49 protein-coding genes and 1 pseudogene (2 of these 50 cut by a window edge) are annotated in these 56,706 nt (G+C 70.6%); 21 read left to right on the plus strand and 29 right to left on the minus strand.

The annotated features are described in order from the left end of the window. From ACFOY2_RS16390 to ACFOY2_RS16400, 3 genes are all read right to left on the minus strand, one after another. Positions 1-172: the start of a protein kinase domain-containing protein gene (locus ACFOY2_RS16390; protein WP_379528877.1), read on the minus strand. 1,790 nt of this gene lie to the left of the window's left edge; only the first 172 of its 1,962 coding nucleotides appear in the window; it begins with the start codon at positions 170-172; the stop codon falls past the left edge of the window. Between the two features lie 114 nt (positions 173-286). After that, entirely contained in the window at positions 287-1,432 is a 1,146-nt protein-coding gene (locus ACFOY2_RS16395; RefSeq protein WP_379528878.1) for a cytochrome P450, read from the minus strand. Positions 1,433-1,612: 180 nt separating this feature from the next. Further along, a complete protein-coding gene (locus tag ACFOY2_RS16400; protein ID WP_379528879.1) occupies positions 1,613-2,431 on the minus strand; it encodes an IclR family transcriptional regulator in 819 nt (272 codons plus the stop codon). A gap of 345 nt (positions 2,432-2,776) precedes the next feature. On the opposite strand from ACFOY2_RS16400, the gene ACFOY2_RS16405 reads away from it, so the two are divergent. Beyond that, the gene (locus tag ACFOY2_RS16405; RefSeq protein WP_379529015.1) at positions 2,777-2,938 is read left to right on the plus strand and encodes a hypothetical protein; all 162 of its coding nucleotides are present in this window, start codon (positions 2,777-2,779) and stop codon (positions 2,936-2,938) included. A gap of 105 nt (positions 2,939-3,043) precedes the next feature. On the opposite strand, the pseudogene tnpA reads toward ACFOY2_RS16405, so the two are convergent. Continuing rightward, positions 3,044-3,426, minus strand: a pseudogene (gene tnpA / locus ACFOY2_RS16410) (IS200/IS605 family transposase); the annotation flags it as partial. Between the two features lie 80 nt (positions 3,427-3,506). Here tnpA and ACFOY2_RS16415 point away from each other — a divergent pair. After that, positions 3,507-4,841 (plus strand): RNA-guided endonuclease InsQ/TnpB family protein, encoded by a 1,335-nt coding sequence (locus ACFOY2_RS16415; RefSeq protein WP_379528880.1) that lies wholly within the window; start codon positions 3,507-3,509, stop codon positions 4,839-4,841. Between the two features lie 44 nt (positions 4,842-4,885). Here the strand turns inward: ACFOY2_RS16415 and ACFOY2_RS16420 are convergent, their stop codons facing one another. The 5 genes from ACFOY2_RS16420 to zwf all read right to left on the minus strand — a co-directional run bounded on the left by ACFOY2_RS16420 (position 4,886) and on the right by zwf (position 11,338). After that, the gene (locus tag ACFOY2_RS16420) at positions 4,886-5,899 is read right to left on the minus strand and encodes an MDR family NADP-dependent oxidoreductase (RefSeq protein ID WP_379528881.1); all 1,014 of its coding nucleotides are present in this window, start codon (positions 5,897-5,899) and stop codon (positions 4,886-4,888) included. A gap of 94 nt (positions 5,900-5,993) precedes the next feature. Beyond that, on the minus strand, positions 5,994-6,605 hold the full coding sequence (gene eda, locus ACFOY2_RS16425) for a bifunctional 4-hydroxy-2-oxoglutarate aldolase/2-dehydro-3-deoxy-phosphogluconate aldolase (RefSeq protein WP_379528882.1): 612 nt from the start codon (positions 6,603-6,605) through the stop codon (positions 5,994-5,996). A 200-nt stretch (positions 6,606-6,805) separates the two neighbouring features. Then, the gene (locus ACFOY2_RS16430) at positions 6,806-7,771 is read right to left on the minus strand and encodes a glucokinase (protein ID WP_379528883.1); all 966 of its coding nucleotides are present in this window, start codon (positions 7,769-7,771) and stop codon (positions 6,806-6,808) included. A 154-nt stretch (positions 7,772-7,925) separates the two neighbouring features. Then, positions 7,926-9,869 (minus strand): phosphogluconate dehydratase, encoded by a 1,944-nt coding sequence (gene edd, locus ACFOY2_RS16435; protein ID WP_379528884.1) that lies wholly within the window; start codon positions 9,867-9,869, stop codon positions 7,926-7,928. Next, positions 9,866-11,338 carry a glucose-6-phosphate dehydrogenase gene (gene zwf, locus ACFOY2_RS16440; protein ID WP_379528885.1) on the minus strand — a complete coding sequence of 491 codons (1,473 nt, stop codon included), beginning with the start codon at positions 11,336-11,338 and terminating at the stop codon, positions 9,866-9,868. Before zwf ends, edd begins: the two co-directional genes overlap by 4 nt. A gap of 141 nt (positions 11,339-11,479) precedes the next feature. Between zwf and ACFOY2_RS16445 the strand changes: the two genes are divergently transcribed. Then, positions 11,480-12,676, plus strand: a complete 1,197-nt coding sequence (locus tag ACFOY2_RS16445; RefSeq protein ID WP_379528886.1) for an ROK family transcriptional regulator — start codon at positions 11,480-11,482, stop codon at positions 12,674-12,676. A gap of 215 nt (positions 12,677-12,891) precedes the next feature. On the opposite strand, the gene ACFOY2_RS16450 is transcribed toward ACFOY2_RS16445, so the two are convergent. Both ACFOY2_RS16450 and ACFOY2_RS16455 read right to left on the minus strand, forming a co-directional pair. Further along, a complete protein-coding gene (locus tag ACFOY2_RS16450) occupies positions 12,892-13,419 on the minus strand; it encodes a hypothetical protein (RefSeq protein ID WP_379528887.1) in 528 nt (175 codons plus the stop codon). A 72-nt stretch (positions 13,420-13,491) separates the two neighbouring features. Continuing rightward, positions 13,492-14,193, minus strand: a complete 702-nt coding sequence (locus tag ACFOY2_RS16455) for a DUF2470 domain-containing protein (RefSeq protein ID WP_379528888.1) — start codon at positions 14,191-14,193, stop codon at positions 13,492-13,494. 78 nt (positions 14,194-14,271) lie between these two features. On the opposite strand from ACFOY2_RS16455, the gene rpsD reads away from it, so the two are divergent. Beyond that, a complete protein-coding gene (gene rpsD, locus ACFOY2_RS16460; protein WP_357810188.1) occupies positions 14,272-14,886 on the plus strand; it encodes a 30S ribosomal protein S4 in 615 nt (204 codons plus the stop codon). Here the strand turns inward: rpsD and ACFOY2_RS16465 are convergent. Then, a complete protein-coding gene (locus tag ACFOY2_RS16465; protein WP_379528889.1) occupies positions 14,840-15,733 on the minus strand; it encodes an ion transporter in 894 nt (297 codons plus the stop codon). The genes rpsD and ACFOY2_RS16465 overlap by 47 nt on opposite strands. Before the next feature lie 121 nt (positions 15,734-15,854). Here ACFOY2_RS16465 and ACFOY2_RS16470 point away from each other — a divergent pair, with 121 nt between their 5' ends. After that, positions 15,855-16,172, plus strand: coding sequence for a DUF4190 domain-containing protein (locus ACFOY2_RS16470; protein WP_379528890.1), 318 nt, complete (start codon positions 15,855-15,857; stop codon positions 16,170-16,172). 81 nt (positions 16,173-16,253) lie between these two features. Here the strand turns inward: ACFOY2_RS16470 and ACFOY2_RS16475 are convergent, their stop codons facing one another. After that, positions 16,254-17,612, minus strand: a complete 1,359-nt coding sequence (locus tag ACFOY2_RS16475; protein ID WP_379528891.1) for a S8 family serine peptidase — start codon at positions 17,610-17,612, stop codon at positions 16,254-16,256. A 182-nt stretch (positions 17,613-17,794) separates the two neighbouring features. Here ACFOY2_RS16475 and ACFOY2_RS16480 point away from each other — a divergent pair, with 182 nt between their 5' ends. After that, on the plus strand, positions 17,795-19,834 hold the full coding sequence (locus tag ACFOY2_RS16480) for a spermidine synthase (RefSeq protein WP_379528892.1): 2,040 nt from the start codon (positions 17,795-17,797) through the stop codon (positions 19,832-19,834). 52 nt (positions 19,835-19,886) lie between these two features. On the opposite strand, the gene ACFOY2_RS16485 is transcribed toward ACFOY2_RS16480, so the two are convergent. From ACFOY2_RS16485 to ACFOY2_RS16495, 3 genes are read right to left on the minus strand one after another with little or no spacing between them, the layout of a single operon-like run. Further along, positions 19,887-20,870, minus strand: a complete 984-nt coding sequence (locus ACFOY2_RS16485) for an ABC transporter permease (RefSeq protein WP_379528893.1) — start codon at positions 20,868-20,870, stop codon at positions 19,887-19,889. After that, positions 20,857-21,831, minus strand: coding sequence for an ABC transporter ATP-binding protein (locus ACFOY2_RS16490; RefSeq protein WP_379528894.1), 975 nt, complete (start codon positions 21,829-21,831; stop codon positions 20,857-20,859). Before ACFOY2_RS16490 ends, ACFOY2_RS16485 begins: the two co-directional genes overlap by 14 nt. Further along, positions 21,828-22,961 (minus strand): LolA family protein, encoded by a 1,134-nt coding sequence (locus ACFOY2_RS16495; protein ID WP_379528895.1) that lies wholly within the window; start codon positions 22,959-22,961, stop codon positions 21,828-21,830. The genes ACFOY2_RS16490 and ACFOY2_RS16495 overlap by 4 nt, the downstream gene beginning before the upstream one ends. Positions 22,962-23,088: 127 nt before the next feature. On the opposite strand from ACFOY2_RS16495, the gene ACFOY2_RS16500 reads away from it, so the two are divergent. After that, a complete protein-coding gene (locus ACFOY2_RS16500; protein ID WP_379528896.1) occupies positions 23,089-23,763 on the plus strand; it encodes a response regulator transcription factor in 675 nt (224 codons plus the stop codon). Then, positions 23,756-25,102 carry a sensor histidine kinase gene (locus ACFOY2_RS16505; protein ID WP_379528897.1) on the plus strand — a complete coding sequence of 449 codons (1,347 nt, stop codon included), beginning with the start codon at positions 23,756-23,758 and terminating at the stop codon, positions 25,100-25,102. Before ACFOY2_RS16500 ends, ACFOY2_RS16505 begins: the two co-directional genes overlap by 8 nt. A gap of 193 nt (positions 25,103-25,295) precedes the next feature. Here the strand turns inward: ACFOY2_RS16505 and ACFOY2_RS16510 are convergent, their stop codons facing one another. Then, complete coding sequence (locus ACFOY2_RS16510) at positions 25,296-26,165, minus strand: LysR family transcriptional regulator (RefSeq protein ID WP_379528898.1); 870 nt, start codon at positions 26,163-26,165, stop codon at positions 25,296-25,298. Positions 26,166-26,657: 492 nt separating this feature from the next. On the opposite strand from ACFOY2_RS16510, the gene ACFOY2_RS16515 reads away from it, so the two are divergent. Together ACFOY2_RS16515 and ACFOY2_RS16520 are read left to right on the plus strand one after the other, a co-directional pair. Further along, positions 26,658-27,623 carry a neutral zinc metallopeptidase gene (locus tag ACFOY2_RS16515; RefSeq protein WP_379528899.1) on the plus strand — a complete coding sequence of 322 codons (966 nt, stop codon included), beginning with the start codon at positions 26,658-26,660 and terminating at the stop codon, positions 27,621-27,623. A 622-nt stretch (positions 27,624-28,245) separates the two neighbouring features. Continuing rightward, positions 28,246-29,574, plus strand: coding sequence for an LCP family protein (locus ACFOY2_RS16520; RefSeq protein ID WP_379528900.1), 1,329 nt, complete (start codon positions 28,246-28,248; stop codon positions 29,572-29,574). 340 nt (positions 29,575-29,914) lie between these two features. Here ACFOY2_RS16520 and ACFOY2_RS16525 read toward each other — a convergent pair whose 3' ends face one another. Together ACFOY2_RS16525 and ACFOY2_RS16530 are read right to left on the minus strand one after the other, a co-directional pair. Then, positions 29,915-30,643, minus strand: coding sequence for a YcnI family copper-binding membrane protein (locus tag ACFOY2_RS16525; RefSeq protein ID WP_379528901.1), 729 nt, complete (start codon positions 30,641-30,643; stop codon positions 29,915-29,917). Between the two features lie 47 nt (positions 30,644-30,690). Beyond that, a complete protein-coding gene (locus ACFOY2_RS16530) occupies positions 30,691-31,236 on the minus strand; it encodes an MFS transporter (protein WP_379528902.1) in 546 nt (181 codons plus the stop codon). 252 nt (positions 31,237-31,488) lie between these two features. On the opposite strand from ACFOY2_RS16530, the gene ACFOY2_RS16535 reads away from it, so the two are divergent. Further along, positions 31,489-31,839 carry a hypothetical protein gene (locus ACFOY2_RS16535; protein ID WP_379528903.1) on the plus strand — a complete coding sequence of 117 codons (351 nt, stop codon included), beginning with the start codon at positions 31,489-31,491 and terminating at the stop codon, positions 31,837-31,839. Here the strand turns inward: ACFOY2_RS16535 and ACFOY2_RS16540 are convergent. The 3 genes from ACFOY2_RS16540 to ACFOY2_RS16550 are packed head-to-tail and all read right to left on the minus strand — an operon-like array spanning position 31,833 to position 34,259. Further along, positions 31,833-32,579, minus strand: a complete 747-nt coding sequence (locus ACFOY2_RS16540) for an ABC transporter ATP-binding protein (RefSeq protein WP_379528904.1) — start codon at positions 32,577-32,579, stop codon at positions 31,833-31,835. The two genes, ACFOY2_RS16535 and ACFOY2_RS16540, sit on opposite strands and share 7 nt — an antisense overlap. A gap of 2 nt (positions 32,580-32,581) precedes the next feature. Beyond that, positions 32,582-33,370, minus strand: a complete 789-nt coding sequence (locus tag ACFOY2_RS16545) for an ABC transporter permease (RefSeq protein WP_379528905.1) — start codon at positions 33,368-33,370, stop codon at positions 32,582-32,584. Then, positions 33,363-34,259 carry an ABC transporter permease gene (locus ACFOY2_RS16550; protein WP_379528906.1) on the minus strand — a complete coding sequence of 299 codons (897 nt, stop codon included), beginning with the start codon at positions 34,257-34,259 and terminating at the stop codon, positions 33,363-33,365. Before ACFOY2_RS16550 ends, ACFOY2_RS16545 begins: the two co-directional genes overlap by 8 nt. A 259-nt stretch (positions 34,260-34,518) precedes the next feature. On the opposite strand from ACFOY2_RS16550, the gene ACFOY2_RS16555 reads away from it, so the two are divergent. The 3 genes from ACFOY2_RS16555 to ACFOY2_RS16565 all read left to right on the plus strand — a co-directional run bounded on the left by ACFOY2_RS16555 (position 34,519) and on the right by ACFOY2_RS16565 (position 38,343). Beyond that, entirely contained in the window at positions 34,519-35,391 is an 873-nt protein-coding gene (locus ACFOY2_RS16555) for an alpha/beta hydrolase (RefSeq protein WP_379528907.1), read from the plus strand. 99 nt (positions 35,392-35,490) lie between these two features. After that, entirely contained in the window at positions 35,491-36,324 is an 834-nt protein-coding gene (locus ACFOY2_RS16560; protein WP_379528908.1) for a siderophore-interacting protein, read from the plus strand. 114 nt (positions 36,325-36,438) lie between these two features. After that, positions 36,439-38,343: an outer membrane protein assembly factor BamB family protein gene (locus tag ACFOY2_RS16565; RefSeq protein WP_379528909.1), complete on the plus strand. Its 1,905-nt coding sequence runs from the start codon at positions 36,439-36,441 to the stop codon at positions 38,341-38,343. Positions 38,344-38,351: 8 nt separating this feature from the next. Here the strand turns inward: ACFOY2_RS16565 and ACFOY2_RS16570 are convergent, their stop codons facing one another. Then, positions 38,352-39,278 carry a glucosyl-3-phosphoglycerate synthase gene (locus tag ACFOY2_RS16570; RefSeq protein WP_379528910.1) on the minus strand — a complete coding sequence of 309 codons (927 nt, stop codon included), beginning with the start codon at positions 39,276-39,278 and terminating at the stop codon, positions 38,352-38,354. A 34-nt stretch (positions 39,279-39,312) separates the two neighbouring features. Beyond that, the gene (locus ACFOY2_RS16575; RefSeq protein WP_379528911.1) at positions 39,313-40,785 is read right to left on the minus strand and encodes a helix-turn-helix domain-containing protein; all 1,473 of its coding nucleotides are present in this window, start codon (positions 40,783-40,785) and stop codon (positions 39,313-39,315) included. 236 nt (positions 40,786-41,021) lie between these two features. Between ACFOY2_RS16575 and aceA the strand changes: the two genes are divergently transcribed. The 3 genes from aceA (at position 41,022) to ACFOY2_RS16590 (ending at position 44,058) form a co-directional block, all read left to right on the plus strand. Beyond that, positions 41,022-42,317 carry an isocitrate lyase gene (aceA, locus tag ACFOY2_RS16580; protein WP_379528912.1) on the plus strand — a complete coding sequence of 432 codons (1,296 nt, stop codon included), beginning with the start codon at positions 41,022-41,024 and terminating at the stop codon, positions 42,315-42,317. Between the two features lie 231 nt (positions 42,318-42,548). After that, on the plus strand, positions 42,549-42,779 hold the full coding sequence (locus ACFOY2_RS16585; protein WP_379528913.1) for a hypothetical protein: 231 nt from the start codon (positions 42,549-42,551) through the stop codon (positions 42,777-42,779). A gap of 76 nt (positions 42,780-42,855) precedes the next feature. Next, positions 42,856-44,058 carry an acyl-CoA dehydrogenase family protein gene (locus tag ACFOY2_RS16590; protein WP_379528914.1) on the plus strand — a complete coding sequence of 401 codons (1,203 nt, stop codon included), beginning with the start codon at positions 42,856-42,858 and terminating at the stop codon, positions 44,056-44,058. A gap of 347 nt (positions 44,059-44,405) precedes the next feature. Here ACFOY2_RS16590 and ACFOY2_RS16595 read toward each other — a convergent pair whose 3' ends face one another. The 3 genes from ACFOY2_RS16595 to ACFOY2_RS16605 all read right to left on the minus strand — a co-directional run bounded on the left by ACFOY2_RS16595 (position 44,406) and on the right by ACFOY2_RS16605 (position 47,154). Continuing rightward, complete coding sequence (locus ACFOY2_RS16595; protein ID WP_379528915.1) at positions 44,406-45,896, minus strand: FAD-dependent monooxygenase; 1,491 nt, start codon at positions 45,894-45,896, stop codon at positions 44,406-44,408. Positions 45,897-45,967: 71 nt separating this feature from the next. After that, positions 45,968-46,570 carry a helix-turn-helix transcriptional regulator gene (locus ACFOY2_RS16600; protein WP_379528916.1) on the minus strand — a complete coding sequence of 201 codons (603 nt, stop codon included), beginning with the start codon at positions 46,568-46,570 and terminating at the stop codon, positions 45,968-45,970. A 404-nt stretch (positions 46,571-46,974) separates the two neighbouring features. Then, entirely contained in the window at positions 46,975-47,154 is a 180-nt protein-coding gene (locus tag ACFOY2_RS16605) for a hypothetical protein (protein ID WP_379528917.1), read from the minus strand. Positions 47,155-47,262: 108 nt separating this feature from the next. Between ACFOY2_RS16605 and ACFOY2_RS16610 the strand changes: the two genes are divergently transcribed. Both ACFOY2_RS16610 and ACFOY2_RS16615 read left to right on the plus strand, forming a co-directional pair. Beyond that, entirely contained in the window at positions 47,263-47,724 is a 462-nt protein-coding gene (locus ACFOY2_RS16610; protein WP_379528918.1) for a MarR family winged helix-turn-helix transcriptional regulator, read from the plus strand. 197 nt (positions 47,725-47,921) lie between these two features. Then, positions 47,922-48,575 (plus strand): response regulator, encoded by a 654-nt coding sequence (locus ACFOY2_RS16615; protein ID WP_379528919.1) that lies wholly within the window; start codon positions 47,922-47,924, stop codon positions 48,573-48,575. A 9-nt stretch (positions 48,576-48,584) separates the two neighbouring features. On the opposite strand, the gene ACFOY2_RS16620 is transcribed toward ACFOY2_RS16615, so the two are convergent. Further along, a complete protein-coding gene (locus tag ACFOY2_RS16620; protein WP_379528920.1) occupies positions 48,585-51,692 on the minus strand; it encodes an AfsR/SARP family transcriptional regulator in 3,108 nt (1,035 codons plus the stop codon). A 314-nt stretch (positions 51,693-52,006) separates the two neighbouring features. On the opposite strand from ACFOY2_RS16620, the gene ACFOY2_RS16625 reads away from it, so the two are divergent. Both ACFOY2_RS16625 and ACFOY2_RS16630 read left to right on the plus strand, forming a co-directional pair. Next, positions 52,007-52,153, plus strand: coding sequence for a hypothetical protein (locus tag ACFOY2_RS16625; RefSeq protein WP_379528921.1), 147 nt, complete (start codon positions 52,007-52,009; stop codon positions 52,151-52,153). Further along, positions 52,153-54,759, plus strand: coding sequence for a hypothetical protein (locus tag ACFOY2_RS16630; RefSeq protein ID WP_379528922.1), 2,607 nt, complete (start codon positions 52,153-52,155; stop codon positions 54,757-54,759). The genes ACFOY2_RS16625 and ACFOY2_RS16630 overlap by 1 nt, the downstream gene beginning before the upstream one ends. 52 nt (positions 54,760-54,811) lie before the next feature. Here ACFOY2_RS16630 and ACFOY2_RS16635 read toward each other — a convergent pair whose 3' ends face one another. After that, positions 54,812-56,706, minus strand: the 3' portion of a protein-coding gene (locus ACFOY2_RS16635; RefSeq protein WP_379528923.1) for a S8 family peptidase. 1,939 nt of this gene lie beyond the right edge of the window; only the last 1,895 of its 3,834 coding nucleotides appear in the window; the start codon falls outside the window, past its right edge; it ends in the stop codon at positions 54,812-54,814.

The following is a 56,706-nucleotide window of genomic DNA, read 5'->3' on the forward strand; positions in this document are numbered from 1 at the left end:
GATCGGCGGTGAAGTCGCGGCGGATCGCCTTGAGCGCCACGCGCGTGCCGTCAGGCCCCTTGGCGAGGTAGACCGTGCCCATCCCGCCCGAGCCGAGACGGCTGATCAGCTCGTAGGGGCCGATCGCCGGCGGATCTTCCGGCTTCAGCGGAGTGCCTGCGAAGCGCCCCAATGTCGCCGTCCTCTCGCCGTCGTCATCCCGTCGCCTCAACCCGAACCGTTCCTCCGCCCGGCATGCCCTGTTGCACCCAAGACTCTAACGGAGGAAGGGCCTGCCCGGTGGCGTCTAGGCCTGAGCGGACTGGCGGCGCGCAGGGCGCATCCGCACGCGCAGACGGGCGAGATTGATCGTATGGGGCAGCGGGCGGTGCGGCGACAACATCCGCCCGACCGGCTTGGGACGGGCCACGCGCAGGATGCCCGCAAGGAACGCCGTGCCGACCGTGAGGGTCAGGCGCAGGCCGTCGCAGCCCGGCATGGCCCACCACTCGTCGGCGGCCGTGCCGTCCAGCCAGATCTCGGGCGCGAACGTGTTCGCGTACGGCAGACGCGGGCTACGCTGGTGCGCCGCGATCGGCACGAGCACGGTGGTGCCGGCGGGCAGGGTGGTGCCGTACCACTCGGTCTCGGCGGTGGTGACCCGCGACAGCGCGGGCGCCGGCGGCCACAGGCGCAGGCCCTCGCGCAGGCAGGCCCGCAGGTAGTCGGGGTCGGCGCGGGCCGACTTGCGGTGCGCGGGGTGGGCGGCGAGCAGGGCCAGCGTCTGCATCAGCCCGGTCGAGGTGACGCCCAGCCCCATCAGCCAGAACGCCGCCTGCATGAGCCCACGCGACTCGGCCTGGCCAGGCGTCTCGGCGATCAGCCCGGCCAGGCTGCCGGGCTCGGCGCGGCGCAGGTGGTCGATGATGCGCGCGTCGTAGCGGCCCGACAGCAGGTCCTGGCGGCGCCGGGCCCGCCACCTGCCGGCCCGCGTCATGCCCGTCAGCAGCCGGGTGAGCTCCTCGTCGCCGGCGGCGCCGTCGCCATAGACGCAGCGCCTGGCCACGCGCTGCCAGCGGGCGTCCAGGCGGGCGTGGTCCACCACGCCCGCGGTCAGCGCCGCGGCCTCCTCGCGGGCGATCTCGATGAACGTCGGGCGCAGGACGTCCGTGGGCAGGCCGAACGGGCGCTGTTCGCCGGCCGCCGCGTAGGTGTCGTCCCCCTCCGCCAGCACGCGCAGGGCGTCGCGCTTGGACATCACCAGCAGCGCCGGGCCGCGCAGCCCGCGCACCAGGACGGGACGGCCACCGTAGCGGGCTTCGAGCCCGGCCAGCAGGGTCCACGCGCGCAGCACGTCGTGTCCCGGCAGGAGGTGGGGCGTGCCCGGTGGGGCGAACGTGGTCGCCAGGCGCACGCTCTCCAGCAGGCTGGCCCTGGGCAGCCCCCTAGGCACGTCCGGCCTGCCACGATCCGACCGGCGCCCGCGAGTCCGGGGCCGGCCCGGCCCAAGGCCGGACCGCGGGCGCCTCCTGGGTGGCCGGAGCGGGAAGGAAGTCCATGACCTGATGTGATCTCCTGGTGTGCCGGGTCCGCAATCGCGGTTTCGGTCAGTGGAACACTTTCGGGCTCAATGTCATGGAGCGTTCCAATGGTCGGAACGTGAGGTGCCGACCAGCGCCGCCGAGATGGCCTGGGCCGCGCCGCGCACGGAGATGCCCAGCTTGGCGAGCGGGGCCGCGGTCGCGGGCGTGGAGACGCCCAGAGACATGCAGATCCGCCCGTCCGGCCCGAAAACCGGCGCGGCCACGCAGGCCACGCCCTCGGTGTACTCCTCCAGCGCGTACGCCACCCCGTGCCTGCGGATCTGGGCCAGCTCGCGCTCCAGCCCGGCCAGCGTGGTGATGGTCCGGTGCGTCATGCGCTCGAACACCCCGCGCGCCAGCAACTCCTGGCGCAGCCCAGGGTCGAAGGCCAGCAGCGCCTTGCCGGTGGCGGTGCAGTGCAGCGGGGCGCGGTCGAGGCAGTCGGAACGCGAGCTGACCCGGTTGTGCCCGTACAGGCGCTCGACGTAGCGGGCCTCCAGATTGGCGGGCACGGCCAGGTTCACCGTCTGACGGGTGGTCTCGTACAGATAGAGCAGGTAGGGGAGCACCATCCGGCGGGTGCCCGGCACGCGGGCGCGGGTGATGCCCGCCATCGACTCCAGCAGCTCCCCGGGCAGGTAGCCGTTGCCCACGCGTCTGGCCAGCTCGCGCGAGCACAGCACGCCCAGGATGCGGTGGGCGGTCGATTTGGGGAGCCTGGTGCTGCGGCACAGCTCCGACAGGCTGAGCGGGCGGGAGGCGGCGCCCAGCGCGAGGAGGATGTCGATCCCGCGTTCCAGGCTGCCCGGGTGCGACGCGGGGCGCTCGTCGATCAGTGGCTGTACTTGGCGGGCCGTTGGCGTCGGCATCAATGTCCTTTCGCCCCCCGAGGAGCGGAAAGGGCTTCTCAGGGTCCGGGGTTGTTCTGCGCTTGACCTACCCGGTTGATCCGCGCTGATACCCGCCAATGATCTCCGCGTACCCGGAAACGGCCACCTCACCAGGCGTTCTGGCCCCTATGTCCAGACCCGCCGGAACCCGCACGCGCTCCCCTCCCGCCAGCCGTTCCAGGAGTGTTCAGGGCAGCCGACCGCGAGCATTGGGCCGATACGCGGCCCTGGCCCGCCTGGCCGAGATAGACGAGCCGGAAATTGGCGTGAAGAAAACCTGCTGTGCGGCGAACACTGGGCGACAGTTGCCTTCGAAAGGACGCCATGACTGCACCACCTGACGCCAATGACGTGATGGAAGACGTCATCGTGGTCGAGCGGTCGATGGACAATCCTGACCTGTTCGCCCTCCTGTACGACCGGTACTTCAAGGAGGTCCACCGAATGCCGTGGCCCGGCATCGCCGCAGGGAGGGCCGCCGTCTGAACGCGGTGACCGGCACCGTCGAGCTCGCCCCCGGCTTGCCCGAGGTGTCGCCGAAGGCGTCCCGTATGAAGATCCCCTGTTGAGACTTTTCCCCACCTGATCTGGCCTGATGGGCGATAGTGGCGCTCCGCCGCAGGAGGCGGCGAAGTAGCTGGGTGACCAGAAGCGGCCGTGCATGATGGCGGGGTTGACCTGGGCCGGTGAACTCCTTGCGGAGGTAGTGCGAGGAGACGCCTTCAACGAGTTGACGAGTTTGCTGATCGCGATCTTGGGCGGGTAGCGGACGAGCAGGTGGACGTGGTCGTGTTCGCCGTTGAACTCGCGGAGTTCGGCCTCGAAACTGTCGCACACCTCGATCATGATGTCTTCGCAGCGGCGCGGCATCTCATCGTCAAACACGTTTCTGCGACATTTGGCGACAAAGACCAAATGGACGTGTATCGCCGAAACACGTGTCTGCCACGCCGATATTCCACGTCCTGGCTCATAGACCAGGTGATAATGTGTTCGAGCCGGTGATTCGAGCCGGTGAATTCGCGAGCGTTCCGTGGGAGAGGGGGTGTTTCGCATGCTGGCGGGCCGGAAGTACCGCCTGGAGTTCGACTTCGGGCAACGGGCGTTCGCCGAAAGGCTGGGCGGGATCTGCCGGGCCGTGTGGAACACCGGCCTCGAACAACGGCGGGATTACCGGCGGCGCGGGAAGTGGATCACCTATGAGGAGCAGTGCGGGCAACTCGCCGACGCCAAGAAGGACCCCTACTGCGACTGGCTCGCCGACGCTCCCGCCCAGGTGATCCAGCAATCCCTCAAGGACCTGGACCAGGCGTGCCGCAAGCATGGCACGTGGAAGGTGCACTGGAAGTCGAAGGCGAAGTGGCGGCCGTCGTTTCGGTTCCCCACCGCGAAACACCTGCCCGTGGAGCGGATCGGCCGCAAATGGGGACGGGTGTTCCTGCCCAAGTTCGGGTGGGCGCGGTTTCGGATGTCGCGCCCGCTCGGGGGAAGCGTCAGGTCCGCGACCGTGTCCCGGGACGGCAGGCACTGGTTCATCAGCTTCCTGATCGACGACGGGATCGCCGAGCGTGAGAAACACGCGTGCTCTGAATGGGCAGGCGTGGACCGGGGGGTGGTCACGGCCGCCGTGACGTCGGACGGGGAGTTCTACGACCGCCGCCACGCCGGAACCGGCGATGTCTCCTCCGGGCAGCCGCCACGGGAGACGAAAGAGCGCCGGCAGGACGACCTCGGGTATCTCACGCCCGGCGAAGGGGAACGGTATCTACGGCTGCAACGCCAGCTCGCCCGCACGAAGAAGGGATCGAAGCGGCGCAAGAGGGTCGTGGCCGCGATGAGTGAGATCATGCGGCGGGTCCGGTGGCGGTGCGCTGACTTCAACGCGCAGGCCGCGCACCGGCTCACCCGCGTGTACGGGCACATAGTCATCGAAGACCTGAACACCAAGGGCATGAGCGCGGCCGTCAAGCCGAAGCCCGACCCCGACCGGCCGGGCAGGTTCCTGCGCAACGGCGCGGCAGCGAAATCCGGGCTCAACAAGGCGATTCTTGACAAGGGCTGGTACGGCCTGGAAGTCGCCCTCCGCTCCAAGGCGCGCTACACCGGCAGCACCATCCATAAGATCAACCCCGCGTACACGTCCCAGACGTGCCCGGAGCCTGCGTGCGGGAAGGTGGATGAGAAGAGCCGCAAGAGCCAAGCGGTCTTCTCCTGCACTTCTTGCGGGCACACCGAGCACGCCGACATCGTCGGGGCGAGGAACATCAAGTCCAAAGGACAGGCGGCTGGGCTGGTCGTTTCAGGGCGTGGAGACCCACCCGGGTCCGAGAAACGTCAAGCACCCCATTCCACAGCACGGGCCGCGCAAGCGGCACTGGCTGCCGCATAGCGGCACGGGAATCCCCGTCCCTTTACTTTAGGGCGGGGAGCAGGTCAAAGCTCTACGAGTACCGCACCAATGTGGCGTCCTTGGAGCAACTCGCACAACGCACGCGGTGCTTCGTCGATGCCCGACAGGCGGGTGTGCGGGAAGATGATGGTGCCCTCGCGCAGGGCCTGGCCGAATTCCTGCGTCGCTTGCGGAATCGCGTCCAGATGATCGCTGCCCGAGATGCCGCGCAGGGTGATCCCTCGGAGGATGAGGGAGCCGGTGTCGATCTCGACCGGGGCGGTGAAGCCGCCGGAGATCTGGCCGGACAGCGTACCGACAAGGGCGACGCGGGCACCGCGGCGGGCCACCGCCAGCGCGGCCGACAGTTGCTCGCCGCCGACATTGTCGAAGACGGCGTCGATCCCGTCCGGGGCCGCCTCGCGCAGTTGGTCCTCGATCGGGCCCGCCCCGCGGATGACGACGGCGTCGTAACCCAACTCCTTGATCAGGTACTCGCCCTTGCGCCGGGAGCCGGTACTGCCGATCACCCGCGTCGCCCCACGTAGGCGGGCGAACTGCCCGGCCAGCGAGCCGACGCCGCCCGCCGCACCGGTGACGAACACCGTGTCTCCCGTCCGCACCTCGGCGGCCCGCACGATGCCCAGCCAGGCCGTCAGCCCTTGTGAGAGGTGGGCGGCCACATCGGGCATCGCCTCGGGATCGATCCGCTGCACGCCGGCCGCGTCGACAGCCGCGTACTCGCGCCAGCCATGGCGGTGTTCGACGAGATCGCCCGGACTCAGGCCGGTGCCCGGCGCGGCGATCACTTCGCCGATGGCCGGACCCCACAGGGCTTGGTCCGGCTCGTACGGCGGCATGGGCAGATCCGCATCGCCCTGCATCAGGGTGCGCATCACCGCGACGACGCTCATGAGCCGGTTGCGCACGAGCACCTGGCCGGGGCCGGGCTCAGGCACCGGGACCTCGACCACGTGGAAGTGGTCGGTGCTGAGCGCCCCTTGCGGGCGAGCGGCCAGGCGCACCTCTCGATGGGTGGCTGGGATGGCAACGATCATGGCAACTCCTCGATAGCCGGACACCGCACGGACAACGTTAGGAGTTGACGCATACGTCAACTTCAAGCCCGCCGGGTGTTCCGCCCGGAGTGCGTTACCTGAGGGCGGCGGCCTCGGAGGCGAGCTTCTCCACCCGTCCCCAGTCGCCGGCGGCCAGCGCGTCGGCAGGGGTCAGCCAGGTGCCGCCGACGCAGCCGACGTTCGGCAGCGCGAGGTAGTCGGGGGCGGTGGCGGGGCGGATGCCGCCCGTCGGGCAGAACCGCACGTCGGGCAGCGGGCCGTTCATCGCCTTCAGGTACGGCACGCCGCCTGCCGCCTCGGCGGGGAAGAACTTGAGCTCCTTGATCCCCCGCTCGGCCAGTGCCATCACCTCCGTGACGGTCGCCGCGCCCGGCAGGTACGGCACGCCGCTGGAGTCCAGCGCCTCGACCAGCGACAGGGTCGTCCCCGGCGACACCAGGAACCTCGCGCCGGCCGCGATGGAGGCTGCGATGTCGTCCGTCGTCCTGATCGTCCCCGCGCCGACGTTCGCCTCCGGCACTTCGGCGGCGATCCTGGCGATGGCCTCGCGGGCGGCTTTCGTGCGCAGGGTCACCTCGATGACCGGCAGGCCCCCTGCGACCAGGGCCCTGGCGATCGGGACGGCGGTCTCGGCGTCCTCGATCACCACGACGGGGATCACGGGGGCGAGATCGAGCAAGCTCATGGGTTCTTTCTCCTCGTCGGCCTTGGTCACGGCCGTCTAGTTCTACACGATTGCGAACACACCGCCACTGCCCAGCATCCGGGCACACGCACCGTGGATCGTGTCGTGGGGCCGTATCGGCGTGCGATCGTGCGGGAGGCGGTGTGGGTGCGATGGTCGCGCGGCGCGGAGACGTGGGCACGGCGCCGGCGCAACGAAGTTCACCCCACCAGTTCGGTCCGGGCGCGCTGGCTCAGCCAGGCCGCCGCGCCCGTCAGCGCCGGTTGGGGCGCGACGATCAGGGCCGTGCCGATGGCGGAGAGGTAGTCGGCCATGTCGGGATTGGCGGTGAAGCGCGGACGGAAGTCGCTGGTGCGCACGCGTTCCACGATACGGGGCAGCACCCCGCCGCCCAGGTACACCCCGCCGCGAGCCCCCAGCGTGAGGGCCACGTTGCCGGCGAAGGTGCCCAGCATCCCGCAGAACACCTCGACCGTCTCGGAGCACAGCGAGTCGTCCAGCCGGGCGACGATGTCGGAGGCGCTCAGTTCGGGCGCGGTGACGCCGTTGACCTGGGCCAGCGCCCGGTGCAGCCGGACGATCCCCGGCCCGGACAGCAGGTGCTCGGCCACCACGTGCGCCAGCCCCTGGGACTGCAGCACCCGGACGATCTCCAGTTCCCGCCTGTCCACCACCGGCGCCGTGACGTGCCCGCCCTCGCCGGGGATGGGCGTCCAGCCGCGTTCGGTGGGCACGAGTCCGCCCACGCCGAGCCCCGTCCCCGGCCCGAGCACGGCCTTGACCCCGTAGGCGAGGGCGGGCCCGCCCAGGGAGACCAGGTCGTCGCCCTCCAGGTGGGGCAGTGACACGGCCAGCGCTTCGAAGTCGTTGAGCAGCACCGCGTACGGCACGTCGAGGTCGCGTACGGACCCGGCCCATGCGGAGTTCGTGAGCCGGTAGCGGTCGCCGTCGATGGGACCCGCGACGGCCAGGCAGGCCGCCCCCGGTCGCGCGCCGCCCGCGTGTTCGGTGAGATAGGCGGCCACGGCTTCCGGGAGGGTCGGGTAGCCGGCCCCCGCCAGCACCGCGACGTTCGTGGGCCGCGCTCCCAGCGAGGTGACCAGGCCGAACCGGGCGTTGGTTCCCCCGATGTCGGCGACGAGCCAGGGAAGGTCAAAGGCGCTCACCGCATACCTCCGGCATTCAGGGCGGCGTGAAGATCGCTCGCCATAGACCGAAGGATGTCACGAACGCTCACGCCGTCCCAGACGGGGACGTGAGGACATACCGGCTCATGAGCGCTCACCGCACACCATACGGACACAAAGCACCGTACACCGGTCACCGCACCAGTCCGGCGCGGCGCGCGCCGACCGACGTGCCCGTCTCCAGGTGCGAGGCCCCCGCCTCGGCGGGGAAGCCCAGCCCGGGGCCGTGGTGCGCGGACTCGGCGCCGCTCACCCCGAAGATCCCGGCCCCCTGCTCCGCGTGGCCCGCCATCCGCCGGAACACCGCGAACAGCTCGCGCCCCGTCCCGACCCACTGCGCGTCGCTCAGCGGCCGGCCCTCGGGCGTGCGCCTGGTCAGCTCCTCGGCGGGCACCAGCAGCTCCAGCGTCCCGTCGGCCGAGTCCAGCCGGATCACGTCGCCGTCGCGCACCAGCGCGATCGGACCGCCGTCGGCCGCCTCGGGCGACAGGTGGATGGCCGCGGGCACCTTGCCGGACGCGCCCGACATGCGCCCGTCCGTGACGATCGCCACCCGCTGCCCCCTGTCGAGCAGCACGGCCAGCGGCGGCGTCAGCTTGTGCAGCTCCGGCATGCCGTTCGCGCTCGGCCCCTGGTAGCGGATGACCGCCACGAAGTCCTGCCCGTCCAGCTCGCCCGCCTCGAACGCCCGCAGCAGGTCGAGCTGGTCGTCGAAGACCTTGGCCGGCGCCTCGATCACCAGGTGCTCGGGCTTGACCGCGGAGACCTTGCTGACCGCGCGGCCCAGGTTGCCCTCGACCATGTGGATGCCGCCGTCCGCGGAGAAGGGCCTCGCGACAGGACGCAGCACGTCCAGGTCCGAGCTGCCGCCCTCGACGGGCGCCCAGGCGAGGGCGCCGTCGACGAGTGAGGGGGCCGAACGGTAGCGGTCGAGGCCGGGACCGGCCACGGTCATCACGTCGCCGTGCAGCAGGCCCTCGTCCAGCAGGTCGCCGATGAGCACCTGCATGCCGCCGGCCTCGCGGAAGTGGTTCACGTCCGCCTGGCCGTTGGGGTAGATCTTGGTCAGCGACGGCACGGCCTCCGACAGGCACGCCAGGTCGTCCCAGGTCAGCACGATGCCCGCGGCGGCCGCCATGGCCACCAGGTGGATGGTGTGGTTCGTGGAACCGCCGGTGGCCAGCAGGGCGACGCAGGCGTTCACGACGGACTTCTCATCGACCAGCTCGCCGATCGGCGTGTACTCCGGGCCGTGCGCGGTGATCTCCACCGCCCGCCGCCCGGCCGCCTCGGTGAGGGCGTGGCGCAGCTCGGTGTGCGGGTTGACGAACGTCGAGCCGGGCAGGTGCAGCCCCATGACCTCCATCAGCGCCTGGTTGGAGTTGGCGGTGCCGTAGAAGGTGCAGGTGCCGGGGGAGTGGTAGGACTTGGACTCGGCCTCCAGCAGTTCGTCCCTGCCGACCTTGCCCTCGGCGAAGAGCTGGCGGGTGCGGGCCTTGACCTTGTTCGGCAGACCCGAGGTCATCGGCCCGGCCGGCACGAAGATCGCGGGCAGGTGCCCGAAGTGCAGCGCCCCGATGAACAGCCCCGGCACGATCTTGTCGCACACGCCCAGCAGCAGCGAGGCGTCGAACATGTCGTGCGACAGCGCGATCGCGGTCGCCATCGCGATCACGTCGCGGCTGTAGAGCGACAGCTCCATGCCGGCGCGGCCCTGCGTGATGCCGTCGCACATCGCCGGAACGCCGCCGGCCACCTGGGCCACGCCGCCCGCCCTGCGCACGGCCGCCTTCAGCTCCGGCGGATACGTCTCATACGGCTGGTGCGCGGACAACATGTCGTTGTAGCTGGTCACGATGGCCACGCCGGGCTTGCTCGCGCCCATCAGCGCCGGCTTGTCCTCCGACGGGGCGGAGGCGAAGCCGTGCGCCAGGTTCGCGCACCCGAGGTGGGCCCGCGCGGGCCCCTTCGCCTTGGCGGCCTCGCCGTCGCGGCGGATGCGGGCCAGGTAGGCGGCCCTGCTGCCCGCGCTGCGCTCGGCGATCCTGTCGGTGATGTCCTGAATGATGGAATTCACGCTTCCTCCTCGTGCCACGCGCGACCGCTGCGGCCGAGCAGTTCGTGGGCTGCGGCGGGTCCTGTGGTTCCCGCGGGGTAGGGCTCGGGCAGGCCGGGGGACGACTCCCAGGTCCGCAGGATCGGGTCGATCCAGCGCCAGGCCGCCTCCACCTCGTCCCTGCGCATGAACAGCGTCGGGTTGCCCGCCAGCACGTCGGTCAGCAGCCGCTCATACGCCTCCGGCACCCGCGCCGTGAACGTCTTGCCGAAGCTCAGCGACATCGGCACCGGCTTCAGCGTCACCTCGCCCGCGCCCGGCTCCTTGGCCATGATGTGCAGCTCGATGCCCTCTTCCGGCTGCAGCCGCAGCACCAGCCGGTTCGGGGCGCCGCCAGGGAAGATGGAGTGCGGCACGTCCTTGAACTGCACCACGATCTCCGACCTCCGGTACGGCATGCGCTTGCCGGTCCGCAGGTAGAAGGGCACCCCGGCCCACCGCCAGTTCTTGACCTCGGCCCTGATCGCGGTGAAGGTCTCCACCCGCCGCGAGGCCTCGGTCGGCGGCGTGGATCCGGGCTCGTCGAGGTAGCCCGGCATGTCGCCGGCCTCGGTGTACTGCCCCCGCACCGTGAACCTGTCCACCTCGGTGCCCGCGATGGGCCGCAGCGCCTGCAGCACCTTGACCTTCTCGTCGCGGATGGACTCGCGGTCGTTGCGGGCCGGCGGCTCCATCGCCGTCAGGGTCAGGAGCTGCAGCAGGTGGTTCTGCACCATGTCACGCAGCGCGCCGGCATGGTCGTAGTAGCCGCGCCTGCCCGGCGTGCCGACGGTCTCGGCGGCGGTGATCTGGACGTGGTCGATCCAGAGCGAGTTCCAGATCGGCTCGAGGAAGGCGTTGGCGAAGCGCAGCACCAGCAGGTTCTGGACGGTCTCCTTGCCCAGGTAGTGGTCGATGCGGAAGATCTGGCGCTCGTCGAAGATGGCGCCGACCTCGTCGTTGATCCGCTGCGCGCTCGGCAGGTCGTGGCCGAGCGGCTTCTCCAGCACCACGCGCGAGCGCGGCGTCACCAGCCCGGCCGTCTCCAGTTCCCGGCAGAAGGGCCCGAACGTCCTGGGCGGGCTGGCCAGGTAGAACACCCGGTCGCGCTCCTCGTGGCCGGCCAGCAGCCTGGTCAGCGCGCTCCACCCGGACCTGTTCTCTCCGCCGACGTCGACGGAGACGTGGTGCAGGCGGCCGAGGAAGCGCTGCCACACGGCGGGGTCGTCGATCGGCACCTGGTCGCGTACGTCGGCGTCCACCTTGCCGCGGAAGTCGGCGTCGGTCAGCCCGCCCCTGGACATGGCGATGATGCGGGTCTCCGGGGAGAGCCGGCTCTCCCTGTCGCTGTGATACAGCGCCGGAAGCAGCTTGCGCATGGACAGGTCGCCGGTGCCGCCGAAGACGACGAGGTCGGCGGTGTGGGCGGGAGTGGGAGAGACGGTGGACACGGTGTGGACTCCGGTGATCTACCAACGAAGGACAGAACGGACACTAACGAGAGTTTGGGTCGCACACAAGCGGAGTTTTGGCATTTGAGATGAAAAAGTGCGGACTTTTCATGACCTAACCGTATGTGGTTCACTTAGCCGATGCCACGACGTACCGCCGCGACCCTCGCCTCCAGCGGCGAGGTGCTCCGCCTCATCCGCACTGGTGAGGCCGTGACGCGGGCCGATCTCGGCCGGGTCACCGGCCTGTCGCGTCCCGCGGTGCAGCTGCGCGTCGCCGAGCTGCTGGAACGCGGTCTCGTCGTGGAGCGCGACGACGCCCCCTCGACCGGCGGGCGGCCGCCGGTCCGGCTGGAGTTCAACGCCGCGGGCGGCGTGGTGCTGGTGGCGGCGCTGGGCGCCAGCCGCACCAGGGTGGCCGTGTGCGACCTGGCCGGCCGCGAGCTGGCGGGCCGCGAGTTCGCGATGGACGTGGAGCAGGGCCCCGACACCGTGCTGCCGCTGCTCATGGACACCTGGGACGACCTGCTCGGCGACCGGCCGCGCGCGATGATCAGGGGCGTCGGGATGGGCGTGCCCGCCACGGTCGAGTTCGCGCAGGGCCGCACGGAGAGCGCCCGCGTGATGGCGTCGTGGACCGGCGTGGTGATCCCGCCGATCATCCGCGCCCGCTTCCCCGTCCCGGTGCTGGTGGACAACGACGTGAACGTGCTGGCCATCGGCGAGCACCGCGGCGCCTACCCCGACCTGGACGACCTGATGTTCGTGAAGATCTCCACGCGGATCGGCGCGGGCGTGATCGCCGGGGGCGGCATCCTGCGCGGCGCGATGGGTGCGGCGGGCGAGATCGGGCACATCCCGGTGCTGGACGGCGGCGCCGTGCTGTGCCGCTGCGGCAACACCGGCTGCGTCGACTCCGTCGCCAGCGGCGTCGCGCTCCTGCGCGAGCTGCGGGCGCTGGGCAAGGACGTCAAGACGATCGCGGACGTGACGACGCTGGTACGGGCCGGCGACGCCGAGACGATGGCCACCGTGCGCGAGGCGGGACGCCGGATCGGCGAGGTCCTGGCCGGGGCGGTCAACATCCTCAACCCGTCGGTGGTGGTGCTCGGCGGCGACGTGGCGGAGGCGTTCGGGCCGCTGGTCTCGAGCATCCGCGAGGTCGTCTACCGCCGCTCCACGGCCCTGGCGACCCGGCGGCTGCGCATCGAGCCGAGCAGGCTGGGCGCGGGGGCGGGCATCAGCGGCTGCGCGGTGATGGTGCTCGACCACGTGCTCTCGCCCGAGGCCGTGGACGAGTCCATGACGGTCTCCCCCCTGCGCAGGGTGTCGAGCTAGAGATCCCAGCGGGGTTCTTCGCTCTCGCGTACGGCCTCGACTACCTCCTGACCGGCATGGCCCAGGCCCGCGAGGGCGGGTTCTGACCACGAAACCGGCCAAGAAGACGCTCCGTCACGGCGCCCGGCCCGTGAGCCTTCACGACCGGCCATGACAGGCGGCAAGGAGTTACGGCGCGTGCGGTGACGTCGGCAGCGCGTAAAACAAGAAGGGGTTTATGGGGTTGGGTTGGAGCCGGGGATGCGATGGGGGTGGCGGGTGCGGCGAGAGGCGGGAGAGGGGGCGACCTCGGCCGGGAGCGCCGTGGCGGAGGAAGGTGGTCGCGTCACGGCGGGGGAGCGCGCGGGTTGCGGTGCCACACCCCCCGTGCGCACCGGAGTCCTGGTCTGCCGCGAAGGTTTGGGGCTGGCGGCGAAAGAGCGGGCCGGTGGGGGAGCGGACGTCGTGGGAACGGGCGGGGCGGACGTCGTCGGGGAGGGCTTGGTCAAAGGGACCGGGGACGTCGACAGCGTGCCGACGGCGGCGGAGGTGAAGCCGCTCGCGGGAGCCGTGTGAAGCGGGGAGGGGACCTTTCCGCCCGGCCAGTGGAGCGCGTCCAGGGTGCGGCCGGTGAAGGCGCCGCCGACCAGGCCCGCCGCCCCGGCCAGCATCACCGTCCCGAGCAGAATCCCGGCGGCCATCACCACACGCCGACGCCGCTCGCCCTGGCCGGGGCGGGGAGATGATCGCTGAGTTCCACTCACGCCTCAAACTCTAGAGACGCCCGCGCACTCCTCATACCCGTGTATGAGGATGTCCGGCCGAATCACAGATGATCAACAGCTGCAGATCAGCCCGCGCAGAGCCGTTTCCAGGCACAGTTGCGAGTTCGCCGGGGCCGGCCACTGGAAGCGCACCAGCGCCTCGTCCGCCCGCACGGTCGCCCCGAACCGGTCCAGCTCCCACAACCACACCTCCCCGGCCTGCTCCCCGAGCTGCCTGGCCACGCCCGCGGCGAGTTGCGGCCGGTGCGAGGAGTTGACGTGGGCCAGCACCTGTTCGGCCGTCTCGGTCAGCGGGTCGGGGGTCGCCGCGAGGTAGTCGTCGGCGTCCAGCAGCCCCGATTCCTGCCCGGTCAGGTAGACGACCTGCCCCACGTCCATCCGCAGCAGCCGGGGCGCCCAGGGCTCGCCGAACCGCTCCAGCGCCTCGAACAGGCTCTCGTCCGCGCTGTGGGTGGCCACCGCCACCGCCGCCTCCCGCGCCTCGGGCTCCGGTACGGGCTCCGCCCAGCCCTGCACCTCGATCAGCCCGCGCGGATGCGTGACGGAGCCCAGTTGCCGCATCGCCGTCAGGTTCACCGCCACGAGCGCGTCCCCCTGGAGCCCGTGCAGCGGCTCGCCGGGCAGTACCAGGAGCACGGGACGCCCGCGTCCGTCCACGCCGCCTCGGGTCGGCGCGGGGGCGCCGTCCACGGACAGTTTGGCGACGCTCGCGGTCGCGGCGAGGGTGCGAACCCGTTCGGGGATCGGCAGCATGACGCCTCCTTGGGAGCACAACAGCATGGTAGGTTAGCCTTACCTAAGTAAGGATTACCTAATCACATTGAGGTGAACGTGCGCTACACCGGCCCCAAGGTGCGACTGTCGCGTCGCGCGGGCGTCCCGCTGACCAGGAAAGCCGTCCGCTACTTCGAGCAGCGTCCCTACCCGCCGGGCGAGCACGGCAGGAAGACCAACCGCCGAAGCACCGGAGACTACGGTCTGCGGCTGATGGAGAAGCAGAAGCTGCGCTGGTACTACGACGTGTCGGAACGACAGCTGCGCCGCTACTGGGACACGGCGCTGCGCAAGCCGGGGGCGTCGGGCGCCGAGCTCGTCACGCTGCTGGAGACCCGGCTGGCCTCGGTCCTGCTGCGGGCCGGGCTCGCGCCGTCGATCTACGCCGCCCGGCAGTACATCAGCCACGGGCACATCGCCGTGGACGGCCGCAAGGTGGACATCCCCAGCTACCTGGTCAAGCCAGGACAGGTGATCACGGTCAGGCAGCGGTCGCGCGCGATGCAGCCGTTCGTGGCCGCCGCCGAAGGCATCCACGCCGACGAGCGCATCGCCCCCTACCTCTCGGCCGACCACGCCGGCCTGCGCGTCACGCTGACGCGCCGGCCGGAGCGCGAGGAGATCGTCATCCCCGTCGACGAGCAGCTCGTCGTGGAGTTTTACTCCCGTTAGTTTTGACACCGTTGGTCTGGCTGCCGTTGGCCGCGGCGCCGTTCGCCACCGCGGCGGCGTGGTCCTGCTGCATGTCGCGCAGTTCGGCGACCTCCTTGCGCAGCGCGGCCAGCTCGTCGAGGATCTGCTGGGTGTGGGCCGTGGTGGTGTCGTTCCGCGCGGCCCGCTCCTCGGCGTTCTCCTCGTCCATGGCGCTGACCACGACCGCGAGGAACAGGTTCAGCACCACGAACGTCGACACCAGGATGAACGTGGTGAAGAAGATCCAGGCCGTGGGGTGCTGCTCCATCACGTCCCTGGCGATGTTGCCCCAGTCGTCGCCCGTCATCGTCTGATACAGGGTGAACAGCGAGGTCGGCAGGCTGCCGAAGCGGTCGGGGGCGGCCTGCCCGTAGAGTTTGGTGGCCATGACGGCGGCCACGTAGAGCACCAGGGAGAGCAGCACCACGATCGAGCTCATCCCGGGCATCGCGCGCAGCAGCGCCGAGACGACGCGGCGCAGGCTCGGCACGACCGACAGCAGCCGCAGCGCGCGCAGGATGCGCAGCGAGCGCAGCACGGACAGGCCGCCTGTGGCGGGGGCGAGGGCGATCCCGACGATGATGGCGTCGAAGATGTTCCACGGGTCGCGGACGAACGCCGCGCGCTCCACGTAGATCTTGGCCGCCATCTCGGCGACGAAGATGTAGAGGGCGATGTGGTCGATCGCGGTGAGCAGAGGGCCGTAGCTCTCGACGACGGCCGGGAACGTCTCTAAGCCCAGAGTGGCCGCGTTGATCAGGATGGCGGCGATGATGAACCGCTGGAAATGCCGATGGGCGAGGACGGCGCGGGTGCGTTCACGCACGGGGGCAGGCTCCTAAGAGGTGGATCATATGCCCTACCATGATGGCGTAACATGATCAAGACATTGACTGTGGTATAAAAACCCACCAGACAGCCGGTCGGCGAGGGGGCTCCACCAGATCATGTCTTACCCGAACTATGACGCTTCCTATTACGGGCCGCCGCCGCAGAGCCACCCGAACGGCACGACCATCCTCGTGCTGGGCATCCTGAGCCTGGTCGTCTGCGGCATCCTCGGCCCGTTCGCCTGGGTGATGGGCAACAAGGCGCTGCGCGAGATCGACGAGAGCGGCCACTACTTCGAGAACCGCGGCACCATCCAGGCCGGGCGCATCTGCGGCATCATCAGCTCGGCCCTGATGATCATCGGCGTCGGGGTCTTCGTCCTGATGTTCGGCATCGGAATGATCGCCAGTATCTCCTCGCCCTCCTCCTACTGAGCTACACCAGCTCCTTTCAGCAGTTGGCGCGGGGTTCGGGCGGGCCGCGTCGGGAGGGCGGGCGGCCCGCCGGGTTCAACGTCAGGGCGTGCTCTTGGCCCGTCGGCCGAGGGCGGCGATGATGCCCGCCGGGTCCAGGTTCCCGTACCCGTAGTCGTCGTCGAAGCCGACCTCGCTGCGGTCCTGCGCCGTGCGCCGCAGCAGCGCCCGCAGTTGCGCGGGCGACAGCTTCGTGGCGGGCCAGCGGGTACGCACGGCCGCCACGAGCCCCGCCGCGACCGGCGTGGCCGCCGAGGTGCCCGAGTCGGGCTCGGCGTCGCCGAACGCCTTGGAGCCGGAGAAGTGCGTGTATGAGCAGAGGTCCGGTTTACGGGCGGTCAGCCGTCCAGGACCCTGCGAGGAGTACCCCACCCGCTCCCCGTTGACGTCGATGCCGCCGATCGACAGGGCCTTCGGATGGGAGTTGGCGCCCACGATGGACCGGTCGGGGAAGAAGCAGCGCGCGTCGGGGCACTCGCGTCCGCAGTTGCCCGCCGCGAACAGCACGTCGGCGCCCGCTCGGTCCAGGCTGGCCACCATCAGGTTGAACGGGTGGGCGGCATTGTCGGAGTAGTTGCCCGGATGTCCGACGGGGAAGTCCCATTCAGGAGAGAACGACCCCCACGAGTTGCTCACGACCAGGGCCCTGGTGGCGGCGGGCTGGGCGTCGAGCACGGTGCGCAGGTGCGCGAAGGCGGCGACCGCGTCCGACAGCAGCCCGTCCATGGACGACCCGCCGGGACGGGTGGACAGCAGCAGCGGGATGTCGATCAGCGAGGCCTGCGGGGCGGCGATGAGCGCGTCGAAGGCGCACATCGTCCCGTGGTCGACCTCGAACTCGCCTGGTCTGCCCCGCACGCCCGCCGGGCTCCAGCACCGCGCCGCGTCCACGGTGACGCCGCGGCCGAGGTGTCTCGCGGTGTGGGCGGCGTTGATGCCGGTGTCGACCACCGCCAGCGCCACGCCGGCGCCGTCGAAGCCCTCGGCGCGCAGTCCTGGCACGTTCAGCAGCCGTTCGACGTCGTGCCAGTCGCCGACCGGCGGATCGCCGCCGCAGGTCGGCGTGGACTCGATGACGGGATCGGAGAAGACGCCCACGACGTCGGGGCGCAGCGTGGGCAGCAGGGCGACCCTGGAGGTCAGTTCGTCGTCCGAGATCGTCCCGCGCACCAGCACGGAGGCGTCCTCGGCGGCCAGGGAGAAGTCGAGCGGCTGGTTGAGCGAGAGGGGGTCGCCGCCCGCCGCGGGGACGGGCCTGGGGACGGCGACGGGGACGAAGGCCGTGTCGAGTTCGACGCCGGGCAGCCCGTCGGCGACGTCGGCCGTGGTGGCGGTCCGGCCGGGATCGGCGACGGCCGCGACGAGATCGGGCGAGGGGCGGAGCTGAATGAGAACCCGCATGTGTCACCACCGAATCAAGTGGAGGGAATGAACGTCCCAACATTCCTTCATCGAACGGTGCTCGTCCAGCCAATTTCGGGGTTCTGACCTGCGAGAATGCCTCAATTGGGGCGAAGCGGACGACAATTCTTCTGCCCTGTCAGACTTCCTTGTTTTCGGTCCGTTCACTACGGTGAAGCTTCATGACGCTCCAGGCGCAGAAGCCGGTCACTGACGGGGAAAGGGAGCACTGGCTGGCGGTGCGACCGCGGCTCGTTCTCGCCAGCGCTTTCATGCTCTTCCTCGAGCTGGCGCTGATCAGGTGGACCGGATCCAACATCGTCCACCTCAGCTACTTCACCAATTTCGTGCTGCTCGGCTCGTTCCTGGGCATCGGGCTCGGCTTCCTGCGCGTGGGGCGCTCGCGGCGGCAGCCGTACTACTCGCCCATCGTGCTGGCCGTGCTGGTCATCGTCGTGCTGACCTTCCCGGTCACCGTCGACAGGAACACCGAGGGCGTCCTGTACTGGACGAGCCTGAGCACCAGCGGGCCGCCCGCCTGGCTGATCCTGCCGGTGATCTTCTGCGCCGCCGCGCTGATCCTCATGGGCCCGGCCGAGCTCGTCGGCCGCTGCTTCCCCGAGCTGCCGCGCCTCGAGGCCTACCGCTACGACCTGATCGGCAGCCTCACCGGCATCGCCGCCTTCACGGCGCTGTCGTTCCTGAGCGCGCCGCCGGTTTTCTGGGGGCTGATCGCGGCCGTCTGCTACGGCGTGCTGCTGCTGCCCAGGCCGCGCGTGCTGTATGCGGCGCTGGTGAGCGTGCCGTCCCTGGTCGTGGTCGGGCTGCTGCTGGCCGAGACGCTCACCGCGGGGGCGATCTGGTCGCCGTACTACAAGGTGACCACCAGGCAGCTCCAGCAGCTCGGCGTCCTGGTCACCGACATCGCCGTCAACGGCATCCCGCACCAGCAGGCCGTGCCCGCCGCCGTCAGGCTGCAGTGGGAGCGCCAGTACGGGCTGCCGTACGAGCGCACCACCAAGCCGCCCAAAGACGTGCTCATCGTCGGCGCGGGCAGCGGCACCGACGTCGCGATCGCGCTGTCCAAGGGCGCGAGCCACGTCGACGCCGTGGAGATCGACCCCAAGCTGCGCGAGCTCGGCGGCTCGGTCCACCCCGACAAGCCCTATGACGACCCGCGCGTCACCACCCACGTCACCGACGGCCGCGCCTTCCTCGAACGTACGGGCAGAAAGTACGACCTGATCCTGTTCGCCCTGCCCGACTCGCTCACCCTGGTCTCCGGGGCCAGCTCCCTGCGCCTGGAGAGCTACCTGTTCACCGAGGAGGCCATGAAGGCCGCCCGCGCCCACCTCAAGCCGGGCGGCACGTTCTCGATGTACAACTACTACCGCGAGAGCTGGCTCGTCGACCGCCTGGCCTCGACCATGCAGAGCGCCTTCGGCCACAAGCCGTGCGTCGACGTCGTCAGCACCGCCGGGCAGCAGGCCGTCATCACCGCGGGCCTGACCCCGCCGGCCCAGCGCTGCGCGAGCGAGTGGCCGGGCGCCGCCCCCGGCACCCCTCGGCCCGCCAACGACGACCGGCCCTTCCTCTACCTGAAAGACGCCACGATCCCGCCCATCTACATCATCACGCTGGGCCTGATCCTCATCGTCAGCCTGCTGGCCGTCCGCGTCGTGGCGGGCCCGTACAAGCGGATGCGCCCGTACGCGGACCTGTTCCTGCTGGGCGTGGCGTTCATGCTGCTGGAAACCAAGAGCGTCACCGGGTTCGCGCTGCTGTTCGGCACCACGTGGGTGGTCAACGCGATCGTCTTCGCCGGCGTGCTGGTCGCGGTGCTGTGCGCGGTCGAGGTGACCCGCCGCTTCCGCATGCCACCCCTGCCCGTCATGTACGGGGTGCTGCTGGCGGGGCTGCTGCTGGCCTGGCTGGTGCCGAACGAGTGGCTGCTGTCGCTCCCGTTGCCCCTGCGCGCGGTGGCGGCCGTGACGGTGGCGTTCCTGCCGATCTTCGCGGCGAACGTCGTGTTCGCCAAGCGCTTCGCCGACACCGCCGACGCCACCACCTCCTTCGGCGCGAACCTGCTGGGCGCCATGGTGGGCGGCTGCCTGGAGTACGTGGCCCTGGTGATCGGCTACAAGGGGCTGCTCATCGTGGCGGCCGTCCTCTACCTCGGAGCGCTGGCGTTGCTGCCGAGAAAGAGCACCGCGGTGGTGTGAGAGACGACTCCCGAGGGGCCGGGGAACGACGCGGGTGCGCCCCCGGCCCCGCTCAGGAGGTGATGTCCTTGCCGGAGAAGCGCGCCCACGCGATCGACCCGAACAGCACGATGTAGGCGCCGAACGTCAGCAGCCCGCCTGACAGCGCCCCCGTGTCGATCGGGCTGCGCAGGACCGCGTCGAAGTCCGTGAACCGGGTCGGCAGCAGGTAGGGCGCGATCGCGGACAACTCCGGGATGGCCCGCAGCACCTGGCAGACGATGATGAGCACCATCGTGCCCGCGATGGCCCCGATGGACACCTCGGTGAACGTCGACAGCGCCAACGCGACGGCGGCCAGGGCCGCCATGCCGGCTCCGACGTAGCCGACCGTGATGAGGATGCGCAGCAGCCCCTCCGCCATCGGGATCGTGGTCCCCGACAGCAGCGTCACCGGCCCGGCCGGGAACAGGATCAGCCCCGTCACCAGCGCCGAGGCGGCCACGACCACGGTGGCGGCGTAGGCGAAGACGACCGCGTTGAGGTACTTGACCAGCAGCAGCCGCGTTCGGCCCGCCGGCGCGGCCAGCAGGTAGCGCAGCGTCCCGCCGCCCGCCTCGCCGGCGATCGAGTCGCCCGCCACCACGCTGACGGCGACCGGCATCAGCAGCAGCACGAGGAAGGAGAACGCCATGAACGTCAGCATGAGGCTGTTGCCCGCGACGTTCTGAATGAAGCCGCCCATTCCCTGGTCGGAGTCGTCGCTCATGAGCCGGAGCGGGACGCCGATGATGACGGGCACCACGGCGAGCACGGTCAGCATCGCGAGGTTGCGCGGCCGGCGGAAGGTCAGGCCCAGCTCCGAGCCGAGCAGCCGCCACAACGCCCCCGCGGCCCTGGCGGGCGAGGCGGCAGGAGCAGGCGCCGGCTCGCCCGGGTGACGCTCCGCGCTGCGCAGCGTCTCGGCCACCGGGACCAGCCCCGGCTCGCGACGGGCCGCGCCCGTCTGCGCGGGCGACGTCTCGCCGGCCTGGGTCCGGGTCTCAGCCGTCGACATCGAATCCCTCCCCTGTCAGTCTGACGAACACGTCCTCGAGGCTCGGACGCACCACGGCCAGCCCCCGTACGGCCACGCCTTCCCCCACCAGCGTGGCGTTGATCGCCTCCGGCGCGTGCCCGCCGAGCTCGGCCGTCACCTCGCCGTCCTGGACGAGCACGTCGGTCAGGCCGAGCATCCCGAGCACCCGGCCGGCGTCAGCCGCGTCGGGCGTCTCCACCCTGACGCGGGCCACCCGCCCGCCGCTCAGCGAGGCGATCGTGCCCTGCGCGACCAGCTTGCCGGTCCGCATGATCGCGGCGTGCGTGCACATCTGCTCGACCTCGGCCAGCAGGTGCGAGGAGACGAAGACCGTGGTGCCGTCGGCGGCGATCTCCTTGACCAGCGCGCGCACCTCGCGGGTGCCCTGCGGGTCGAGCCCGTTGGTCGGCTCGTCGAGGATGAGCAGCTCGCGCGGCCCGAGCAGGGCGGCGGCGATGGCCAGCCGCTGACGCATGCCGAGGGAGTAGTTGCGGAAGCGCTTGCCCGCCGCGGCCGACAACCCCACGCGCTCCAGCGCCTCGGCGGCGCGCCGCCTGGCCGTGCCGCGGGCGGCGGTCGGGTCGGCGGCGTCGAAGCGCAGCAGGTTGGCCATGCCCGACAGGTACGGATAGAAGGCCGGGCCCTCGACCAGCGCCCCGACCCTGGGCAGCGCCTGGGCCTGCGGCAGCCCGAGCACCGCGTACTCGCCCGCCGTGGGCGCGATCAGACCGAGCAGCATGCGGATCGTGGTCGTCTTGCCGGAGCCGTTGGGCCCCAGGAAGCCGAACACCGAGCCGCGCGGCACGCTCAGATCCAGCGCGTCCACCGCGACCTGGCCGCCGCGGAAGCGCTTGGTCAGCCCCTCCGTGACGATGGCGCCGTCCCCGGAGGGCGGGGCCGCCCCGAAGGGCGCCCCCGCTTCTGTCGTGACGGTGGTCACTTGGTGCCCGCCGCCTTGACGATCTCCTCCGGGGTGACCGCGCCGACCAGGAGGCGGCCGTCGTCGGTCAGCAGGGCGGTGGCAAGCTTGGTCTTGATCAGCTTGCCCGAGCCCCACGTGCCGCTCACCGGGGTGGCGGACTTGAGCACGGTGTCAAGCACCGCCTGGGGGTTGGCGCCCTGGCCACGCCCCTGTTCCTGCCCGGACGGCAGGTCCGACAGCGAGAACGGGACGACCGCCACGGACGCCCAGCCCTGGCCGACGAACTTGGCATCGCCCGCGACGTCCTTGGCGTGCTCGGCCTTCTTCTCGGCATTCGGGCCGAAGTCGTTCTCGCCGAACGTCGCCTCCTCCACCTTGGCGCCCGCGGGCGGGGTGAAGGTGAAGTTCTCGGGCGCCGGCGGCGTGAACGTCACCTGCGTGAACCCGACCTGGAACGCCGGCTCGGCCGACCCCTTGGCGTACACCTGCACCTGCAGCGGGACGTAGTTCTCCCCGTCGAGCGCGATGCGGATCTCCTGGATCAGCGAGCCCTCGTCCTTGGGCGCCACGACGAGCTGGTAGGCCGGGCGGCCCGCCACCTCGGCCGTGTTGATCACGCGGACGGTGGTGTGCTCGTCCACGTTGGCCAGCAGCTTCTGCGCCGCCTGCTGCGGCGTCAGGTCGGTCGGCTTCGGCGTGGTCATGGCGTGCTGTTTGTCAGCGCCGCCCTTGATCGTCATCTTGGTCGCGGTGTTGGTGGAGCTGTCCCAGTACCAGGCCTGCTCACCGTTGACGACCAGGTTGGTCTCGTTGAGCTGGGTCGGCATGGCCACCCGCAGCTTGCCTTCGGCGCCGTACCAGACCTTCACCTCGTGCGAGCCGGACAGCAGGCTGAGCGGCGACGCCGCGCCCTCGACCGGCAGCGCCGGCAGGCCCAGCGACGCCGTCTGCTGCACGGTGCCGGACATCGGCTCCACGCTCTTGCCGGTCGCCGCCGTGGCGTCGGCCAGCAACTGCGCGGCCGTGCGTTCCGGCAGCGTGGGCTCGCCGCTCACCGCGGCTATGACGGGACCGGCGCCGACCGCGGCTCCGATCACGGCCGCGGCCGCGACCGGGACTCCCCACCTCACGAACGTGCCTCTGCGCATCTCACTCCTTAACGGTATGTCGATACACACAGCCTGCGTGACGCATCCTTAGGAGGACCTGAGACTGTCTGAGACAACTCTCAGCCTTCTCAGCGTCGTCTCAGGGCGGGAACAGGAGAATCACCACATGAGAGTACTTGTCGTCGAGGACGAGCGGCGGATGGCGGCGGCCCTGCAACGGGGGCTCCAAGCTGAGGGGTTCGCCGTCGACCTCGCCCATGACGGCGAAGAGGGGCTGCACGCGGCCAGGCACGGCGACTACGACATCGTGGTGCTCGACATCATGCTGCCCAGGTTGTCGGGCTACAACGTGTGCAAGCGGCTGCGCGCCGAGGAGAACTGGGTGCCCATCCTCATGCTGTCGGCCAAGGACGGCGAGTACGACATGGCCGACGGGCTCGACCTGGGCGCCGACGACTACCTCACCAAGCCGTTCTCCTACGTGGTGCTGGTGGCCAGGCTGCGGGCCCTGCTGCGGCGCGACTCGGGACGGCGGCCGTCGGTGCTGGTGGCCGGCGACCTGTCGCTGGACCCGGCGCGGCGAAAAGTCGAGCGGGACGGCACCCCGATCGAGCTGACCCCCAGAGAGTTCGCGCTGCTGGAGTACCTGATCCGCCGGCACGACGAGGTCGTGTCGAAGGCGGAGATCCTGGAGCACGTCTGGGACACCTTCGACACCGACCCGAACGTGGTCGAGGTGTACGTCGGCTACCTGCGCCGCAAGATCGACGCCCCGTTCGGCAGGAACGCGTTGCAGACCGTGCGCGGCGCGGGCTACCGGCTGGCGGGCGACGGTGGCTGAGTCCCCGCTGATCTGGTGGCGGCGCCAGGGGCTGCGGTTCAGGCTCACGGTGGCGGCCGCCGCCGTGCTCGCGCTGGCGCTGGCCCTGTCGGCCTCGGTGCTGGTCAGCGTCCTGGAACGGGCGCTGATGGACACCGTCGACGAGTCCACCAGGCAGCAGGCGCAGGCGGTGCGGGTGGCGGCCGACGCCGGCACGCTGACCAGCCCGATCACCACCCACGACGGCACGATCGTGCAGGTCATCGACGCCGGTGGCCGCATCACGCACGTCACCTACGGCGCGGACCGGATGGTGCCGCTGCTCGACGCCCAGGCCAGGACGAAAGTGTTGCGGAACGGGCAGGCCACGCTGCTGGACGGCAGGCCGTACGCGCTGCCGGGATTCCTGCGGGTGATCGTGCTGCGCGCCGACCGAGGGCAGACGGTGATCGCGGCCAGGCCCATCAGCGAGATCCAGAACAGCCTCGGCACCGCGGGCCGGGTGCTGCTCGTCGGCACGCCCGCGCTGGTCGTGCTGCTCGCGATAGCGAGCTGGCTGATGATCGGGCGCACGCTGCGGCCGATCACCGCGCTGCGCAAGGGCGCGGCCGACATCACGCACACGGCCAGATCGCGCCGGCTGCCGGTGCCGCAGTCGCGCGACGAGGTGCACTCGCTGGCCACCACGCTCAACGACATGTTGTCCCGGCTGGAGGACGCCGAGCAGCGCCAGCGCGCGCTGGTCTCCGACGCCGCCCACGAACTGCGCAGCCCGCTGGCCAGCATCAGGCTGCAGCTCGAAGTGGCGCTCGGGCACCCGCAGGGCCAGGACTGGCAGGAGACGGCAGAGGGTGTGCTTGAGGACACGATGCGGCTGTCCAGGCTGGCCGAGGACCTGCTGGCCCTGGCCCGGCTGGACGAGCGCGGCGGCGTGCCCGCCAGGCGCGAGCCCGTCGACCTCGACGAGGTGGTGCGTCACACCGTCGACCGCTACGCCGAGGCCCGCCTGACCGTCTGCGATCCCGTCGTCGTCCGCGGCGACGCCCTCGATCTGAGCCGCGTGCTGACCAACCTCATGGACAACGCCTCCCGCCACACCTCCTCCAAAGTGGAGGTGGCGCTGACCGCCGACGGCGTCCTGACGGTCACCGACGACGGGCCCGGCATCCCCGAGCAGGACCGCGAACGCGTCTTCAACCGCTTCACCCGCCTCGACTCAGGGCGCAGCAGGGACGAGGGCGGAACCGGGCTCGGGCTGGCGATCGTCCGCGAGACCGTGCGGGCGCACGGCGGCACGGTCTTCCTGGAGGACGCCTCGCCGGGGTTGCGGGTGGTGGTACGGCTGCCCGTGTCCCGTTGAGGCCCTGTGTGGGCACGCCGGAGGATCGGGCGGGGTTGTTCGTCGAATGCGCGGGCGACCGGAGCGGTGCTCAGCGCGGGGGCTGGGGGAGGCCCTCAGGGGCACGGCGTTTTCGCCGGGCCCCCTGGGCTCGGTCGTCGTTCTCCGGGCCCTGGTTTCGTCGTGGACGGATCATGGAGCGTTCCGAATCGGGTCAGGCGGCTGTCCCCTTTTCCGCGGTGGACAGGAAGTCCTGGGCGATGAGCGGCAGGCGGCGACGGGCGTGCACGACGCCGATGACCCGTCGTACGGCGGGTTCGAGCGAACGCACCACCAGGCCGGCGCGGGAGGCCTGCTCGGCCAGGCCGCGATACCACAGCAGGGACGCCTGCCCGGTGCGCACCGCGTTGAGCCAGCCGTTGCGCTCGTCGGTTTCGAGCACGACGACCGGGGTCACCGAGTACTTGCCGAACATCGCGTCGAGCTCTCTGCGCCGCAGGCTGCCGCGGGCGGGAAGCGCCAGGCGCATCCCGTGCAGCCGGCCCATCGGCACCGGGTCGGGGAGTCTGAGCCCGGGCGGGGAGACCAGCACGATCTCCTGGCGCTCGAGCGGGTGGGTGATGAGATCGGCCGGTACGGGCAGGTCGGTCAGACCGAGGTCGGCCCGCTGGTCCCTGATGGCGCTGACGACGCCGTCTCTGCCGTCGCAACGCACGATGTGCACGCGCACCCCCGGATGCTCGGCCGCGTAGGCGGGAAGCAGCCGCCCGGCGAGGCCGGGTTCGAGAGTGGGCGTGGAGGCGATGCGGAGTTCCGCCTCCGTGATGGCGCCGTGGTTGGCCAGGCCCTCGATTTCGTGAACGGCGTCGAGTGCCTGCCTCGCCAGCTTGACCACCCGGCGGCCCTGAGTGGTGACGACCACGCCACGGCCTGAACGAGCGAAGAGCGTCATGCCGAGCTCCCGCTCCAGATCGCGGATCGCGCGGGATAGCGCAGGCTGCGCGATGTAGAGCGACCTGGCCGCGTCGGTCATGGTGCGGTGCTCCGCAGTCGCGACCACATAGCGGAGCTGCTGGAGATTCATGCCAAAAAGCTAGGACACCGATCGCCGCGCGGACCGGGAGATAGCGGAGATCACCTCGAATGATTTCGGACTGTAACCGTGCGCTGCTACTTCCGTGACGGATGATAAATCAGTAAGCTTCTGCCCCAAATTTGGCAAAGGTCCGACTAGTCGTGGTCCAAGACCATCCATTCCGGACAACCACGTGAACGGGGGAACACGGTGGCAGGGAACGGGCACTATCCACATCCGCCCCAGGGGCCAGGGCAGCCACGCAGGCCACCTTCGTTGCCCTGGCCGCCACCCGGCCATCGGCAGCCGCAGCCTCAGGGCGGCGGCCAGTATCCGCCACCGCCGCCTCCGCAGGGAAATCCGTACCCGGCCCATCCTCAGGGAAATCCGTACCAGCAGGCGCCGATCCCTCCCCAGGGGCCGCAGTATCCGCAGCCTCAGCCGCCGCCCCCCATGCCGCCCCGGCAGTGGCACCGGCCGCCGCCGCCCAGGAAGTCGGGCATGGGCGTCGTCGGGGTGCTCGGCGTGGTGTTCGGCGGGATGGCGGCGTTGTTCGTGCTGGTGGTCATCGGGGCGGCGATGATGCGCGGCTCCGACAGGTCGGACACCACGAATCCGGTCGCGATCCCGACGTACTCGCCGTCGGAGAGCACCACCGAGGACGACGACGAACCGTTCCCGACCAGGACCCGGACCCAGACGGAGACGGACGAGCCCACGCCCCCGCCCGTCACCGTGAACAGGAGCCTGAAGAACAACACGATGTACCTGGCGGGCGCCCTGCCCCGGATGAACTGCCAGGCGGGCAACGTCAACATCTACAACCACGGCCAGCTCAAGGCGCTGATCATGAAGACGAGCAGATGCATGGACCAGGGGTGGGGGTCGATCCTGCAGAAAAAGGGCATCCAGTTCAGCAAGCCCAACTGGGCCATCGCGGCCAAGAAGGGCCGGGGTGCGTGCGGGGACTATCCGTCTCCGGGGAGCATCGTGCCGTACTACTGCCCGCGCAACCACACGATCTACGTCTCCACCTCCGCCACGACGAGGGGCAACGGCAGCTCCGCGGGCTACGGCCAGCTCCTGTCCTGGCACGGTTCCATCACCAGCATCATGGCCCACGAGTACGGCCACCACGTGCAGAAGATCACGGGCCTGATGGAGTCGTACTGGTCCAGCGAGGCGGAGTCCGGCCAGAGCGCCAGGCTGGCGCTGAGCAGGCGGCTGGAGCTGCAGGCCACCTGCTTCGCCGGGATGTGGATGCGGTCGGTGGCGACGTCGTACCCGATCTCCACGACCAACAGGGGGCGCCTCTACTGGTTCTACGGGCGGGTCGGCGACCAGCCGGGCTACCCGCGCGACCACGGCACGCCCGTGAACAACAACCGCTGGTTCCGTCAGGGCTGGGAGAAAAGCAAGACCCACCAGTGCAATACGTGGATGGCGCCGTCCTCGACCGTCTCGTGAAGTGCACGTGGAGTTCATCTCAGCTTGGGCACATGTCTCTGATGTCCAGGTATGGGGACTAGAATCCTGGCAATCTTGTGCCCATTGGGAGGCAAACCTCGGTTTTGCCTGGTAGGCGTGTGAAGGAGCCGGTGTGAGCAGTCGCGATGGGGGAGACACCGTGCCAGGAGGCAGGAAACGGCGCCCCACTCGCCGACCGCGCCCGGCCTCCGGCTCGGCAGAGTCCGGTTCAGCCGGGTCCGGGTCCGCCAAACCCGGCCGGACCTCCGGCTCATCGGCTGGATCTGACTCGGCTTCCGGCTCGGCCAAGAGCGGCCGCGCCTCCGGCTCATCGACTGGATCCGGCCGATCCTCCGGTTCGTCGGCTGGTTCCGGCCGGTCATCCGGTTCATCGGGTGGGTCCGGGTCAGGCCGGGCTTCTGGTTCATCGGCTGAGTCCGGATCTGGCCGGGGTTCCGGTTCGTCGTCGCGGCGGCGTCCGGGCTCCGGGTCGGCAGCTCCGCGGTTCGCCGCGCCGCTGACCCCCGCCTCCGTCCTCGGGTGGACCGCACTGTCCGCCATCCTGCCCGGCGCCGCCCACCTGCGCGCCGGGCACCGCCGTACCGGGCTGGCGCTCGTCAGCGTGTACGCGGTGCTCCTGCTCGCGATCCTGGCTTACTGGCTCACCCAGGGGCTGTCGGGTCTGACCTCCTTCGCCGACTCCGACGTGATGCTCGCGGCGATCATCGTCGCCTCCATATGCGCGCTGGCGTGGTTCGCGCTGCTGGTGACCTCATACGTCGTGCTCGGCCCGAACAAGCTCAACCAGCACGGCCAGGTGGTCACCGGAATCGTGGTGGGCGTGCTGTGCGTGGCCGTGATGGCGCCTTTCGGCGTCGTGGCCGGCACCTTCATGACCGCGCGGGACGCGGTCCGCGGCATCTTTCCCTCGGGCGCCGATTCCGACGGCCAGCCGGTGGCCCAGAACCCCGCGGACCCCTGGGACGGCAAAGACCGCGTGAACTTCCTGCTGATCGGTGGCGACGCGGCGGGCAACCGCACCGGTGTGCGGACCGACAGCATGAACGTGGCCAGCATCGACGTCAAGACCGGGAACACGGTCCTGTTCAGCCTGCCGCGCAACCTGCAGCACGTGCGCTTCCCGCCGTCCTCGCCGCTGCGCAAGCAGTTCCCGAACGGTTACATGGCCGAGCTGCCCAACGGTGGCCTGCTCAACGAGGTCTGGCAGTACGCCGACGAAAACCCGCAGATCATGGGCGGCAAGAACAAGGGCCCTCGGGCGCTGATGGACGCCATCGGCTACTCGCTGAACCTCAAGATCGACTACTACGCGATGATGAACATGTACGGCTTCGCGCACCTGGTCGACGCCATCGGCGGCATCAGGATCAGGGTGGAGCAGGACGTTCGCTGGGGCGGCCTCTACGGCACCGCCGGCACGATCAAGGCGGGCGACCGCAAGCTGAGCGGCGAGGAGGCTCTCTGGTACGGCCGCTCCCGCGTCAACAGCGACGACTTCTCTCGCATGTCGCGCCAGCGCTGCGTCATCGGCGCCTTCGCCAAGCAGGCCACGCCCACCGTGATCCTCGCCAACTTCACGAAGATCGTCGGCGCGGCCAAGCGGATGGCCCAGACGAACATCCCCGAGCCCCTGTTGGAACCGCTGATGCAGTTGGCGCTCAAGGTCAAGGACGCCAAGATCACCAGCCTCCAGTTCGTCCCGCCGGACTTCTACTCCGGCCGCCCCGACTGGGTCAAGATCCGCCAGGCCACGCGCAAGGCCATCCAGGACTCGACGCGACCCGCCCGGGCGCAGACCGCCAACGTCAGCGCCTCGCCGAACACCACCGCCACACCTGCCAAGACCCGGACGAGCACACCTTCGGAGACGCCGACCCGAAACGGCCAGAAGGGCAGCGCCAAGTCCCTCGACGAACTCTGCGGCCTCTAGCGAGCTTCCGGCGCTGACCGGGCCACCGTCAGCGCCGCCTGGGCGGCCTCAGGGGCGCGGCCCCTGAGCTCCCGACGGCTCTTGGACCTGGCGTGAGCTTGAGGGTCGCTCGGGGCACACGGACGTGTCTCGGAGCCGCTGAGCGCCCCGGGGCCATCGCATCAACGGGACCATGCGGGGACCGGGGCGGTGGTCTCCGGTGCCCCGGGGCTGATGCGGTGATCCACGGTCGGGCGGCCGGCCCCCAGGGGCTGACCCCTGCCCCCTTGGTGATGAGGCCAAGGGGGCAGGGGGTTGTTGCCCTGCGGAGCCCGATAAAGCTCTGGGGCAGTGGGTTGGGTCAGGCGGAGGGGCGGCGGCGGAGGCCGAGGAAGCCGAGGATCGCGCCGATGACGCCCACCGCGAGTCCCGCGCCTCCCAGCACCCGGGCCGTCCCGTCGGAGCCGGCCGACGAGGCCGCCACCGTGCTCACCGACGGTGTCGCGGCGGCCGGGGCCGCACCGGGCGAGGCGGAGGCGGCCCCGTGGCCGTCGCCGCCGACGGCGGGCACGAGCTTGAGCGTGGGAGCCGGGTGCTCGGCCTCGGTCCCGTCGGGCTTGGGGGCGTCGGCCCAGTCCACCACCTCACCCCCCGAGTACGTCTGCTTGGTCGGGAACACCAGCGAGTCCACGTCCTTGGGCAACTGCCCCATGGACACCTCGAACTCCTGGAACTCCCCAGGGTTGATCTTGCCGCCCGACCAGACGACCTTGGTGACGGCCTCCTTCAGGTCGCCGTACTCGGTCTTGACGGGTGCGGGCAGTTTGCCCTCGGTGACCTTGACGTCCCAGCCGGGCAGGGGCTTGACCGACACGAACGCCAGCGGGTGGTCGGTGGGGAAGGAGACCTCGATCTTGACGGTCGAGGCGTTGTCGCGCTCGTTCGGCACCCGGAAGGCGACCTTGGTGAAACCGCCCTGCTCGGCGCTGCCCGGCTGGATGGAGACGTGGGCCAGGGCGGGGACGGCGAGCCCGGCGGTGAGGGCGGTGGCGGCGGCGAGCACGATCGCCGCACGGCGTGCGAAGGACATGCGGAAACTCCACTTGGGTGAAAGAAAAAGGCAGGGGTGTCAGATGGTCAGGCGGGAAGTGGAGGACCACGCCTGGCCACGCAGTGCCGGAAGCCCGGCTGCGGCGGGACCGTCCGGGTGAAGACGACGGGTACGGCACGGAGCGCGGCGGGGACGGCGACGCGCGGCAACAGTACGACGAGCCGGCGGCCGGCGCGGCGCAGCAGCGACCAGAGGGCGGCCTCGCCGCGCGCCAGCCACAGGCCCGTGATCAGGGTCGCCGTCAGGTGGGTCAGGAGCATGCCGGCGTTGACGGCCAGCCCGCCCTCACCCTGGGAGTGGCCGTGGACGAGGACGTAGGCCTCGCCCTCGCCCGCGAACAGTTCGTGCAGCCCGAGTTGCGCCCCGGTGAGCACGAGGGTGATCGTCCCCGTCGAACGTTCCCTGCCGCACAGCGCCAGCCCGAGCGCGGACACGCCCGCGAGGCCGAGCCCGGCCGCCCACGACTCGGGGGCCGCGCCGCCGCCCATCACGTGGGCGAGCGCGGCCAGAGCCACGCAGACGGCGGCGAAGGCGGCCGTCCGCGCGAGCCTCAGGGGGAGTTGCGCACGCATGGGTGTGGCCATGCTCTCACGGGGCGGGGTGTCGTGGGGCCCGGAGTGAGAAGCTGCGCAACGGGTGGTCTGAAATGGGCATTTGTCGCTAGTGTCGTGCCGAATTACGTCGACATCGAGGTGAGAGTGTTGCGGCACGTAGCAGGTTTGCTCATCGGGCTCGTGGTCACAGTCGCCATCCTGGGCGGCGGGGGGTGGGCTGTGCAGCAGGCCGCCGGCAGTGTGGCGGCGGCCCCACCGGACAGTCAGAAAATGTGGATAGCGTTGGGCGCGATGGCCGCCGTCGGCCTCGTGGTCGGGCTGGTGGTCGCGGGCCGCGTCTCGCCGGTGGCGACGTTCGTGCCGTCGATGGTGTTGCTGGCCTGGACGGTCGTGTACTCGCTCGATGTGAACAGGGCGCTGTCGTTCATCCCGGCCGAGCCGTCGATGCACCAGATCGTCAGGGACGCCGGGCTCGGCGACAAGACCTTGCTGACCACGGGTGTGTTCGCCCTGCTCGGCGTGGTCCTGTTCATCCCCGTGCTGATGCCGTCGCGCTGGTCGCGCCCGCATGACGACGAGGACGAGGACTACGAGACCACGCCGGAGGGCAGCTACTACTGAGCTGTGCCGGTGTAGAGGCGGGCGACCACGTCCTCGATCGACGACTGCTCGGGCGCCGTGGCCATCAGGTCGTCGAGCGTGCCGTCGAACGCCAGTCGCCCGTGGTCGATCAGCATGACCCGGCGGCACAGGCGTTCGATGTCGCCGAGGTCGTGCGTGGTCAGCAGCACGGTCGTGCCCTGTTCGGCATTCAGCCGCAGCAGGAACTCCCTGATGCCGGCCTTGCTGACCACGTCGAGCCCGATCGTCGGCTCATCGAGCACCAGCACGTCGGGCGCGTGCAGCAGCGCCGCCGCGAGGTCGCCGCGCATGCGCTGGCCCAGGCTGAGCTGGCGCACCGGCGTGCGCAGGAACGCGCCCAGGTCGAGCGTCTGGGTCAGCTCGTCGAGCCGTGACTCGAACGCACTGCGATCTACTTTGTAAAGGTGTCGGATCAGCTGAAAGCTATCGAACAGCGGCAGATCCCACCACAACGTCGTCCGCTGCCCGAACACCACCCCGATCCGCCGCGCCAGCGTCGTGCGCCGCCGCGACGGGTCGAGGCCCGCCACCCGCACCCGGCCCGACGTGGGCGTGAGGATGCCGCAGAGCATCTTGATCGTGGTGGACTTGCCCGCGCCGTTGGGGCCGAGGTAGCCGACGAACTCCCCGGCCGACACGGTGAACGACAGGTCGCGCACGGCGTGGACGACGGTCCGTTTGACCTTGAAGGTGCGTCCTGCCCCGTCGAGTTCGATCATCGTCAACTCCCCGTGGATCGGTAGTGCCTGATGCCCTGCCGCCAGGCCAGCGCGGCCAGCAGGGACAGGACCAGCGCGGCGGCCGGTCCGAGGAAACGCAGGAATTCGGGCGTGTCGAAGGGGTCGTCCCTGCCGAGGATGTACAGCCCCGGTTGCCAGTTGACGAAGGCCAGCGGGAGCACGTACGTCACGCCGCTGACCAGGTCGCGGCCGTAGATGCTGAACGGGTACTGGGTGAGCTGCAGACCGCCGTAGGTGAAGGAGCTGATCACCTCGGGCGCGTCGGTCAGCACGAACTGCAGCGCGCCGCCCAGCGTCCACAGCGCCGAGAAGATGACCAGGCCGGTGAGCACCATGACGGGGATCATCCAGGTCCGCCCCCAGTCGAGGCCGAGCGCGGCGACGGCGTAGCCGAGCACGAGGACGGCCTGCAGGATGCGGCCGGCCCTGCTGGCGTTGAAGCGGTCTGCGGTGAGCTGGACCCACGCGCTGACGGGTCTGATGAGGACGGTGTCGAGGGTGCCGGCCTTGATGTGCTGGCTGACCCGGTCGATGTTGCTGACGAAGGTGTCGCAGATGGTGAAGGGGAGGGCCGCGGCCCCGTACAGGAAGAGGACCTCATCACGGGAGAACCCGGCGAGGGTGGTGGTGTTGGCGAAGATGACCAGAATGACGGCGACGTCGAGGGCGGCGGTGACGAAGCCGAGCACGCACATCAGCGCGAACGAGGCGGGGTAGGCCGCGGCGGCGCGGGTCCACGTCCACACGAGCAGGAAGTACGTTCTAACCACCCTGGATCACCACCTTGTGGCGGATCGCCCTGGTGCCGAGGGCGCCGAGCCCGAGCAGCACGGCCGCCCAGAACGCCTGGAGGGCGAGCGTCTCCAGGACGGGGCCCTTGCCGAGGTAGAGGTCGGTGGGCAGTTGGACCATGGCGGCCCAGGGCAGCGATCGGGCGAGGTCGGCGAACCAGCCGGGGAAGATGTGCAGGGGCACCATCATGCCGCTCATGAACGTCGTCAGGACCAGCGACAACACGGCCACGCCGCGGTCGTCGACGAGCCAGCAGACCGACAGCGCGACCAGGTAACGCCAGCCGAAGCTGGCCACGGTGGCGATCATGAAGCCGGTCAGGAAGGCGAGCCACTGGCCGAGGTCGGTGGGGACGAGGATGCCGAACACCGCCGCGCCGACGAACATGGGCGGCAGGCCGCGCACGATGAACAGGTACAGGGCCCTGCCGAGGTCTTCGGCGAGGCTCCAGAGCTGCAGTGAGGCGGGACGGACGAGGTCGAGGGCGATGTCGCCGCTGCGGATGCGTTCGGGGATGCCGAGGCCGCCGCCGAACAGCTGCATCGGGCCGATGAAGGCCTGGGTGATGAAGCAGTACGTGACGGCGTCGGCGAGGTCGTAGCCGGCCAGGCCGGGGCGGGCCTGCCACAGGGCGATGAGGATGTAGGCGCGCAGGATGCCGAAGACGCTGTTGGTGAACGCGCCGGCGAGTGCGGCCCAGACGTAGGTGGCGTGTTTGCGGAAGCCGTACCGGACGAGCCGGGCATAGAGCGGTATGGTTTTGCACCTCCGGAGGGTGAGGGCACGGTTGCGGAGCGTGCCTGGTCCCGGGCACGGGTTCGCCGACGGGAAGCATGGATTATGCGTTGCGGGCGCGGGGCTCGGCAACGCGTTTAATTCACCACAAATCGCTCAGCGGTCGGGCGGCCGGACATGCGGGCCGACATGTCACATGGGTGAAAAATCCACGTTAGGGATGTGTTACTTACTCATCGGTAGGACCACGCGGCCTGAAGGGAAGAATCCTCATCGGAGGGTCGATATGCGGATCGACAGGGATGTAGTGCCCGACTACCCCTTGAGCTGGCAGGCCCGTGCGTTGACCGGTCTCATGAGAGGGACGGTGAAGCCGGCCTCCAGTTTGCTGATGCGCCATCCGCTGGCCCTCATCGGCGCGGCCCGCCTCGGCGATCTCGCGCGGCTGGTCAACGTGCCGCATCCGCAGCACGTCACGGTCCTGCCCGCCGAGCTCTCCGCGTGCGGCGGCGAGTGGGTGCGGGGCGGCCACCGGCTCGACGAGCGCAAGGTGGCGCTCTACTTCCACGGGGGCGGATACTTCTCCGGTTCGCCGCGCACGCACCGCTCGATCACCTGGCGGCTCTCGGCGGCGGCCCGGCGGCCCGTGCTGGCGCTCGACTACCGGCAGGGGCCCGTCCACAAGCTGGCCGACTCCCTGGCGGACGCGCTGGACGCCTACGACTGCCTGCTGGGGCGCGGCCACACCCCCGAGGACATCGTCTTCGCGGGGGATTCGGCGGGCGGCCATCTCACGCTGGCCACGCTGCTGGCGCTGCGCGACGCGGGGCTGCCGCTGCCGGCCGCGGCGATCTGCCTGTCGCCGTGGGCGGACCTGACCGACTTCCCGCGCCGGGCGAACAGCTGGCAGGATCCGCTGCTCCCGGCCAGCCGGGTGCGCTGGCTGGCCCGCCGCTGGACCTCCGGCCTGGACCCCAGCGACCCGCTCGTCTCGCCGGTGAACGGGGACTTCACGGGGCTGCCGCCGCTGATGATCGTGACGGGCTCGACCGAGGTGCTGCGGGACGAGGCCAGGCGGGTGGCCGAACGGGCGCGCCTGGCGGGGGTGCCCGTCCGGTACGAGGAATGGCGGCGCATGCCGCACGTGTTCCCGATCCTGGCGGACGTGGTGCCGGAGGCGCGGCTGGCGTTCCGGCACATGGGCCAGTTCCTGCGCGCGGTGGCGGCCAGGCCCGCTTCGATCGGGGGTTCGGCGGCGGCCTGATCAGGGGTGGCCTGTCCCTTTCGCGGACGGGGGCGTAGCCTTGCCAAATCAGAAACGTGTAAGGTTAGGTATACCTAACTTGCTCTGGGGGCTTTCCGGATGGCTGAGAAGACCAAGGACCACCACCGAGGTGCCGTCCTGCGGACCGAGCGGATCTCTCCGCACATGATCCGCATCGTGATCGGCGGCGACGGTCTGGCCGACTTCGCCACCTCAGGACTCACCGACCACTACGTGAAGATCGTTTTTCCGTACGAGGGGGTCGAGTATCCCGAGCCGTTCAGCGTCAAGACCTGCCGCGAGACGATGCCGCGCGAGCTGTGGCCGAGGCTGCGGACCTACACCGTACGCGCCTGGGACCCTGACACCCGCGAACTGACCATCGACTTCGTCGTCCACGGCGACTCGGGGCTGGCCGGGCCGTGGGCCGAGCGGGCCGCGCCCGGCGACGTGGTGTTCCTGCTGGGCCCCGGCGGCGGCTACGCGCCCGACCCGGGCGCCGACTGGCACCTCCTGGTGGGCGACGAGAGCGCGCTGCCCGCCATCGCGACCTCTCTGGAGTCGCTGCCTGACGGGGCCGTGGCGCACGTCCTGCTGGAGGTGGACGGCCCCGAGGACGAGCAGAAGCTCGAAACCGCCGCCGACGCGCGGGTCGTGTGGGTCTATCGGGGTGAGCGGCCGGTGGGGGAGCGGCTCGTGACGGCGGTGCGCGGGCTGGAGTTCCCCGACGGTGAGGTGCATGCGTTCGTCCACGGGGAGGCGGGGTTCGTCAAGGAGCTCCGCCGGTTCCTGCGGCTTGACCGGGGGATCGGGATGGATCGGCTCTCCATTTCCGGATATTGGCGGACCGGGGTTGACGACGAGGGCTGGCGCGCGGCCAAGGGCGACTGGAACCGCCAGGTCGAGGCCGAGGAGTCCGCCTACGCCGGCTGAACAATCCGGCGCCACGTTTAATAAAGAATGCACACGTTTGACCTAGAGTGCACACGTTAGATCGCGGCTGACAATTCCGGAACATAACTGTCAGTCCGGCCGTTCGAGGCTTACGTGATCACGCGTTGGCCCTGGTTCGGGGCAGGAGTGACGGCGGCGGGAATCGCCGTGACAGGGTGGGCGTACGCCGACTGGTTGTCCGCGCCCTCCGAGCCGGGGCAACCGGTTGTGGCGGGGCTGGTGTTCGGCCTGGGCGTGCTGATGATGATCCCGCTGGTGCTCACGCTGGTCAGCGCCTTTCGGTACGCCTGGCGTCGAGAGTCGCTGCGCGACTTCGAGCTGGATTTGCTGAACCGGGAAATCAGCTACGCGCGACGGCAGGCCTGGAGGCGTGCCGTGCTCCAGGCGGTGCTGGGCGCTTACGGCTGGTCGCAGGCGCCGGCGGCGTTCGAGGACGGGTTCCCCGAGCTCGGGGTGGTCGGGTTCGCCGCCGGGCAGACCGTTGTGGTGGCCGGGCTGGTCGTGGCCGCGATTCGGCTGAGGGGCACCGCCTGGATGGAGCAGTCGGTCGGTGGCGCGGCCCCGGCGACGGCGGCCGGTGCTGGGCCTGGGTCTCCCGGTGGTGCCGATGAGGGCGTAGAGCCGGGGGCGTCGGTCGGTGCCGGTAGGGGCAAGTGGCCGGTGCGGGTGGTCCACGTCGTGGCCGGTGCGGTCGGCGGGCTGGGGGTGGGGGCGGTGGCCGTGCTGGCCGCGTTCCTGGCGGTGACGTTGCTCCCCGTCGACGCCGTCACCGCCGAGCGGGCCGTCAAGCCGTCGGCGGCCATTCCCGCCGCGGTCAGCAGGGTCGCCTGGGAGTGGGAGGCGCCGAGCCTGATACAGAACGCTGTCCCGGCGGGCCCCGGCGTCGTGGTCCGGGTCCGTGACGGCGTCGTGGCCTTGGACACCGCCACCGGCCTGCCGCGCTGGCACTACCGCAGGCCAGGCGCCTACGCTGGCCAGCTCTTCGGCGCACCCGACGGGGGCACGGTCATCGTCACGTTCAGCGTGACGAACGACAGCACGAGGGTGGTGACGTTGGACGCGTACACCGGAAAAGTCCGCTCCCAGCGCGACAGGTCGGCCGGAGGCATGGGAGGCTTCCACGGCGTGGCGCTGACCTCGCGCGGTTTTGCCCAGCAGTCGGGACCGAGCGAACTGGTCGGCTTCGACCTGGACGAGCACCGGGTGCGCTGGCTGTACGAGCTTCCGGACGACTGCAGGTTCGCCGGCGACTCCAAGTTCGCGCGATACGTGGCGCTGCGAGACGTGATCGCTGTGATGTTGATGTGCCGTCCAGATGAGAATCTACACGTTCCGTGTCCTCGTGACGACGAGGTGGACATGAAGATCAGGGTCGTCGCCCTGGACCCCGCCGACGGCCGCCAGGTCTGGCGTCAAGAGCACTTGACGAGCGCCGACCCCTCCTCCTTGGACATCCGCGCCGCCGCTGACGGCGACGCTCTGGCGGTGCTCACAGGAGGGCAGGACTTCCTGCTGTCCCAGGCGGACGGCAAGGTCATCGGGGACCTCGACCTGGATGCCCTGCCATACCACCTGGAGGAGCAGCGCACCGCCTTCGACGGCTACGTCGGCTTCGGCGCCGATGGCCTCCTGACCACCGACAGGAAGAAGCCCGGGCCGAAGTCGTACCGGTGGGAGCCGTTCGGCGCGGGCGAGCAGAAGCAGGTGTCGCTCCCCAAGCCCCCTGACCTGTCGCAGTGGACGGACACCCTGCCCCTCCGAGACGTCCTGCTCTGGACGATCCCGTTAATGCGCGGGAAGGAGACGGCGTCCATGACCGTGGTCGCCACCCGCTGGGACACGGGGGAGACGGTGCGGTTCCCTGACGTCGTCGAGTTCGTCTATCACCGGGGCGAGGGGCGCCTACCCTGGCCGAGGGGGGCTCCGTTGCTGGAGACCCCGGGAGCGATCACGGTCGTCCAGGGCGACGGCTCGAAGGTCGTGGGGCTGGCCGGTTGAGGCGGTGGCTAGGCGGCCACGGTGAGCATGGGAGGGCGTTCGCCGATCGTGACGTCCCTGCACAGCACGTCGTGTCCAGCCGGCCCCCTCCTGAACTGCGACAACTGCTCGGCGGGCGGATGGCCCTCCTGGATCTTGCCCTGGCGCCGCAGGCGTGACCAGGCGGCGAGCATGATCTGGGCGGCCATGCCGCCGAGCGCCTCGGTCGTCTGCGGGGTGTGCTCGCGCGAGCCCAGGTCCACCTGGGCGAAGGCGTCCAGCCCTGCCAGTTCCAGCAGGTCGATCAGCAGTCCGAGCTCGACCCCGTACCCGGTCAGGAACGGCACCCGTTCCAGGGCCGAGCGCCGGCCCGCGTACTCTCCGGACAGCGGCTGGATGAAACCGGCCAGCTGGGGCCAGTGCAGGTTGATGAGCGGGCGGGCGACGAGTTCGGTGACGCGCCCGCCGCCGTTCGGGGTGCCGTGCAAGGGACGGTCATAGCAGCCTTTGGCGTAGACGATGGTGGGGTCGGTGAGGAGCGGGCCGAGCAGGCCGAATATCAGTGAAGGGTGAAAATTTTGGATATCGGCGTCGGAGAACACGACCAGGTCCCCGGTGGTGACCGCCAGCGACTTCCACAGCGCCTCCCCTTTGCCGTCCAGCGGCTTGAGCTGGGGCAGGATCTCGTCCTGGGCGTACACCGAGGCCCCGGCCAGCGAGGCCACCAGCGCGGTGTCATCGCAGGAACGGGAGTCGATGACCACGACCTCGTCCACGAGCCCGTCCAGCTCGCGGCGGATGATGCGGACGATGTCACCGACGGTGTCGCGTTCGTCACGGGCGGGGAGCACCACGCTGACCGTGGTCTGCCCCTTGGCGGCAAGCAGTTCGCGGATGGGCCAGTCTGCGGCGGATGACAAACGGCGCCGCAACCAACCGGACACTTCTGGGAGCATGCGACACCTCCCCCCCGAATCCCCACATTTCAGCTTAAGTGGTGGTGGCGTGCCTCTCCAGGAACGTATACACATCGGCCTCGTCCACCCCGGGAAACGACCCCGGCGGCAGCGCGGCCAGCACGTGGGAGTTGGCGCGCGCCGACGGCCAGGCGTAGCCCTCCCAGCGCTCGGCCAGCTCGGCGGGCGGGCGGCGGCAGCAGTCGCCATTGGGACAGTTGGACTTGGTGCGGTTGGTGGTCTCGCGCCCCCTGAACCAGCGCGACTCCTTGTACGGCACCCCCAGCGTGATCGCGAAGTCCCGCTCGCGCGACGGATCGACGTGCGCCACGCAGAAATACGTGCCGGTGGGCGAGTCGGAGTACTGGTAGTACACCGAGAACCGGTCCGGCGAGGCGAACACCTGCCGCCCCGACCACTGCAGGCACATGCGTTGCCCCTCGATGGCGCCCTGCTCGTCGGCGGGGAAGACGATGCCGTCGTTCTCGTAGGCCTTGTAGATGGTGCCCCCGGCGTCGTTGCGCACGAAGTGGCAGACGAGGCCCAGGTGGTGGGTGGCCAGGTTGGTGAAGCGGTGGGCGGCCATCTCGTACGAGACCGCGAACACGTCCCGCAGGTCCTCCACCGACAGCGCCCGGTCGGCCTTGGCCTCCTGCAGGTAGAGCACGGCGGCCTTCTCGGGGACGAGGACCGCGGCGGCGAAGTAGTTGGCCTCGGTGCGCTGGCGCAGGAAGTCGGCGAAGTCGCGCGGCTTGTCGTGGCCGAGCGCCAGGTGGCCGAGCGTCTGGAGCAGGATCGTGCGCGGGGTGTGCATGCCGAGCTGCTCGTGTTTGACGTAGATGCGGCGGTGGCGCAGGTCGGTGATGGAGCGTACGGAGCGGGGCAGATCCTGCGCGGTGTGCACGGTGTAGCCGAAATGCGTCACCAGGCTCTGGATCATGCTCTGCGACAGGGCGCCCGTACGGTAGCCGACCGCGTCCAGGGCCACGGCGGCGGCCTTCTCGATCTCGGGGAAGTAGTTGCCCACCTCCCGCTGCCTGCGGCGCAGCTCGGCGTTGGCGACCCTGGCCTCCTCGGGGGTGGCGGTGCCGCGGGCCTGCCTGGCGCGCAGCTCCTCGTACAGGCCGAGCAGGTGTTCGAGGACGTCGTTGGGTACGCGCGCGGAGACCTTCAGCCGGGGCAGCCCGAGCCCGGCGTAGATCGGGTCGCGCTGCGCCTCCTCCAGCGCGATCTCGAGCTGGGCGCGGCGGTTGGGCGGCTGGCGGCGCAGCAGCTCCTCGACGGGCACGCCCAGCGCGGCGGCCAGCGCCTTGAGCAGCGACAGCTTGGGCTCGCGCTTGCCGTTCTCCAGCAGCGAGAGCTGGCTGGGCGCCCTGCTGACGCGCGCGCCCAGGTCCGACAGCGTGAGGCCGCGCTGTTTGCGCAGGTGGCGAAGGCGCTGGCCAAACGCGATGAGATCCAGCTCCTGTGTCAAAGACAGCGGTTCTTCGCCGAGCAAGGACGCCATGGCCGCATCTTAGGCAGAAAATCCGCTCATTTTCTAGCCTTCGCTGTCGCCGGGGCCGTGTCGGATGATTGGTCTAGTCCAACGGGAAAACTTGCGATTTCTTCCCCACTGAATACCCGTGAGTAATGCTCAGTCTGAGAATTTTGAGCGTTCTTCTCAAGGTGGCGGGCTGTTGAGCGGCATCAGCGAGGGCACACACTCGGCGTGAGCCCCAGGGGACGACGAAGGAGCGGACCATGACTGATCGCCTCAAGGGAGCTGCGGAGCAGCTACAAGACGACTGGGACAACGACCCTCGCTGGGAGGGCATCGAGCGCACGTACGGCGCGCAGGACGTGATCAGGCTGCGTGGCAGCGTCCAGGAAGAGCACACGCTGGCCAGGCTCGGCGCGCAACGCCTGTGGAACCTGCTGCACACCGAGGACGCCGACGACTACGTCAACGCCCTCGGCGCGCTGACCGGCAACCAGGCCGTGCAGCAGGTGAGGGCGGGGCTGAAGGCCATTTACCTGTCCGGCTGGCAGGTCGCCGCCGATGCCAACCTCGGCGGGCAGACCTACCCGGACCAGAGCCTGTATCCGGCCAACTCCGTCCCGGCCGTCGTACGCCGGATCAACAACGCGCTGCTGCGCGCCGACCAGATCACCTGGTCGGAGGGCGTGGACGGTGCGCCGTACTGGCTCGCGCCGATCGTGGCCGACGCCGAGGCGGGATTCGGCGGGGTGCTGAACGCCTTCGAGCTGATGAAGGGCATGATCGCGGCAGGGGCCGCGGGCGTGCACTGGGAGGACCAGCTCGCCTCCGAGAAGAAGTGCGGCCACCTGGGCGGCAAGGTGCTCATCCCGACCGGTCAGCACATCAAGACCCTCAACGCCGCCCGCCTGGCCGCCGACGTCTGCGGCGTCCCCTCACTGATCGTCGCGCGGACCGACGCACAGGCCGCGACGCTCCTGACCAGTGACGTGGACCCGCGCGACCAGGGCTTCACCACCGGCGAGCGCACCGCCGAGGGCTTCTACCGGGTCAGGAACGGCCTGGAGGCGTGCGTGGCCCGTGGGCTGGCGTACGCGCCGTACTCGGACCTGCTCTGGATGGAGACCGGCACGCCGGACCTGGACGTCGCACGCGACTTCGCCGAGGCGATCAAGGCCGAGTACCCCGACCAGATGCTCGCCTACAACTGCTCGCCGTCGTTCAACTGGAAGAAACACCTGGACGACTCCACGATCGCCAAGTTCCAGCGGGAGCTGGGGCACATGGGGTACAAGTTCCAGTTCATCACGCTCGCCGGCTTCCACTCGCTCAACTACGGCATGTTCGACCTGGCCCAGGGCTACGCCTCCGACGGCATGCCGGCGTACGTGGAGCTGCAGGAGGCCGAGTTCGCCGCCGAATCACGCGGCTACACGGCCACCCGGCACCAGCGCGAGGTCGGCACCGGCTACTTCGACCTGGTCAGCACCGCCGTCGCCCCCGACTCCTCGACCACCGCCTACAAGGGGTCGACCGAGGAGGAGCAGTTCGCGCACTGACTCTCCGGGCTCGCCGGCCACCTCCAGGGCATGGGATGGTTCCCCCGGCGAACGGGCCGCGCCAGTTCCCCCAGCACTGGCGCGGCCCTTTTCCGCGCCACCATCGCCCGAGCCCACTGGAACGGCTGACTGAGGTCCGCCGCGCTGGCCCGAATGGCTCGGCGGCAACGGACGCTTGGCCGGTCAGGCGCCCGTATGGGAAAGGGGCCTGCCGCCGGGCAGACAGAGGGCATGGGCATCAGAATCGTGGTGGGGCTGAGCGACGACGCGGCCCCCAGCAAGGTCGCCGAGCAGCTCCTCGAGGCCGGGGCGGAGGAGATTCTCCCGGTACGCGCGGAGCTGCCGCGTGTCCTGGTCGCCCTGTTCCCGGACATGCTCGGCCCGCGAGCCGCCGCGGAGGAGGCCGCACGCGTGACAGGGGTGGCCTACGCGCGGCCGGACACGCCTGAATCTGAGACGTGAGCGGATGGGGGCATTCCTGTGTGCGGCTACCCACCGGTAAGGTGTTACCGCTGGTAACTATCGAGGGGTGCCGCCCATGTTCAGCCTGGAGCTCAGCGACGATGTGATCGAGGTACGCGACTGGGTCCACACCTTCGCCCGCGACGTCATCCGGCCCGCCGGCGCCGAGTGGGACGAACGCGAGGAGACCCCCTGGCCCGTCATCCAGGAAGCGGCCAAGATCGGCCTGTACTCCCTCGACTTCTTCGCCACGCAGTGGTTCGAGCAGAGCGGGCTGGCGCTGCCCGTGGCGTTCGAGGAGATCTTCTGGGGCGATGCGGGCATCGGCCTGGCCATCGTCGGCACCGGCCTGGCCGCCGCCGCCCTGGCGGCCAACGGCACCCCCGAGCAGATGGGGGAGTGGCTGCCGCTGATGTTCGGCTCGCCGAGCGACGTCAAGCTCGGCGCCTTCTGCGCCTCCGAGCCGGACGCCGGCTCCGACGTCGGCGCCATCCGCACCCGCGCCGTCCACGACCGCGGCGACTGGGTGCTCAACGGCGTCAAGACCTGGGCCACGAACGGCGGCATCGCCGAGGTCCACGTCGTCGTCGCCTCCGTCGACCCGTCGCTCGGCACCCGAGGCCAGGCGTCCTTCGTCATCCCGCCGGGCACCCCGGGACTGTCCATGGGCCAGAAGTTCCGCAAACACGGGATCCGCGCCTCGCACACGGCCGAGGTCGTCCTGGACGACGTCCGCATACCCGGGTCCTGCCTGCTCGGAGGCAAGGAGAAGCTGGACGCGCGGCTCGCGCGGGTGCGCAACGGGGAGCGGGCGGGGGAGCAGGCGGCGATGCGCACCTTCGAGACCACCCGCCCGTCGGTCGCCGCGATGGCCGTGGGCATCGCCAGGGCCGGCTTCGAGTACGCCCGCGACTACGCCCGCGAACGCGAGCAGTTCGGCCGCAAGATCGGCGAAAACCAGGCGATCGCGTTCCTGCTCGCCGAGATGGCCACACGGGTGGACATGGCCCGGCTGCTGACCTGGCGGGCCGCGTGGATGGCCCGCCACGGCCGGCGGTTCGAGCAGGCGGAGGGGTCGATGTCGAAGCTGGTGGCGGGGGAGACGGCGGTGTGGGTCACCGAACAGGCGATCCAGATCCTGGGGGGCGCGGGTTACACCAGGGAACATCCCGTTGAGCGGTTCCACCGAGATGCCAAGATCTACACGATTTTCGAGGGCACGTCGGAGATCCAGCGCCTGATCATCGGCCGGGCCGTCACCGGTCTGCCGGTGCGGTGAGAACTTCGCACGTCAGAGAGGTGGCATGGCGACGGGCCAGTCGCCACGCCACACGACCATCGATCGTCACGCCCCCGCCCGCATGCACGCGGGTGTGCTCTGGCAGAGCAGCCGTCGTGCGGATTCGACGGTGTGTAGTAGTTTCCGCGGCCCGACCGGCTGCAGTACGCGTACGCCGTGACCGGGCTGATTCCCCTGGGGCAGCAGCCGACGCGCTTGTCGAACCCGCCCGAGACGTCTATCCACGACGATCAGAGCAGGCCAGGACGGCAACCGGGCAATCGCCGGACGTTCGCCCAGCTTCCGCACCGCGGGCTCGCCAAGAGCACGGCCGGTTCGGGAGATGATCAGCCGAACCAGGTGGCCAGGGCGGTGGCCAGGGTGTCGGCCGGTTGCGGGTCGGCCTTGGTGGAGACCCAGGCGGTGTGGCCGTCGGGCCGGATCAGCAGCCCCTCGAGGTCGGGCCGCTCCGGACAGAGGACCTGGTAGGTGTCCACGCCGGGGTGCTCGACGCGGTCACCGCACGTCAGGAACACCGGGCGGGCGGGCCGGAGCAACTCGGCGACGCTGGTGTGCCGCTCGCCGATGACGAGCTTCAGGTTCGGCGCGAGCCTGCCCAGCCATGGGTGGTCGCCGGGGACCTTCGGGTCGTAGCGGGTGCTCACCCCGGCCGCCAACTCCGCGAGGTACTTGCCCACCTGCGGCAGGCCGGTCAGCTCGCCGAACAGGTCGCGTACCGGATCGAGGCCGGGATCGCGGCGTCCGAGGAGGGCCTGCGCGCGGGTGTCGCGCAGGACGCGCGCCCCGGCCTCGTGCCGTTCCCGGTGGTAGCTGTCCAGCAGGCCGCCGGGTGCGCGGCCGAGCTCGGCGGCGGCCAGCTTCCAGCCGAGGTTGACCGCGTCGGCCAGGGCCACGTTCACCCCGAGCGCACCGGACGGCGGGTGGATGTGCGCGGAGTCGCCGGCCAGCACGACGCGGCCCGCGACGTAGCGGTCCGCCTGCCGGGCGGCGTCGGAGAACCGGGTGAGCCAGCGCGGGCGGGTCAGCGCCACCGGACGGCCGAGCGTGTCGTCGAGGATCCGCCCGAAGTAGGCCGGTTCAACCGGTTCGTCGCGGTCGGCGGGCGGGGCCGGCTCGTCGAGCACGATCCGTACGTAGCCGGGCCTCGGGATCACGAACACCCTGCCGCGCTCGCCCTCGGTCACCCCGAACGGCAGATCCGAGGGGTCGGCCAGTTCGATGTCGGCGAGCAGGCCGTACATGGTGGCCGGTGTGCCGGGGAAGCCGATCCCGGCGAGCTTGCGCACGGTGCTGCGGCTGCCGTCGCAGCCGGCCAGGTGGCCGGCCCGTCTGCGTTCCCGCCTGCCGCCCGCCTCGACGGTCACCACCACCCCGTCGCCGTCCTGCTCCAGGCCGACCAGCTCGTGCCCCCACGACACCGCCACGCCCAGCTCCGCCAGCCACTCCTCCAAAAGCTGCTCGACCCTGGTCTGGGGGATGCCGAGCACGTAGGGGTGGTCGGTGTCCATCGCGGTCAGATCCAGAGGGCGGCTCGGATCGGCGAACATCCCGAACGGGACCGTCGGGCCCTCCGCCAGGAAACGGCCCGCGATGCCACGCCGGTCCAGCAGTTCCAGGCTGCGGGCGTTCAGGTTGAAACCCCGGCAGTACGGAGAGCGGCGCGGCAGCCGGTCGATCACGGTCACGCTGACTCCGGCCAGCGCGAGTTCGCCGGCGAGCATCAGCCCGGCCGGCCCTGCCCCCGCCACCAAGACTCCCACCGAACCTCCCGCGTCGTCGTTCGCACTGCCGGCCTTGATCGTCCTGCTCGCCTTCATCGGGCTCCTGAGGTCACTTGGGGTTGTGGGGTCGCTCGGGGTTCGGGGGCCGCTGGGGTTGCCGGGGTTCATCAGGACTCCTCCGGGGTGTGGATCCAGCCGGGTTCGACGTCCGGCCAGGCCAGCCGGCCCGTCTCGATGTCGCCGGCGATCTCCTCCAGCCAGCCGAGCTCGGCCTCCCGCATCCGCACCGCGTACTCGGCCTCCACCACGAACAGGCGCGGCACCTGCCCGGACGCCTCTCGGTGCGCCTGCCGGAGCTCCTCCAGCGACGCCCGCACCCGTCCGGCCCGCTCCCGCAGCGCCGACACCGCGCCGTCCGGCCCGAGCGCGCCGAGATAGGCGACGGCCGAGACGAACTTCGGATACTCCTCGGCGGGAACGCGGACCAGCTCGTCCACCCAGCGCACGAACTCCTCGCGCCCGGACTCGGTGTGCTGGTAGACGGTCCGTTCGGGACGGGCGCCGACCCGGACCGTCTCCCGCGCCTCGATCCACCCGGCCTTCTCCAGCGCCCTGACCACGTCGTACAGGGAGCCGGTGGTCACCTTGAACATCCGGTCCATGCCGCGTTCGCGCAGGGTGGCGACCATGGCGTGGGGGTGCATGGGGGCCTCCACCAGCAGCCCCAGGACCGCCAGGCCCAGCGGGTTGCGTCGATTACTCGTAGCCAAACGATCGCCTCCAATTAGTCGGCTCCGAGTATTAGGCCGCGAGCGCCCCCTGTCAAGCCGTGGATCATCGCGCAGGGGACGGTGCCGCCGACCGGGGGTTGCCGCAGTCATACCCATGCGGGGCCGTGGGGCGGGCGGGGGTGCTCGCGCAAGGTGAAGGCCGGCCGTTCGAGACGTGCCGGCTCAAGCTTTTGGTGGGCTGGTTGTGACATGTGACTGCCCGGCTCGATCGCGAGCCGGGCAGGCGGGTACGAAAGCCTTTGGCGCCCCAGTCGGTTTCCCGGACTGGGGCATGTCGAGATTAGAGCTTTTTGTCCGTTTTGTATAGATGTGTTGTGTGTGCGTAGCGAAGGCCGAGCGTCTGGAGGAGTGGCCGGGAACGCGTGGTCGAGGCGGCTTGGCGATCAGGAGTAGAAGTGCATGACGATGGCCAGCCCGACGAAGTGCATGAGCACCACCACGGCGATCAGCGTCACGAACACGAACTTGGCCGGCCCGTGCTCGAAGTGCTTGCCCTCCTTCAGCGGCGGCAGCTTGGCCTGGCGTTCGGCGATACGCTCTTCCAGCGGCTTGCGGTGAAACACGGGGATGTCCTCCAGGGCCGGCTCGCGGATGGCTTGCGTGCAAGTGGTTGGTGTACTATTAGTTTGTACACCAAGTAATTTAGCAGAGGCAGTCGGAGGTGCCCACCGATGGAGCCTGTGACAGAGACAACAGACGACCCCCTGGCGCTGGAACGGCAGGTCTGCTTCGCCCTCAGCATCGCCTCCCGCAGCGTGATCGGCCTGTACCGGCCGCTGCTGCAGCCCATGGGGCTGACCCATCCGCAGTACCTGGCCATGCTCGCGCTCTGGCAGCACGAGCCCCTGTCGGTGAAAGAGCTGGGCGAGCTGCTCCGGCTCGACCCGGGCACCCTGTCGCCGCTGCTCAAACGGCTCCAAGCCCTCGGCTACATCCACCGCGAGCGCAACACCGCCGACGAGCGCGCTCTCGCCGTGACCCTCACCCCCGCCGGCAGGCAGCTCAGGGCGGAGGCCGAGAAGATCCCGCCGGCCATCGTGGCCCGGCTCGGCATGGAGATCGAGGAGCTGCAGGACCTGCACCGGGCGCTGATGAGGGTGATCGCGGCCACACGCGGCACGGAGGACGGCTGAACGCTCTGACCGCGCGTGTCACCGACGACGGCACCGGCCGCCCCGCCGTCGTCTCCGACCGCGGCGGGAACGGCTTGATCAGCATGACCGAACGTGTCAGGCTCTACCAGGGAAAGATCACCACGAGCTGGTTCGAGGTTCTGGCGGCCTTTCCGCTCTCTGCGTCCGAGGAGGACGATCCGACCTGAGGCAAGGCGATGATCAAGGTCCTTGTGGTGGACGACCAGGTGCTCATCCGGGCCGGTCTGGCCGCGATGCTGCGCGCCTCCGGGCTCGATGTGGTGGGGGAGGCCGCCGACGGAGCAGAGGCCGTGCGGCTGGCCGCCGACCTCAGACCCGAGGTGGTCCTCATGGACATCCGCATGCCGGGCATGAACGGCATCGCCGCCATGGAACGCATCCTCGCCGACGCCGGGGGCACGCCGCCCAAGGTGCTCATCCTGAGCACGTTCGACCTGGACGAGTACGTCTACAACGCGCTGCGGACAGGCGCCAGCGGCTTCCTGCTCAAGGACACCCCGCCCGGCCGCCTGATCGCGGCCATCCACACCGTCGCGGCGGGAGACGTGCTGCTGGCGCCGAGCGTCACCAAACGCCTGATCGAGACGTTCGTCTCCCCGCCGAGCCCGGCCGCCCCGGTGCTCGACGCCCTGACCGCCCGCGAGACCGAGGTGCTGCGCCTGGTCGGCCACGCGCTGTCCAACAAGGAGATCGCCGAGCGGCTGGCGGTGAGCGAGGGCACCGTCAAGACCCACCTGAACCGGCTGATGGCCAAGCTGGGCCTGTCCAGTCGCGCGCAGGTGGTCGTGCTGTCCTACGACTGCGGCCTGGTCAAACCCGCCTCCCGCTGAACGTGGGGGTCAAGCGCTCGGGGCGACGCACGGCGAGGGATCGTCGAGGGCGTCGAGTTCGGTCCTGGCCCGCTCCAGCCAGAACGGCGAGCCGATCCGCTCCCAGATGCGCGTCGCCTGGATGAGGTAGTGGCGCGCGGACCCCGTCTCCTTCTTGGCCATGGCGGCGTGGGCGAGTCCGCGCAGCACCATGGCCTCGCCGAAGCGCTGCCCGCAGGCCCGGTAGACGGTCAGGCTGTCGTACAGCAGCCTGATGCCCTCCGCCGTGTCGCCGTGCCGGATGCGCAGGTCGCCCACGCAGCGCATGGCATGCGCCTCCACGAGCCGGTCGCCGAGCCGCGCGCCGACCTCCCCGGAGTTGCGGAAGTGCTGCTCCGCGCTGGCGTGGTGGCCGTCGCCGTTGTCGGCCGAGCCCAGGCAGCGCAGCGCCCGCGCCTCACCGGCCAGGTAGCCGGCGCGGCGGCTGAGCCGCAGGCACGCGGCGAAGCGCGCGCGGGCCTGCGCCCACTGGCGGCGTTCCAGAAGCATGATGCCAAGGCCGTGCACCGCGTACACCTCGCCGGGGACGTTGCCCACCTGCCTGCACAGCCGCTCGGCCCGCGAGAAGCACTCGGCGGCCTGCTCGTTGCAGCCCGTCAGCCGGTGCACGTAGCCGAGCCCGGACAGCGTGGCCGCCTCGTACCTGATGTCGCCGATCCGCCTGGCGTGCTCGAGCGCCTCCTCGAAGCAGTCGGCGGCGACCGGGTAGCGGTCCTGGATGGTGTGCAACTCGCCGAGGTTGCGCAGCATCGCCATCGCGGAGGCGTCGTCGCCCGACCGGCGGGCGGCCCGCAGCACCTGTTCGTGCGTGCTCCGCCAGTCGGCGAAATAGGTCCTGGCCTCGTAGAAGACCGCGAGCGCCGCGGCCAGCCCGGCGGCGGCGCCGGGCGCCCCGGTCGCCGCGGCCCTGACGACGACGGCGCCGAGCGGCACGCGTTCCGCCTCGAACCACGCCATCGGGTCGGCCACCAGCCTGCGGGACAGCGCCTCCGGCAGGCTCCACGCGGGCGCCACCCTGGGCGCGGCCTCCACGAACCCGCTCCCGAACTCCTGCTCGGCCCGCGTGGCCAGATCCAGGTACGCGCCGCACAGGCGCTCACCGGCCGCCCGCCGCCGCTCAGCCGGTACCCGCGCCAGGGCCTGCTCCCTGCCGTAGAGCCGGACCAGGTCGTGCAGGCGGTAGCGGCCGCTGCCCGCGGGCAGCAGCAGGTTCATGCCGACCAGCTCGTCGACGATCCGCTCGGCGTCCGACGGCGTGGCGTCAAGCAGGGCCGCCACCACCCAGCCGGCCACGTCCTGAGCCGGCAGCAGCACGCTGAGCAGGTGGTAGGCCTCCCGGGCCGGCGCGGACAACTCCTGGTCCGCCGAGGCGAGTGCGGTCCTGACGGCCAGGTCCTCGACCGCCAGTTCGTCCAGGCGGCGGCGCTGGTCGCGCAGGGAGGCGCTGAGCTCGGCCGGCCTGCGCTGGCTGTTTCCCGCCAGGCGGGCGCCGGCGATGCGCACGGCCAGGGGCAGGTACCCGCAGCGGCGCACGATCCTGGCGGCCGAGGCCGGGTCGGCGGCCACCCGCTCGGCGCCCGCGGTGGCGGCGAGCAGGGCCAGCGCCTCGTCGAGGGGCAGCGGCGCCAGCCGCACCCGTTCGGCGTCCACACCGGTCAGGGCGCTGCGGCTGGTCACCAGCAGCGCGCAGCCCGGCGAGGCGACCAGCAGCCGCCGCACGTCCGCGGCGCTCACCGCGTCGTCCAGGACGATCAGCACCCGCCGTCCCGCCAGCACCGACCGGTACGTGGCCAGCCGTTCCGCCTCCCCCTCCGGGATGGCCGCGCCGGCCAGACCCAGCCCGCGCAGCAGCGTCGCCACGGCCTGCCCGAGCGGCACGGGCGCGCCGGACGGGCCGCGCATCGGCAGGAACAACTGCCCGTCGGGGTATCGGTCGCGGACGTCCTGCCCGACGTGCACGACGAAGCTGGTCTTGCCGATGCCCGGCGGGCCGGTCACCACGATGACGGGGGATTGTTCGCCTGGGCCGCTGGTGGCGGACAGGCAGGACAGGACGTGGGCGCGTTCGCCGGCGCGGCCGATGAAGGCGGGAACGTCGGGAGGCAACTGGAAGCTCGGAACGGGCACCAAGGCGCCGGTGGGCTGTGAGCGCGGCTGCCTGTTCTCCTCTGGCAGCGGCCCGTCCTGCGCGGGGGAGCCCACCTCGCCGTGCGGTGGCGCATGGGGTTGGTTGCCGCCGTGAGAGGCCGCCGGGCCGGGGAAGGCCATGCCGGGGTGCGGTGCGTTCATGAGCGTCGTGCCGGCGTGATCCAGGAGTGCCGTGCCGGGGTGAGGCTCGTCCAGGAGCGTCGCGCCGCCCTGCAGGATGGCCGTCTCCAGCTCGCGCAGCCGGGCGCCCGGCTCGATGCCGAGTTCGGTCGTGGTGATGCGCCAGCCCTCGCGGTAGACCCGCAGCGCGTCGGCGGTCCGGCCGTTGCGGTGCAGCGCCAGCATCAGGCGGTAACGCAGGCCCTCGTGCAGGGGATGCGCCGAGCAGAGCTCGTCCAGTTCGGGGATGAGCTCGCCGTCGCGGCGGGCCGCGTGGTGGGCGTCGGCGAGTAATTCGATCGCGGCCAGGCGCCGCTGCTTCAACTGCTCGGCCGCGTCGGCGGCGAACGCCGCGCGCAGGCCGTCCAGCCCGGCGCCCCGCCACAACGACAGCGCCTCCCGCACCGCCGTGATGGCCTCACCGGCGTTGCCGTCGTCCAGAAGCGTGCGGGCCGAGCCGGCCAGTTCGTCGAAGACGTCCAGGTCGACGCTGCTGGGCGGCGGCTGCAGGACGTACCCGGCGGGACCGGTGCGCAGCATGTCACGTCCGGCGCCCACCGACTCCAGCAGTCCGCGCAGGCCCGCCACGTGCGCGTGAACCTGGGCACGCGCGGTCGCGGGCGGCGTGGCGCCCCAGATGCCGCCGACGATGCGGCCCATGGGGACCAGCCGGTTCCTGCGCAGGAGCAGCAGGGCGAGCAGGGCCTGCCGTTTGGGCGGCCCCACGGGCACCGGCGCGTCGTGGACGATCAGCTGAAGCTCACCGAGCATCAGGAACCTCACGTCGCAACCACGTCTTCCACAGTAGCCGGAACCGATCAACGCCCATTCTGGGCTGAAGCGATCATGGGCGCCAACTTTCGATCATTTGGGGTCCATAGCCGATCCATAGCCGGTCCATCAATCGCCTCTGCCAGCATGACCGCCAGGGAGACCGCGACGGAGCGTGCGAATGGGGCCACGCGGCGGCCCGGGCTCGCCCGGTACGGCATCAGACCGCGCTGATAAGGCGTTTCGCCCCATCGACATGCCATCACGCAGCGGCCTCCCCTTTCCCTGAGACGACCCCTTGGAGGCGCCAAGCGATGACACGTGTCAAGACCTCGATCATGTTCGCCGTGCTGCCGCCGGCCTGCTCGGCGCATCAGATGATCGGGCGGGCCGCCCCGGCCTCCACCTCGACGCCGTCGAAGCCCGGCGAGCTCTTCGGCTTCCTGGCGAAGGCACGCTGATGGTCTACAGGAAAACCAGCGAGAGCTGGCCCTGGGCTCCGCTCGTCGAAGGCGCCCGGGACACCGACTGGCCGCACGTGTGCGCACACGCCGCCCACCTCCTCGTCCCCGTGCTCGGCTACATCCGCCGGCCGCCCGACGGGCTGATCAAGGCGGCGCTCGGCCATCCGGCGCTCGTGGCCGCGCTCGCGTCGAACAACAACCTCGCCGACTGGGGCGAGGACATCGTCGACGAGGTCACCGCGGCCGCTTTGGAGCAGGTGGACGACCGCATGGTGGCGCGGCTGGTGCGCAACCCGGCGACGTCGCGCAGGCTCGACGTGTGCGCGCGGGTGGCCGCCTCGGGGAGCGTGCACGCCGTGTTGCACGGGTACGACCTGAAGATGGCGGCCTCGGGCAGCCTGCATCTCCGGGCCGACGACGTGCCATGGACCCTGCGGACACGGCGGGTGCTGTTCGCCGCCGCGACCCGGTTCGACGCCAACGAGCAGGTCGTCGCGACGCTGATGAGGACCGTCGAGACCGCCCGGCCGCTGGTCGTCTCGCCGCGTCCGGACCTCGTCCACCAGGTGCTCGACACCTACGGCCCGCTGCTGACCGAAGAGGAGCAGCTCCGCGCCGTCCTGTCGATCTGGCGGCACGGCGGCGGCGCGGCCGCGGTCGCCGCCCTCGACACCACCGGTCTGCGGCCGGACGTTCGGGAAGTGGTGGCGGAGGTCGACATCGACGTGCTGCGGGTCGCGCTCGCGCAGGCGAAGGGCACCTGCGGCGCCATCCGAGAGCTACGCGACCCGGACACGCGTGATCACGCCGACCGGCTGAGCATCCGGGAGCGGCTCGACTGGTACACCATCCGCGCCACCGACGACCACGAGCCCTTCAACGCGCCCGCGTCGGCGGCCCTGGCCGCCCGCCCCGACTGTCCCCGCGACTTCCGCCTCCTGCTGTACGCCCGCCACCTCGCCGCGACCGCCCGGCGACTCCTCGACACCGTGCCCGTGGACTGGGACGCCCTGCGCGAACTCGACAGACTCCGGCCGCTGGGGGAGGAGGCCGCCGCACGGGCGGCGGCCCGCCGCGACTGCCCGGAGGGGCTGCGGATCACGCTGCTGCGGAGGTTCCCTCAGGCGGTCGCCACGCACACCTCGGCCCCGACCATCGCCCTGCTGAAGGCCGCCACCCCGGAGATGGCTGGTGCGGAGCGCGACGACGGTTCGCCCGGCCTCCATGACATCGTCGGCCTTCTGGCCGGTGAGGGGCTCGCGTCCGGCACCATGAGCGGGGAGGAACTGCTCGCCGTAGGACGCCCGGCCGTGGCCGTTCTGGCGGCGACCAGGCACCGCCCGCGCCTGCCCGTCTCGGAACGTCCCGGCGCGGGCCGATCGAACACCTGGCCGCAGTTCCGCGCCCGGCTCGCCGAGCGCGTCAGCGCACGGCTCGGGACGGACGTGGCCGCCTGGCGGGCACTGGCCGCGCAAATCACGACATTTCCTGGCACGATCCCCGAACTCCTCAACGCCGTCGCCCCCACCACGCCGGCCCCCGAAGCCGCCGTCATCCTCCCCCCAACCGGGTCCGACGCCTGGGAGGCGTTCCTTTCGATGCTCGGTGCCGCCCCCGACGGCACCCGTACCGCGCTGTGGCCCCATCTCGACGACGTGACGCTGCGTGCTCTCATCGCGGGCGAGCCGGAGGCGGCCGAATGGGCGGCGCTGGCCGCCACCCCGGGCCGGGTACGGGAGGCATGGCTGGAGGGGATCCCGTCCGGGGTGAAGCCGGGGCCGCTGCGCGAGCTGGACGCGTGCGCGACCCCGCAGGAGCATCGGTCCCGATGGTCGCATCAGTCCCGGTGGTTCCGTCAGCGCATCAGGGGCAGGGTCCCGCAGTTGCGGATGTTCCTGGACGTCTGGGACCGGTTCGGCGCCGAGGCGGTGGCCGAGCTGCTCGGCGAGCGCAAGGTGCGGCAGGACTGCCGCACCACCGGCGACCACGTCGCCGGCCTGCTGTCCCGCGAGGACGGAGTCGAGGCACTCCGTACCGAGGTCACCCGGGGGGAGACCCCCGAGGCCCAGATCGAGGCGTGGCGCACCCGCCGCGACCTGGCCACCCTCGTCGAGGAGACCCACAGCTGGCACTGGCGGGCCCTGCTGCGCGAACACCTCGACCGGCCGTTCCCGCCGACCACCGTGTGGTGGATGGCGAAGGCGTACGAACGTCCCGGATCGTTGCTGCAGGAAGCAGCCAGGATCCTCCCGAAAGGCGTGTGTTCCGCCTACACCAGGCTCATGGCGGGCGAACACCCCGAAAAGGTGCTCATCGCGCACGCGGCCGACGAGCCGCGCCGCAAGAACGACAAGTGGGTGACCGGCGCCGTCCGCGCCGGGAAGGTCACCTGGGATCAGGCGCTGGAACACGCCCACCCGGCCGCGGAGGTGCTCCGCCAGGTGTACGAAGAGCTCCACGCCGCCCCCAGGGAGCTGATCGAATTGATGCGCGACACCGTCAAGGACGACGCCGACGCCTGGATCCGCGCCGCCCGCCTGCTGCCCGACTTCCAGGGCAGCGTCGCCGACCTGCTCCGCACGGCCGCGTACCCCCGGACGTGATCGCCGAAAGGATCCGGGCATGGCGGGTGATGACCGGCCATGCCCGGATTATCTACTTCAGCCCGTACGCCCGTTGGACGGTCTGCTCAACCGTGTTGCCCTCGGCGTCGGTGGCCTGCGCCCTGATCCCCACCGTCCCGGTCGTCTGGGCCAGCGGCGGAGGGGTGATGGTCGCCTGCCCCGACGAAACCCGCACCGGCGTCCAGTGGGCGCCGTCGTCGAAGGTGACCGAGACCTTGAGCTGGGTGAGCTTCGCGTCGTTGCGCCCGAACGTGCCGTAGTAGCCGGTCACGCGGATCCGGTGTGCGACGCCCGCTTTGAGCCGGTTGTCCAGGTCGAGCGGCGCGTCGTAGCGCAGGTTGAGCTGCCTGGTCGTCTCGCAGGGCTCGACCTTGCCCGTCACGAACCAGCCCAGACAGAGCCCGCCGTTCATCGAGGTTATCCCGCCGGTCGGCTGCTTGCTCTTGAACGTCCACGCGCTCTCGACGTCTCTCGCGTACCGTTGCAGCGGGTGCGGGGTGCGGAAGGAGTCCGTCATCCGGTAGCGGGTCTCGGCCTGCGGCAGTGTGAACGTCGGCACGGTCAACGCGACGATCCCCAGCACGGCCTTGGCCTCGACCAGCGGGAGCTCCTGACCATCACGGTAGAGGCGCAGCTCGTCCCTGCCGCCGTGCTTGTCGCTGGAGCCGTTGGCGGCGTAGGTGAAGGTCTCCCCGTGGTTCGGCTCCGGCCCCACTACCGGCACGATCGGCATGAACATCTCACCCATCCGGCACGGGAAGCACTCCGCGGCCCCGATGGCGTAGACCTCGTCGGAGACGACCAGGCTGCCGGGCACCCGCGGTTGTTTCCCCCATGCCTCGGTCCGCGTCCCGGCGGAGGTGAAGACGTTCCTGGCGGGGACCTGCATCGCGGTCTTGCTGTGGTACTCCGTTCCCTCGTCGTAGGTGATCGTGGTCGTGCGGTTCCAGAGGACGTCGGGGGAGACGGGGCCGACGTACTCGGTCAGGGTGGTCTGCGAGCGCTGCCGGTGTTCCATCGACGCGGGGGTGGAGTATCGGCCTGACCGGGTCGAGATCGACGCCTGCGTGCTCAGCTCCGCCATGCCCGGCCGGTCGGCGTGGAAGCGGTCATTGATCTTCTGCAGCCGGTTGGCGCCGATGGAGTAGCTCAGGTTGGAGGGGATCCGGCCGAGTTCGGGCAGCACCAGCGAGTACAGGTACGGCGTCGACGCGGTGCCGTCGGCGCTGACCGTCACCGTCCTGCGGGCGGCCAGGGCGGACAGCGCGCGGCCCTGCTCGGCCGTCAGGCTCATGGTCGGCACGGGGTAGGTCGGCCACGAGCCCGCCGGGTCGAGGAAGGCCCGGTTGACGGCCCCGTACCCGAGCACCGCCGTGGCCCCCGCCTGCGCGGCGGCCCTGACCCGGTCCAGGGCGTTGCCCGAGCAGGCCATCGACGGGCAGAGGTCGGACACGTCGAGCAGGACGAGCTTGCCTCGCACGTCCAGGCGGCTGAAGTCGCGGCCGTCACGGGCGTCGACGAGCGTGAGCGTGCTGCGCCCGTCGAGTTTGCGCGTCTCCGGCGTCACGTCCAGGTAGCGCGGCTCGATCGCGGGCCCGCCGCGCACCTTCATGGTGATGGCGGGGGCGCCGAGCTGGTAGCGGCCGGCCAGGGTGAAGCTGCCCTGGGTGACCTTGCGCGTGGGCAGCAGCACGTAGTTGTCCAGGCCGTACACGGGATAGGCGGACGACACCTCGCCCCAGGCGCCCGTGGCCCCGATGCGCTTGAAGGCGTACTGCGAGCGGTTGACCTCGTTCGGGAGCGGTGTGCGCACCGAGACCTCGCGCGCCTTGCGCAGGTCGAGTGTGACCGTGGTGTCCCCGGTGATCTCGATCTCCGGGTCGGCGGGCAGCGACTGGACCCACTCGCCGTTCCTGCCCCGCCAGG

It is taken from the genome of Nonomuraea purpurea, assembly GCF_042650645.1.
Classification (GTDB): Bacteria; Actinomycetota; Actinomycetes; order Streptosporangiales; family Streptosporangiaceae; genus Nonomuraea; species Nonomuraea purpurea.

Excerpts from the sequence above, each read along its gene's own strand:
- ACFOY2_RS16400 (WP_379528879.1), bottom strand. The coding sequence starts at position 2,431 with ATGCCGACGCCAACGGCCCGCCAAGTACAGCCACTGATCGACGAGCGC.
- ACFOY2_RS16405 (WP_379529015.1), top strand. The coding sequence starts at position 2,777 with ATGACTGCACCACCTGACGCCAATGACGTGATGGAAGACGTCATCGTG.
- ACFOY2_RS16415 (WP_379528880.1), top strand. The coding sequence starts at position 3,507 with ATGCTGGCGGGCCGGAAGTACCGCCTGGAGTTCGACTTCGGGCAACGG.
- ACFOY2_RS16420 (WP_379528881.1), bottom strand. The coding sequence starts at position 5,899 with ATGATCGTTGCCATCCCAGCCACCCATCGAGAGGTGCGCCTGGCCGCT.
- eda (WP_379528882.1), bottom strand. The coding sequence starts at position 6,605 with ATGAGCTTGCTCGATCTCGCCCCCGTGATCCCCGTCGTGGTGATCGAG.
- ACFOY2_RS16445 (WP_379528886.1), top strand. The coding sequence starts at position 11,480 with ATGCCACGACGTACCGCCGCGACCCTCGCCTCCAGCGGCGAGGTGCTC.
- ACFOY2_RS16455 (WP_379528888.1), bottom strand. The coding sequence starts at position 14,193 with ATGCTGCCGATCCCCGAACGGGTTCGCACCCTCGCCGCGACCGCGAGC.
- ACFOY2_RS16470 (WP_379528890.1), top strand. The coding sequence starts at position 15,855 with ATGTCTTACCCGAACTATGACGCTTCCTATTACGGGCCGCCGCCGCAG.
- ACFOY2_RS16475 (WP_379528891.1), bottom strand. The coding sequence starts at position 17,612 with ATGCGGGTTCTCATTCAGCTCCGCCCCTCGCCCGATCTCGTCGCGGCC.
- ACFOY2_RS16480 (WP_379528892.1), top strand. The coding sequence starts at position 17,795 with ATGACGCTCCAGGCGCAGAAGCCGGTCACTGACGGGGAAAGGGAGCAC.
- ACFOY2_RS16485 (WP_379528893.1), bottom strand. The coding sequence starts at position 20,870 with ATGTCGACGGCTGAGACCCGGACCCAGGCCGGCGAGACGTCGCCCGCG.
- ACFOY2_RS16495 (WP_379528895.1), bottom strand. The coding sequence starts at position 22,961 with ATGCGCAGAGGCACGTTCGTGAGGTGGGGAGTCCCGGTCGCGGCCGCG.
- ACFOY2_RS16500 (WP_379528896.1), top strand. The coding sequence starts at position 23,089 with ATGAGAGTACTTGTCGTCGAGGACGAGCGGCGGATGGCGGCGGCCCTG.
- ACFOY2_RS16510 (WP_379528898.1), bottom strand. The coding sequence starts at position 26,165 with ATGAATCTCCAGCAGCTCCGCTATGTGGTCGCGACTGCGGAGCACCGC.
- ACFOY2_RS16515 (WP_379528899.1), top strand. The coding sequence starts at position 26,658 with ATGGGCGTCGTCGGGGTGCTCGGCGTGGTGTTCGGCGGGATGGCGGCG.
- ACFOY2_RS16525 (WP_379528901.1), bottom strand. The coding sequence starts at position 30,643 with ATGTCCTTCGCACGCCGTGCGGCGATCGTGCTCGCCGCCGCCACCGCC.
- ACFOY2_RS16530 (WP_379528902.1), bottom strand. The coding sequence starts at position 31,236 with ATGCGTGCGCAACTCCCCCTGAGGCTCGCGCGGACGGCCGCCTTCGCC.
- ACFOY2_RS16535 (WP_379528903.1), top strand. The coding sequence starts at position 31,489 with ATGTGGATAGCGTTGGGCGCGATGGCCGCCGTCGGCCTCGTGGTCGGG.
- ACFOY2_RS16540 (WP_379528904.1), bottom strand. The coding sequence starts at position 32,579 with ATGATCGAACTCGACGGGGCAGGACGCACCTTCAAGGTCAAACGGACC.
- ACFOY2_RS16555 (WP_379528907.1), top strand. The coding sequence starts at position 34,519 with ATGCGCCATCCGCTGGCCCTCATCGGCGCGGCCCGCCTCGGCGATCTC.
- ACFOY2_RS16560 (WP_379528908.1), top strand. The coding sequence starts at position 35,491 with ATGGCTGAGAAGACCAAGGACCACCACCGAGGTGCCGTCCTGCGGACC.
- ACFOY2_RS16570 (WP_379528910.1), bottom strand. The coding sequence starts at position 39,278 with ATGCTCCCAGAAGTGTCCGGTTGGTTGCGGCGCCGTTTGTCATCCGCC.
- ACFOY2_RS16575 (WP_379528911.1), bottom strand. The coding sequence starts at position 40,785 with ATGGCGTCCTTGCTCGGCGAAGAACCGCTGTCTTTGACACAGGAGCTG.
- aceA (WP_379528912.1), top strand. The coding sequence starts at position 41,022 with ATGACTGATCGCCTCAAGGGAGCTGCGGAGCAGCTACAAGACGACTGG.
- ACFOY2_RS16585 (WP_379528913.1), top strand. The coding sequence starts at position 42,549 with ATGGGCATCAGAATCGTGGTGGGGCTGAGCGACGACGCGGCCCCCAGC.
- ACFOY2_RS16590 (WP_379528914.1), top strand. The coding sequence starts at position 42,856 with ATGTTCAGCCTGGAGCTCAGCGACGATGTGATCGAGGTACGCGACTGG.
- ACFOY2_RS16595 (WP_379528915.1), bottom strand. The coding sequence starts at position 45,896 with ATGAAGGCGAGCAGGACGATCAAGGCCGGCAGTGCGAACGACGACGCG.
- ACFOY2_RS16610 (WP_379528918.1), top strand. The coding sequence starts at position 47,263 with ATGGAGCCTGTGACAGAGACAACAGACGACCCCCTGGCGCTGGAACGG.
- ACFOY2_RS16615 (WP_379528919.1), top strand. The coding sequence starts at position 47,922 with ATGATCAAGGTCCTTGTGGTGGACGACCAGGTGCTCATCCGGGCCGGT.
- ACFOY2_RS16620 (WP_379528920.1), bottom strand. The coding sequence starts at position 51,692 with ATGCTCGGTGAGCTTCAGCTGATCGTCCACGACGCGCCGGTGCCCGTG.
- ACFOY2_RS16625 (WP_379528921.1), top strand. The coding sequence starts at position 52,007 with ATGACACGTGTCAAGACCTCGATCATGTTCGCCGTGCTGCCGCCGGCC.
- ACFOY2_RS16630 (WP_379528922.1), top strand. The coding sequence starts at position 52,153 with ATGGTCTACAGGAAAACCAGCGAGAGCTGGCCCTGGGCTCCGCTCGTC.